Source organism: Bartonella sp. DB5-6, assembly GCF_000278115.1.
In the GTDB taxonomy this organism is placed as follows: Bacteria; Pseudomonadota; Alphaproteobacteria; order Rhizobiales; family Rhizobiaceae; genus Bartonella; species Bartonella refiksaydamii.
Window position 1 is genome coordinate 133,257 of sequence record NZ_JH725117.1, and the last position, 57,671, is coordinate 190,927.

49 protein-coding genes are annotated in these 57,671 nt (G+C 40.1%); 22 read left to right on the forward strand and 27 right to left on the reverse strand.

Features of this window, described 5'->3' with window-relative positions; genetic code table 11:
• The 7 genes from MCO_RS04445 to MCO_RS04485 all read left to right on the forward strand — a co-directional run.
• Nucleotides 1-616: thiamine phosphate synthase (locus MCO_RS04445; protein ID WP_007552871.1), on the forward strand; the 616-nt coding region annotated here is incomplete at its 5' end.
• Between the two features lie 309 nt (nt 617-925).
• On the forward strand, nt 926-1,675 hold the full coding sequence (locus tag MCO_RS04455) for a TIR domain-containing protein (RefSeq protein ID WP_007552874.1): 750 nt from the start codon (nt 926-928) through the stop codon (nt 1,673-1,675).
• 530 nt (nt 1,676-2,205) lie between these two features.
• Nucleotides 2,206-2,607: a helix-turn-helix domain-containing protein gene (locus tag MCO_RS04460; protein ID WP_007552876.1), complete on the forward strand. Its 402-nt coding sequence runs from the start codon at nt 2,206-2,208 to the stop codon at nt 2,605-2,607.
• 429 nt (nt 2,608-3,036) lie between these two features.
• The gene (locus tag MCO_RS04465; protein WP_007552877.1) at nt 3,037-3,435 is read left to right on the forward strand and encodes a hypothetical protein; all 399 of its coding nucleotides are present in this window, start codon (nt 3,037-3,039) and stop codon (nt 3,433-3,435) included.
• Nucleotides 3,436-4,177: 742 nt separating this feature from the next.
• Nucleotides 4,178-5,221 (forward strand): tetratricopeptide repeat protein, encoded by a 1,044-nt coding sequence (locus MCO_RS04475; protein ID WP_040298822.1) that lies wholly within the window; start codon nt 4,178-4,180, stop codon nt 5,219-5,221.
• Nucleotides 5,222-5,581: 360 nt separating this feature from the next.
• Nucleotides 5,582-6,154, forward strand: coding sequence for an elongation factor P (gene efp, locus MCO_RS04480; RefSeq protein ID WP_007552880.1), 573 nt, complete (start codon nt 5,582-5,584; stop codon nt 6,152-6,154).
• Between the two features lie 15 nt (nt 6,155-6,169).
• A complete protein-coding gene (locus MCO_RS04485; RefSeq protein WP_007552881.1) occupies nt 6,170-6,961 on the forward strand; it encodes an inositol monophosphatase family protein in 792 nt (263 codons plus the stop codon).
• A gap of 550 nt (nt 6,962-7,511) precedes the next feature.
• Here MCO_RS04485 and MCO_RS04490 read toward each other — a convergent pair.
• The gene (locus MCO_RS04490) at nt 7,512-9,302 is read right to left on the reverse strand and encodes an ABC transporter transmembrane domain-containing protein (protein WP_007552882.1); all 1,791 of its coding nucleotides are present in this window, start codon (nt 9,300-9,302) and stop codon (nt 7,512-7,514) included.
• Nucleotides 9,303-9,488: 186 nt separating this feature from the next.
• Between MCO_RS04490 and rpmE the strand changes: the two genes are divergently transcribed.
• Nucleotides 9,489-9,710 carry a 50S ribosomal protein L31 gene (rpmE, locus tag MCO_RS04495; RefSeq protein ID WP_004856429.1) on the forward strand — a complete coding sequence of 74 codons (222 nt, stop codon included), beginning with the start codon at nt 9,489-9,491 and terminating at the stop codon, nt 9,708-9,710.
• A 539-nt stretch (nt 9,711-10,249) separates the two neighbouring features.
• On the opposite strand, the gene MCO_RS04500 is transcribed toward rpmE, so the two are convergent.
• From MCO_RS04500 to tkt, 5 genes are all read right to left on the reverse strand, one after another.
• Nucleotides 10,250-10,453, reverse strand: a complete 204-nt coding sequence (locus MCO_RS04500; RefSeq protein ID WP_245256845.1) for a hypothetical protein — start codon at nt 10,451-10,453, stop codon at nt 10,250-10,252.
• A gap of 859 nt (nt 10,454-11,312) precedes the next feature.
• Nucleotides 11,313-12,356 (reverse strand): class I fructose-bisphosphate aldolase, encoded by a 1,044-nt coding sequence (locus MCO_RS04505; RefSeq protein ID WP_007552885.1) that lies wholly within the window; start codon nt 12,354-12,356, stop codon nt 11,313-11,315.
• A gap of 106 nt (nt 12,357-12,462) precedes the next feature.
• Nucleotides 12,463-13,659, reverse strand: coding sequence for a phosphoglycerate kinase (gene pgk / locus MCO_RS04510; RefSeq protein ID WP_007552887.1), 1,197 nt, complete (start codon nt 13,657-13,659; stop codon nt 12,463-12,465).
• Nucleotides 13,660-13,996: 337 nt separating this feature from the next.
• On the reverse strand, nt 13,997-15,004 hold the full coding sequence (gap, locus tag MCO_RS04515; RefSeq protein ID WP_007552888.1) for a type I glyceraldehyde-3-phosphate dehydrogenase: 1,008 nt from the start codon (nt 15,002-15,004) through the stop codon (nt 13,997-13,999).
• 165 nt (nt 15,005-15,169) lie between these two features.
• A complete protein-coding gene (gene tkt / locus MCO_RS04520) occupies nt 15,170-17,176 on the reverse strand; it encodes a transketolase (RefSeq protein WP_007552889.1) in 2,007 nt (668 codons plus the stop codon).
• Between the two features lie 331 nt (nt 17,177-17,507).
• On the opposite strand from tkt, the gene MCO_RS04525 reads away from it, so the two are divergent.
• Complete coding sequence (locus MCO_RS04525; RefSeq protein WP_007552890.1) at nt 17,508-17,783, forward strand: DUF4164 domain-containing protein; 276 nt, start codon at nt 17,508-17,510, stop codon at nt 17,781-17,783.
• 12 nt (nt 17,784-17,795) lie between these two features.
• Nucleotides 17,796-18,173 carry a cell division protein ZapA gene (locus MCO_RS04530; RefSeq protein ID WP_007552891.1) on the forward strand — a complete coding sequence of 126 codons (378 nt, stop codon included), beginning with the start codon at nt 17,796-17,798 and terminating at the stop codon, nt 18,171-18,173.
• Nucleotides 18,174-18,345: 172 nt separating this feature from the next.
• On the opposite strand, the gene pyk is transcribed toward MCO_RS04530, so the two are convergent.
• The gene (gene pyk, locus MCO_RS04535; protein ID WP_007552892.1) at nt 18,346-19,782 is read right to left on the reverse strand and encodes a pyruvate kinase; all 1,437 of its coding nucleotides are present in this window, start codon (nt 19,780-19,782) and stop codon (nt 18,346-18,348) included.
• Nucleotides 19,779-20,324: a DUF1036 domain-containing protein gene (locus MCO_RS04540; protein WP_007552893.1), complete on the reverse strand. Its 546-nt coding sequence runs from the start codon at nt 20,322-20,324 to the stop codon at nt 19,779-19,781. The genes pyk and MCO_RS04540 overlap by 4 nt, the downstream gene beginning before the upstream one ends.
• Nucleotides 20,325-20,559: 235 nt before the next feature.
• On the opposite strand from MCO_RS04540, the gene MCO_RS04545 reads away from it, so the two are divergent.
• Both MCO_RS04545 and MCO_RS04550 read left to right on the forward strand, forming a co-directional pair.
• The gene (locus tag MCO_RS04545) at nt 20,560-20,817 is read left to right on the forward strand and encodes a DUF2312 domain-containing protein (RefSeq protein WP_007552894.1); all 258 of its coding nucleotides are present in this window, start codon (nt 20,560-20,562) and stop codon (nt 20,815-20,817) included.
• 1,190 nt (nt 20,818-22,007) lie between these two features.
• Nucleotides 22,008-22,571, forward strand: a complete 564-nt coding sequence (locus tag MCO_RS04550; RefSeq protein ID WP_007552896.1) for a GNAT family N-acetyltransferase — start codon at nt 22,008-22,010, stop codon at nt 22,569-22,571.
• Between the two features lie 35 nt (nt 22,572-22,606).
• On the opposite strand, the gene MCO_RS04555 is transcribed toward MCO_RS04550, so the two are convergent.
• From MCO_RS04555 to MCO_RS04565, 3 genes are all read right to left on the reverse strand, one after another.
• Nucleotides 22,607-24,439, reverse strand: coding sequence for an ABC-F family ATP-binding cassette domain-containing protein (locus MCO_RS04555; protein WP_007552897.1), 1,833 nt, complete (start codon nt 24,437-24,439; stop codon nt 22,607-22,609).
• Nucleotides 24,439-24,846, reverse strand: coding sequence for a glycine zipper domain-containing protein (locus tag MCO_RS04560; protein WP_007552898.1), 408 nt, complete (start codon nt 24,844-24,846; stop codon nt 24,439-24,441). Before MCO_RS04560 ends, MCO_RS04555 begins: the two co-directional genes overlap by 1 nt.
• 101 nt (nt 24,847-24,947) lie before the next feature.
• Entirely contained in the window at nt 24,948-25,583 is a 636-nt protein-coding gene (locus MCO_RS04565) for a thiamine diphosphokinase (RefSeq protein WP_007552899.1), read from the reverse strand.
• Nucleotides 25,584-25,742: 159 nt separating this feature from the next.
• Here MCO_RS04565 and MCO_RS04570 point away from each other — a divergent pair, with 159 nt between their 5' ends.
• Nucleotides 25,743-27,296, forward strand: coding sequence for a M48 family metalloprotease (locus MCO_RS04570; protein ID WP_007552900.1), 1,554 nt, complete (start codon nt 25,743-25,745; stop codon nt 27,294-27,296).
• Between the two features lie 173 nt (nt 27,297-27,469).
• On the opposite strand, the gene MCO_RS04575 is transcribed toward MCO_RS04570, so the two are convergent.
• Nucleotides 27,470-28,381, reverse strand: coding sequence for an RNA polymerase factor sigma-32 (locus MCO_RS04575; RefSeq protein WP_007552901.1), 912 nt, complete (start codon nt 28,379-28,381; stop codon nt 27,470-27,472).
• A gap of 560 nt (nt 28,382-28,941) precedes the next feature.
• Here MCO_RS04575 and MCO_RS04580 point away from each other — a divergent pair.
• The 3 genes from MCO_RS04580 (at nt 28,942) to MCO_RS04590 (ending at nt 31,783) form a co-directional block, all read left to right on the forward strand.
• Nucleotides 28,942-30,531, forward strand: a complete 1,590-nt coding sequence (locus MCO_RS04580; RefSeq protein ID WP_007552902.1) for a hypothetical protein — start codon at nt 28,942-28,944, stop codon at nt 30,529-30,531.
• A gap of 21 nt (nt 30,532-30,552) precedes the next feature.
• Nucleotides 30,553-30,891: a ferredoxin FdxA gene (gene fdxA, locus MCO_RS04585; protein WP_040298828.1), complete on the forward strand. Its 339-nt coding sequence runs from the start codon at nt 30,553-30,555 to the stop codon at nt 30,889-30,891.
• A 307-nt stretch (nt 30,892-31,198) separates the two neighbouring features.
• Nucleotides 31,199-31,783: a CarD family transcriptional regulator gene (locus MCO_RS04590; protein WP_007552905.1), complete on the forward strand. Its 585-nt coding sequence runs from the start codon at nt 31,199-31,201 to the stop codon at nt 31,781-31,783.
• A 626-nt stretch (nt 31,784-32,409) separates the two neighbouring features.
• Here the strand turns inward: MCO_RS04590 and rpmF are convergent.
• Nucleotides 32,410-32,589, reverse strand: coding sequence for a 50S ribosomal protein L32 (rpmF, locus tag MCO_RS04595; RefSeq protein WP_004857790.1), 180 nt, complete (start codon nt 32,587-32,589; stop codon nt 32,410-32,412).
• Between the two features lie 345 nt (nt 32,590-32,934).
• On the opposite strand from rpmF, the gene MCO_RS04600 reads away from it, so the two are divergent.
• The gene (locus MCO_RS04600) at nt 32,935-33,837 is read left to right on the forward strand and encodes a polyprenyl synthetase family protein (RefSeq protein ID WP_007552907.1); all 903 of its coding nucleotides are present in this window, start codon (nt 32,935-32,937) and stop codon (nt 33,835-33,837) included.
• A gap of 336 nt (nt 33,838-34,173) precedes the next feature.
• Here MCO_RS04600 and MCO_RS04605 read toward each other — a convergent pair whose 3' ends face one another.
• Genes MCO_RS04605 through MCO_RS04615 form a run of 3 tightly spaced genes read right to left on the reverse strand, consistent with a single transcriptional unit; the run spans nt 34,174 to nt 37,104 of the window.
• Nucleotides 34,174-35,334, reverse strand: coding sequence for an MFS transporter (locus MCO_RS04605; protein WP_007552399.1), 1,161 nt, complete (start codon nt 35,332-35,334; stop codon nt 34,174-34,176).
• A gap of 59 nt (nt 35,335-35,393) precedes the next feature.
• A complete protein-coding gene (locus tag MCO_RS04610; protein WP_007552908.1) occupies nt 35,394-36,503 on the reverse strand; it encodes a ThiF family adenylyltransferase in 1,110 nt (369 codons plus the stop codon).
• Nucleotides 36,487-37,104 carry an AAA family ATPase gene (locus MCO_RS04615; RefSeq protein WP_245256846.1) on the reverse strand — a complete coding sequence of 206 codons (618 nt, stop codon included), beginning with the start codon at nt 37,102-37,104 and terminating at the stop codon, nt 36,487-36,489. Before MCO_RS04615 ends, MCO_RS04610 begins: the two co-directional genes overlap by 17 nt.
• A 666-nt stretch (nt 37,105-37,770) precedes the next feature.
• Between MCO_RS04615 and MCO_RS11555 the strand changes: the two genes are divergently transcribed.
• Complete coding sequence (locus MCO_RS11555; RefSeq protein WP_371137038.1) at nt 37,771-37,911, forward strand: hypothetical protein; 141 nt, start codon at nt 37,771-37,773, stop codon at nt 37,909-37,911.
• A 172-nt stretch (nt 37,912-38,083) separates the two neighbouring features.
• Here MCO_RS11555 and ispG read toward each other — a convergent pair whose 3' ends face one another.
• Nucleotides 38,084-39,325, reverse strand: a complete 1,242-nt coding sequence (gene ispG, locus MCO_RS04620) for a flavodoxin-dependent (E)-4-hydroxy-3-methylbut-2-enyl-diphosphate synthase (RefSeq protein ID WP_007552910.1) — start codon at nt 39,323-39,325, stop codon at nt 38,084-38,086.
• 244 nt (nt 39,326-39,569) lie between these two features.
• On the opposite strand from ispG, the gene MCO_RS04625 reads away from it, so the two are divergent.
• Nucleotides 39,570-39,854, forward strand: a complete 285-nt coding sequence (locus MCO_RS04625) for a hypothetical protein (protein ID WP_007552912.1) — start codon at nt 39,570-39,572, stop codon at nt 39,852-39,854.
• A 224-nt stretch (nt 39,855-40,078) separates the two neighbouring features.
• Here MCO_RS04625 and MCO_RS04630 read toward each other — a convergent pair whose 3' ends face one another.
• The 8 genes from MCO_RS04630 to MCO_RS04665 form a co-directional block, all read right to left on the reverse strand.
• Nucleotides 40,079-41,083, reverse strand: coding sequence for an HlyD family secretion protein (locus tag MCO_RS04630; protein WP_007552914.1), 1,005 nt, complete (start codon nt 41,081-41,083; stop codon nt 40,079-40,081).
• Nucleotides 41,080-42,741 carry an MFS transporter gene (locus MCO_RS04635; protein WP_007552916.1) on the reverse strand — a complete coding sequence of 554 codons (1,662 nt, stop codon included), beginning with the start codon at nt 42,739-42,741 and terminating at the stop codon, nt 41,080-41,082. Before MCO_RS04635 ends, MCO_RS04630 begins: the two co-directional genes overlap by 4 nt.
• 23 nt (nt 42,742-42,764) lie before the next feature.
• Nucleotides 42,765-43,184 carry an ATP synthase F1 subunit epsilon gene (gene atpC / locus MCO_RS04640; protein ID WP_040298886.1) on the reverse strand — a complete coding sequence of 140 codons (420 nt, stop codon included), beginning with the start codon at nt 43,182-43,184 and terminating at the stop codon, nt 42,765-42,767.
• Nucleotides 43,185-43,256: 72 nt separating this feature from the next.
• Entirely contained in the window at nt 43,257-44,867 is a 1,611-nt protein-coding gene (atpD, locus tag MCO_RS04645; RefSeq protein ID WP_007552918.1) for a F0F1 ATP synthase subunit beta, read from the reverse strand.
• A 19-nt stretch (nt 44,868-44,886) separates the two neighbouring features.
• The gene (locus tag MCO_RS04650; RefSeq protein ID WP_007552919.1) at nt 44,887-45,798 is read right to left on the reverse strand and encodes a F0F1 ATP synthase subunit gamma; all 912 of its coding nucleotides are present in this window, start codon (nt 45,796-45,798) and stop codon (nt 44,887-44,889) included.
• A 22-nt stretch (nt 45,799-45,820) separates the two neighbouring features.
• Nucleotides 45,821-47,356 (reverse strand): F0F1 ATP synthase subunit alpha, encoded by a 1,536-nt coding sequence (atpA, locus tag MCO_RS04655; protein WP_007552920.1) that lies wholly within the window; start codon nt 47,354-47,356, stop codon nt 45,821-45,823.
• Entirely contained in the window at nt 47,356-47,940 is a 585-nt protein-coding gene (atpH, locus tag MCO_RS04660) for an ATP synthase F1 subunit delta (protein WP_007552921.1), read from the reverse strand. The genes atpA and atpH overlap by 1 nt, the downstream gene beginning before the upstream one ends.
• Before the next feature lie 549 nt (nt 47,941-48,489).
• Nucleotides 48,490-50,703, reverse strand: coding sequence for a primosomal protein N' (locus MCO_RS04665; protein ID WP_371137034.1), 2,214 nt, complete (start codon nt 50,701-50,703; stop codon nt 48,490-48,492).
• A 370-nt stretch (nt 50,704-51,073) separates the two neighbouring features.
• Between MCO_RS04665 and fsa the strand changes: the two genes are divergently transcribed.
• A complete protein-coding gene (fsa, locus tag MCO_RS04670) occupies nt 51,074-51,727 on the forward strand; it encodes a fructose-6-phosphate aldolase (protein ID WP_007552923.1) in 654 nt (217 codons plus the stop codon).
• Here fsa and lptE read toward each other — a convergent pair.
• Together lptE and leuS are read right to left on the reverse strand one after the other, a co-directional pair.
• The gene (gene lptE / locus MCO_RS04675; RefSeq protein ID WP_007552924.1) at nt 51,724-52,314 is read right to left on the reverse strand and encodes an LPS assembly lipoprotein LptE; all 591 of its coding nucleotides are present in this window, start codon (nt 52,312-52,314) and stop codon (nt 51,724-51,726) included. The two genes, fsa and lptE, sit on opposite strands and share 4 nt — an antisense overlap.
• A complete protein-coding gene (leuS, locus tag MCO_RS04680; RefSeq protein WP_007552925.1) occupies nt 52,301-54,943 on the reverse strand; it encodes a leucine--tRNA ligase in 2,643 nt (880 codons plus the stop codon). The genes lptE and leuS overlap by 14 nt, the downstream gene beginning before the upstream one ends.
• A gap of 162 nt (nt 54,944-55,105) precedes the next feature.
• On the opposite strand from leuS, the gene MCO_RS04685 reads away from it, so the two are divergent.
• Both MCO_RS04685 and MCO_RS04690 read left to right on the forward strand, forming a co-directional pair.
• On the forward strand, nt 55,106-55,795 hold the full coding sequence (locus tag MCO_RS04685; RefSeq protein WP_007552926.1) for a YggS family pyridoxal phosphate-dependent enzyme: 690 nt from the start codon (nt 55,106-55,108) through the stop codon (nt 55,793-55,795).
• Nucleotides 55,796-56,590: 795 nt separating this feature from the next.
• Nucleotides 56,591-56,860 carry a hypothetical protein gene (locus MCO_RS04690; RefSeq protein ID WP_007552929.1) on the forward strand — a complete coding sequence of 90 codons (270 nt, stop codon included), beginning with the start codon at nt 56,591-56,593 and terminating at the stop codon, nt 56,858-56,860.
• Nucleotides 56,861-57,671 lie beyond the last annotated feature (811 nt).

The following is a 57,671-nucleotide window of genomic DNA, read 5'->3' on the forward strand; positions in this document are numbered from 1 at the left end:
CCAAACCTCACAACCCCAAACCTCACAACCCCAAACCTCACAACCCCAAACCTCACAACCCCAAACCTCACAAAAAAAGTCTTTTGCATGCGTTATTCTTTATGACTCTCAGGGTGATGCAGCTTTTTTACAAAAACAAGCACAACTTTATGCACAAGATATTCAACAAAATGATACCGCCCTTCTCATTGCTGGAGACAGCCGAATTGCGGGACGAATAAAGGCTGATGGCGTGCATATAGAGGGTGACCTTAACGCTCTCGAAAGCCTCGACAATCAGAAAAGGGAACAAAAAATCATAGGTTTTGGAAATTTACGCAATCGCCATAGCGCTATGGTTGCTGGAGAAGCCGGCGTCGATTACCTATTCTTTGGAAAACTTGGTGCTGATAAAAAGCCACAGCCTCACCCCCGCAATGTCCAACTAGCAGGGTGGTGGGCAGAGATTATGGAAATCCCTGCTATTCTTCAAGCAGGAAGCGATTTTACAACTTTTGATGAAGTCTTAAAAACCGCCTGTGAATTCATTGCTGTCGAAGAAGTCATTTTCGGGAACGACAATCCTTTGATGATACTCGAAAGAATAAAAGAAAAATGTGAAACCACCCCCTTGTAATGCGGGGGAAACATTCATACAAGCACCGACAAAAACCCACACATACCCATATCATCCATGTATCACCCACAATTACAGATAAAGGGGATAAAAGTGCATTCCTCTTGTCTCAAAATTCCATCAAATTGTCTCAAAATTTAACAGAATTAGATGAAAAAGCTAGCATCCCCTTTTTACATAGTATAAGAAAAAAAATCATAAAACTTTATCTTATAAAAAGAAACCATCATGATTGGGAAAAATCATCATTGTTAATGTTGATAATGAATACCGACAACTGATGATAGAGATATGGAGGGGACATAAAAAATGGAATACAAAGGTACCTTTGAAGACCTTAAAAACATGGTTTGCAAAGCTGGATATGAAATCATAGAAGCCAAACCTCTATCACATAATTCCCCTGAAGTATATCAGATCATAATCTTAGATGCAGGATCAATTAATTGGTATGGAGGAAGCTCAGGAAAAATCGTCTTTCAAAGCAGTGGCCCCTTACAAGAGAACCTAAAAAAAGCCTTAGCCAAGCACCTAGGAAAAAAATCAAAAACTTCTTCCCCAAAGACTTCTTCCAATACCTCAGATAAAAAAGTTTTTGTCGTACACGGTCATGATGCTGCTGCCCTAGAGCAACTTGAACTTACTCTTCGCAGGCTTGGGCTTGAACCTTACATCTTGCAAAATACGAGCGGTAATGGTCTAACCATCATTGAAGCTTTGGAAAAAGAGATCTGTAATCCAACCCGTTCTACAAAATTTGGTATTGTACTGCTCACTCCTGATGACATGGGCTATTCCAAAAGTGATGGTCCCCAAAAAGCACAACCTCGTGCGCGACAAAATGTTGTTCTCGAAATGGGCATGTTAATATCCGCGCTTTCTCGAAAAAATGTTGCTATTCTGATAAAGCAAGACGTTGCCCCCCCTTCAGATATTGCTGGAATTATATACCTTCCTTTCAAGAACCACGTAAAAGAAACAGTTCCAAAACTTGTCATTCGATTAATGGAATCTGGATTCACTTTAGATCCAGCAGCAATTTCTTACGCATTCAATTAAATTTAAACAACGCCCAATAGAAAACTGCTCCCTAAAGTTTGAACACGCAGATTAATCCATTATAAATAAGCCCATACTATGAATATCCTCGGAATTCTGGGAGATTTTGCTATGTCCAAGTGCTTTAAGCACTAAAAGCAAAATGCTGATTTAGGTTCAGTTTTAGACTCCCAGAATACCAATGCGAGGGCGCTCGCACCCAGAGAGGGACTAAACAAAACCCATACGCAAAAGTGCCACCGCTTTTCTCACCATTTTTGACTTGATGAAAAACGCAGCTCCTCTCATGAAAAAAACACTATTTTCATTTTTATTGTAAATTTCCCGAAATTGCTTTATGACTTAAAAGGTGATTTTGGTCGCATACGCAACGACCAATAGGGACTTGAAAACCCGAAACTCAAACATAAAAATGAACCCACTCTGTGGGTATCCCGGGATTCCGGGAGATTTTGCTATGTCCAGGTGCTCTCAGCACTAAAAGCAAAATGCTGATTTGAGTTCAGTGTTTTCAAGCTCCCGGAATACTCATGCGAGGGCGCTCGCAACCGGCGGGGGGCTCTAAAGTGCAAACCAAAACTCTCAACGACATTTTTGTAGGCAAGAGAATTCGTTTTAGGCGAAAAATGTTGAAAATGTCTCAAAAACAATTAGCGCATGCTTTAAATGTAAGCTACCAACAAATTCAAAAATATGAAACAGGCTTAAATCGTGTAAGCGCAGGACGCCTGAAAGATATTGCCGATATCCTAAGCGTTCCACTTACCTTTTTCTACGCAGATATCTTAACAAAACAAGAATCTCCATACCAACATGACGAGATAATATCGAGCAGAGAGGAATATCTGCTGTTAAAAAGATTTAGAGTTTTAACATCGGTAAAACAAAGAGCAATTTTACAACTCATCGCTGATCAAAATGAAAATTTTTAACATCATGCTAGAGATCTACACTCTCTGTTCATAAACACTCATAAATATCTTTGAAAAGAACAGCCCTCAAAAACCAGCACTTGAAAATTTATTTGGTAAAACTGTACACCTAACACATCATTTGATAACGGTTAAGCCTATCTTAAAAAACTATATTACCACAGCACATCACAAAATAAATTTACCTATAGTATATGCTTACACATGTTTTATATGCTTTTAATATATATTTTGTATGTTAAGTATAACCTTTAAATGCTCTTAGAGATGATAGTAGTTTTTAAAAAACGAATGAAAAAATACCGCTTGATTGTGCACCGATACGTTGTTAGTATGGTCATGAGCAAAAGTGCTCTTATTTCGCTGTAAGAGCTTCCCAAGAGAGCCTAATAAACAAGAGAGCCTAACCATAAATAGGGGGGAATTAAGATGTTAAAATATTTATTGCTACCACCGCTTGTGTTGACAGCTGGTTGTGTATCTATGAATGGTAATTCATCAAGTTATGTTGATCAAAATGTTACGACGAATGCTGCAAAATTAATTGCTAACGATTTTGTCCGTAATCTCAAAAAACCTTTACCGCCAGCTACAACCACACTTATTATAAAGAAAAATAATACAGCAGACAACTTTACTCCTTTATTTATCGATCTGTTGCGACGGAATGGATATAATGTGATCTATACAGATCAACCCCAAAAACAGCAGAACATGGGTGTAACTTTGACTTATAGAATAGCGCCAATGGATAAAGGTATAATGTCTGTTGTTTATTATGATGAGGCGGGAGCAACACGTTATTATATACGTACTTATAATAGATGAACCCCCTATTTAATGTGGAGATTTTCTATATTTGAGACGTAAAGACCTAAAAGCTCTTGCTAAAGAAAAGAGATTTTCACCTCAATACAAACTCTTGTTTTTTAGCCAGAGCGAATAAACTTTTTTATATATTGTAACGATACAAGGTATAATAATTTATCGCTTTAAAAATAATGAAAAATCCTCCACACCCTAGTTATTACGTGGAAGTGTAATCACAAAATTTGGTTTATCTGTGACTAAAGCAGTTGAATAGCTTGCTATATCTCGTGTAGCATTTCTAGGGTATCGGTAAAAATCCAATACCTTTAGAGAGTTTCATTTTGTGTGATTTTCTCAACAATCAAAAACATCCATTGACAATATCATCATCAACGTTTTAGCATAGTTTGGTAAAGCTAAAAGAAGCCCCCATAATTGCCAAACATGTCGACAAAGGTTGATATTTCATCAATTCAAATTTTGTTTTTAATGAAAAACACATTGTATTTTTTATTCACATTAGTCGTAAAGAATAATATAGAAAGAATGTTATTTTTACTCCGTTGAAAAAGAAAACATTTTCCACCAAGTTAAATCTTGGCTCTTACTTCCATGAGCACAATGATGTGTAGAAATAGTGGAAATCTCCACTATAATCCCTTGGGTATAAATCCTTTGAGTACACTTGATATGATGAAAGAAAAATGTAAAAACTTCTTCTCGTAGAGGGGGAGAAGGAGCATTCATGATAAAGCAAGGCATGATAAAAAAAAGCATAGCGCTCTTCACCTTAATAATGATTTGCTTCACCAGTACTGTTGCAAAATCTGCTGCCAATGTTCAGGAGCTCTCAAATTTTGAACGTTCTTTCAATACAATTCAAGACACCACAAACACTCAAGAACCTTTCCAACCTTTAAAAGCTGGAGAATATGATCAAGCTTATGACTATTACACCCAAGGCTATTATTTAAAAGCCTTTCGTGAAGCACTCAGACGAGCAGAACAAAATGATCCCATCGCACAGACTCTGGTTGCTCGGATTTATATGGAAGGATGCGCTGTTCCTCGTGATGGTGCGCGCGCTGCTTTGTGGTTTGGACGAGCAGCAAAACAAGGCGAACCACAAGCGCAACTGCGCTACGGTCTTCTATTATTTGATGGAAATTTCATTGCGCAAAATCAGGAACTTGGTGAAGAGTTTATCCGAAAAGCCGTAGATGCTAAGGTAAAAGAAGCCTATTTTTATTATGGACAATTGCTTCTTTATAAAGCCTCGCGTGAAAAACAAGTTCTCGCGGGTGTTTCTTCACAAAGCCGTGAAAATGAGGCGATAGAACAAGCATTAAAATGGTTCTTAAAAGGCGCTGCCCGTGGAGATTCTGAAGCCGCGTTTGCTGCGTCAAAAATTCTTGCCTCAGGAACTTCAACGCGTCCAAGAGATGAGCGCAACGCCCGCAGACTCATGGAAGCAGCTGCCCAAAACAACCACTCTACAGCACAAATCCTTTTAGCACAATGGCTTGTGAAAGGTCGTGGTGGAGAAACCGATTTTCAACGTGCTTTTCATTTGCTTATGAGCAATGCCATCAATATGGTTCCACCAGCACAAGTTTCTCTCGCAAGGCTCTATCGCGATGGAATAGGCACAAAAGGCGATATAGTCATGGCAGCGGCATGGTATATGCTTGCAAAACACGCCAAAATTCAAGCACCAGACCTTGAAATGATGCTTGAAGGTATGGACAATACGCAATTGGAAAAAGCTCGCAAAGAAGCAATAAAGCTGCTTCCTATTTTTTAATACACACTTCAAAGAAATGATATCGTTTACTGCCAAGAAATAAAATCCGACAAAGACCGCCCAAAATCTCGTAAAATCCCCTCCCAATCCCATAAAAATCTTTGTGCAAATTTTAAAAAGCTTGCGTTTGAACGCTTTTTATGGTCTTGCAAAGAATTAAAAAGTAAGAAAAGGCTCTTTTTTGGGAGAACTTATCTAGGCTTTTCTCTCTGCCAACATGATGGAAAGCCCACTGTAAGGACAACGAAAGAACCCACCACAAAGACCACGAGAGAGCCTACCGCAAGAACAACGAAGGGTGAATAACCGTAAGGGCAAAAAAAAGCTCTCTTTTTGTAAAAATGAAATTGGATATAAACGATGAAAATTAATGGCAATGAAATTCGTCCTGGAAATGTAATCGAGCATCAAGGAGGCTTATGGGTAGCTGTGAAATGCAATGCTGTAAAACCAGGAAAAGGTGGTGCATTTAACCAAGTTGAAATGAAAAATTTAATCGATGGTACAAAACTCAATGAACGATTTCGTTCTGCCGAAACTGTTGAACGCGTACGCCTTGAACAAAAAGACTTTACATTTCTCTATCAACAAGGTGACGCTCTAGTCTTTATGGATTCAGAATCTTATGAACAACTTGAATTACAAAAAGATTTTGTCGGTGAACGCGCTGCTTTCTTGCAAGACGGGATGACAGTAACTGTTGAACTTTATCAAGAAAAGCCTATTGGCATATCACTTCCCGATCAGGTCACTGTAACAATTGTTGAAGCAGATCCTGCTATCAAAGGGCAAACAGTTACATCTTCTTATAAACCTGCCATTCTTGAAAATGGTATTCGCATTCTTGTACCACCTTTTATTAATGCTGGTGAACGTGTCATTGTCGACACCAACGAGTTGATTTATGTGCGTCGTGCAAATGATAAAGGATAAATAAAGGAATAAAAAATGGCCCATTCTGCAATCATGAATGTCATGGTGCAAGCTGCAATGAAAGCTGGACGCTCATTAGTGCGTGATTACGGTGAAGTGCAAAATTTGCAAGTGTCTTTGAAAGGGCCAGCAGATTATGTAAGCCAAGCAGATCGTAAGGCTGAAAAAATTATTTTCAATGACTTAAGCAAAGCACGACCAAAATTTGGTTTTCTGATGGAAGAATCTGAGGAAATCATTGGGGAAGATTCACAGCATCGTTTCATTATCGATCCTTTGGATGGCACAACAAATTTTCTCCATGGCATTCCTTTTTTTGCGGTTTCCATTGCTTTAGAAAGTCAAGGAAAAATCGTTGCTGGAGTAATTTATAATCCCGTGAATGATGAGTTGTTTACCGCTGAACGCGGTGGCGGTGCTTTTTTTAATGACCGGCGCTGTCGCGTTTCTGCACGACGCCGATTAGAAGATTGTGTCATTGCAACGGGCATGCCGCATTTTGGTCGTCCAAATCATGGTGCATATCTTATTGAATTGCGCAATGTCATGGCTGAAGTTGCTGGACTTCGCCGCTTTGGAGCTGCCGCTCTTGATTTAGCTTATGTCGCCGCAGGAAGAACAGATGGATTTTGGGAAGACAATCTGCAAATTTGGGATATAGCCGCCGGAATACTGATGGTTCGCGAAGCCGGTGGTTTTGTCACGGATAAGGAAGGTGGTAACGATATATTTCGCAAAAAAAATGTCATTGCTGGCAATGAACTTATTCGCCTCAAACTAGAAAAAACTCTCAAAAAAGGCATTTAAACCACCGAGAATGTCTGAAAAAAGACAATGTTAAAGTATCATTTTCAACTTTTTGAAACCAACAATAATAAACCCATGATGATGTCAATATTTGATATTTTTCAAAAAATCATTGCTAGTAATGAGCCCATACGCACCTCATGAAAGCCTTTAAAAACTTTTAAATTTCAAAGATTCAAAAAGTCCTGCCAAATACTTTATATTTTTACTATAATATTTTCTCCTAATCCAAATCTAAACAGGCTTGAAGACGAAATTCAAGAATAACCCATCACGATCAAGGCTTACAAAGAGCAATAAAAACACAATACCCCTTCACAGTTACATCCTTATACTACATAACATTCTCTTATTACAGAAGCGCCCTCTCCTCATATCTTGCGATAGCGCTGCATATTGTTTTCAATGCTTTTCAAAGTTTTCACAAAAACGCGCAGCTAGATCACGCATGAGAAGTTGAATTTTCACCAGAATTAAAAAAATAGAAATGCATATATTTACTTTCCATTGACAACACCACAATGAAAATGCTGATCTTTATGCTAATTCCTTATTCAGGTGAAAATTGCAATTTGGCTAAGTATGCATAAACCCCGTTTTGTGCAACAAGTTCGGCATGTGTTCCTTCTTCAACAAGAGCCCCTTTGTCCAGTACGAGAATGCGATCTGCTTTTAAAATCGTTGCTAAACGGTGAGCGATCACCAATGTTGTTCGGTTTTGCATCAACCCTTCTAAGGCTTCTTGCACCAATTTTTCACTATTTGCATCTAAGGCTGATGTTGCTTCATCAAGCAGCAACAGGGGGGCATTTCTTAAAATTGCGCGTGCAATACCAATGCGTTGTTTTTGTCCACCAGAAAGCATAGTACCGCGTTCTCCCACTTGCGTATCAAAACCGTTTGGTAAAGATTCAATAAATTCAAGAGCATTGGCTGTTTTTGCCGCAGCAACAATTTGCTCTTCATTACACTTTTCTGTCCCGAAAATAATATTATCGCGTAACGTCCCATCAAAGATAGCGACATCTTGTGGAACATAAGAGATTGCACTGCGTAAATCTTGCAAAGAAAGACGATTAATCTCCACGCCATCAAAGCGAATTTGACCACTTGTAGGATCATAAAAACGAAGGATCAAAGAAAAAATGGTGCTTTTTCCTGCACCAGAAGCACCAACAAAAGCAACCGTCTCACCTTCTTTGACAGAAAAAGAAAGAGAACGCAAAATCTTCTCTTGTGGTCTGGAAGGATAAGTAAAATTAACCTGATCAAAAACAAGTGCACCTCGGACAGGTTGTGCCAACGGTAAGGGATTTTGAGGAGCTAAAATTGTAGGTTTTTCTTGCAACAATTCAGCAAGTCGTTCAGCCGCGCCTGCTGCTTGTATTAATTCTGCTCCCAATTCCGATAATTGCGCAAAAGTAGAAGCCCCAAACACTGCGTAGAGGACAAATTGACCTAGTGTCCCACCAGTCATAGTACCATTCAGAACATCTCGAGACCCAATCCATAAAACAGCAACCACACTGCTAAAAACCATAAAAATTGCAAAACCCGTAAAAAAGGAACGCAAAATGACAGAAGCACGTGCTGTTTGAAAAGCACGCTCTATCAATTGTGAAAAGCGTGTAGAAACAAGTTTTTCAGCGGTAAAGGCTTGCACAGTACGAATAGCGCTTACCTGTTCGGTTGCCAAAGCATTTGCATCTGCAAGACGATCTTGTGCCGCACGTGTACGTACACGAACCTTGCGCCCAAAGATAACTAACGGAATAGCAACAAAGGGGATAGCAAGCAAAACAAGCGAAGACAATTTGGCATTTGTGATCACCATCATCACAACTGCTCCAATCACCACAATCAGATGACGCAAAGCTGTAGAGGCAGTTGAACCAACAGCCAATTTTATTTGCGTAGTATCTGTTAACAACCGCGAAACAAGTTCACCAGAATGGGAATGGTCAAAAAAAGCAGGAGAAAGTTTCATTATATGCACAAAAACATCACGCCGTAAATCGGCAACAATCCGCTCTCCCAAGGTGATAACACAATAATAACGGCAAGCAGAAGCAAGTGCGAGAAGCAAAGCTAAGACAAACAAAACACAGAAAGTAAAATTGATATGGTCATGGCTTGAAGCAGAAAAACCATGATCAAACATTTGACGAATAGCAATAGGCAAAGCCAAAGTAACAAGAGCAGCAACAGACAAAGCAAGAAAGGCAAAGACAAACAACCAGCGATAGCGTACAAGATAAGGGCCAAAAGTTGCAAGCGAAGATAATGAAGGTTTTTTTAGAGAAGACTTTACAGATTTTTCTGAATGATTGAAGAAATTCATAGGCTTTCGCTCACTTAAATAAAGGTTGTTTATAACTCTTTATACAACAACACACCTTGAACACTTGTTTTTTAATGCGTGCTCAGTTATAGAAAGAATAATTTAATCAACTTACCAAAAAGACGAAGCAAGCGCACTCAAAAAAAACACGTGTCATTTCGTTGTATAAAACAGAAGGTTTGCCGCATGAAAGCGAATATTCATCCCAACTATCATAGGATTACCGTTGTTATGACGGATGGCACCCAATATACGACTCGCTCAACTTGGGGAAAAGAGGGGGACACCCTTAATCTAGACATTGATCCAAGAACCCATCCAGCGTGGACAGGAGGGTCTCAAACACTTGTAGATCGTGGTGGTCGTGTTTCTAAATTCAAAAATCGTTTTGGTAACCTCGGCATGTAAAAGCCTATTTCTGGTTGTGAAGAGCAAAAAACGACCCGTAAAGTTCCAGTAAAGTTGAGTGTGCTCAGTGGAATTATTTGTGCCCAATAAAGTCGTTTGTATATTGCAAACAATAAAACTGTCTTCAGCTGTAAGAAGGGCGCGATTTGAGAGCTCTCATAATTAAGGTTTTGTAGAAAACACGTTAGTCAAAACTGCCAATAAGGTACCCCGCTTTAAAGCGGGTTTTCTTTGCGTATGATGAAGAATGAAAAAAAAGAGAAAACGCCCTTAATCTGACATTGATCCCAAAACCCATCCAGCGTAGATAAGGTGAATCTCAAACATGAGGAGATCATGGTAGATGCGTATCTCTATTCAGAAATCGTTTTGGATATCTTAGCATGTAAATGTTTCCTTGACCTTAAGAAGCAAGATTTGTTAGCCCTCTCAATAAACGCTGGTCTAATGTCATGATTTTGATGAGTAGGCATAAGAGTATGAGAAGCGGATAGCCTCTTCATTTTGATTACGTTATGTGCAAACGCTATAAACTCTCTTTATTCAGGGAGAATAAGAACATACCCAGGAGGGGCTAAACGGAATAAGAGAGCGTCGTAACCCCACGCAGCAGACAGGCAGCAAATAGAAAAAACGCCTTCACCAATTGCCATGAGTAATGCGAACGATATAGCGCTATCGCCTGTTGTTCCTTCGCGCCGTTCTAAGAGGTATCCGAAAAAAAAGAAAAAGCACGCTAACATACTCGCCCGCGTAAAGAAATTTAGCACGGCATGAACCAATCCACGCATGTTGAACAGAATAAGAAAAATTATGAAAATAAACAGTCCAGATATCCAAGCGAATACTCCACGCACTAGTTTGCACAAATCTCGCATCATCATTGCAAAAGTACTCTCTTCTGCGTATCGATTTTTTCTTGTGGTGTTTATCTTCTTAGAAGATATGCTGTCCACAAATCCCCCCCATTTTTAAGCCAAGATGCTATAAAATCGGTCACTTGTGATTATATCATCACAAAATACAAGAAAAATTTATTCATTTTCACTAAAAAACAAGTATTTTACTAAGTACAAATCTCTTTTCTTTAGCAAGAACTCTTCAATCCGTTCGTCTAAAATACAAAAAAACCGTCTACCTTGAAGATTAGGCTATCCTTACGCACAAAAGGTTGACAAACCGCATGTTTTATCTGCCCTGAAATTATAACTTTCCAATCTCCCCGCTCATCCACCTTCTCGACTGCAATCAAATGGATTTTACGGATGACAAAAGAGTGTCAAAAAACAAAAAATATTGCGCTATCAAACTCTTCAAAACAGTATCAGCTTTATGATTTTCACTCAAAAAGTAAGTACCGGCCTCATGAACAACAACACACCGTAATGCTGTTCATTCACAAATTTACGAGCATTATCTCCCCTTCCCCGCTCTCACCTCTCGACGTCCTCCACAAATACTTAAAGAAATACACGAGGAAAAATTCTCTGAGAAAGCTTTCAATCCTAAAAAGCGCGCCCCACCATTTTATCATGATGAGGGCTTCTTAAATCACGCAGAAACATGCAAAATCTCCCCACATTCAAACAGAGAACTTATTCTTCAAGCACAAGATTTCTCACGGTCTTTTGTCCATTGCCCCAAAGCCGCAAGGTGGTTCATCTGTGCGCGATGAAAAAAAGCCTTTTGTGCAACAGCAATATTTTCATGTCTGCCACCCCATGCCTTCAAAGCTGCCGCTTGCAACGCCCGCCCATAAGAAAAGGTCAATTTCCAAGGCAATGCGCCCAGAGCATTCCCCAAAACATTCATTGCCGATAAATGGGCAGTTGCTTCTTCATCAGATTGTCCCCCAGAAAGAAAAGCAATCCCTGGAACAGCAGTAGGAACAGTCCGTTTAAGCACCTGAACTGTCTTTTCAGCCACTTCTTCCACAGAAGCATTGCGTGCACCTTTTCCATCAATCACCATATTGGGTTTTAAAATCATACCCTCTAAAAGAACACGCGCCTCAGACAATTCTTTAAACACCGCAGTCAAAACAGCTTGTGTCACCTCAAAACAGCGCGCAATTGAATGCCCACACGATGGTCCATCCATAAGCACTTCTGGTTCAACAATCGGCACAATCCCTAATTCCTGACACAAAGCAGCATAGCGTGCGAGAGCTTGCGCATTTTGGTTGATTGCCCCTCTTGTTGGGAGAGTGTGTGCATCAATCGCAATCACCGCCCGCCATTTAGCAAAACGTGCTCCCAAAACATAATAATCTTTTAAACGCTCCCGAAGCCCGTCTAATCCTTCTGTAATTGTTTCTTGAGGAAAAGCCGCCAATGGTTTAGCGCCAGTATCGACTTTAATCCCTGGTAAAGCACCCGCATCACGAATAAGATCTATCAACATTTTCCCAGATGATGCTTTTTGACGAATGGTTTCATCAAATAAGATGACACCAGAAATAGCACTTTCCATGGCTTCCTTTGCGCTAAAAAGCATTTCACGATAAGCGCGGCGATTATCTTCGCTGCATTCAACACCAATAGTTTCAAAACGCTTTCCAATCGTAGTAGTACTTTCATCTGCCGCTAAAATACCTTTACCCGCACAAACCAGAGCAAGTGCTATATCCTCAAGACGTTCATTCATAAAAAATTCCTCTTTGTTTTGTCTCAATTTCTAAAAGTACGCAACACCACCATCACGCCCCACACAACTCCATGATCATATAGCTTTTCTTTAAGCCTAAAACCCTTTAAGCCTGCATGAGCGCGAGAATACCAGGCAGCACCTTACCTTCCATCCATTCCAAAAAAGCACCGCCTGCTGTCGAAAGATAAGTAAAATCATTGGCAACACCAGCATGATTAAGCGCAAAAACTGTATCTCCCCCTCCAGCAATTGAAACCAATTTCCCCTTTTGGCTGCGTCCTGCAGCATGGCGTGCAACCGCAATTGTTCCTTGATCAAAAGGAGGTTTCTCAAAAACACCAAGAGGCCCATTCCACACAAGAGTGGCTGCTTTATCAAGCACACCTTTAACATGCGCAATGGAGCGGGCACCAATATCCAGAATCATGCCGTCCTCAGGAATATCTTTAATGTCATAAAGCCGATGCGGTGCATCCTTTTCAAAGCGAAATCCAACAATCACATCCACAGGGAGTAGAAGCTCACATTGGCATTCTTGCGCTTTTTGAATCACTTTTTTTACCGTTTCCATAAGTGCATGTTCACATAGTGACTTTCCAACATGAATGCCTTGCGCCGCTAAAAAACTATTGGCCATACCACCACCAATCACCAAATGATCAACCTTTTCCAACAAATGATTAAGCACAAAAAGCTTACTAGAAACCTTAGCCCCACCCACAATAGCAACCACTGGACGCGCCGGGTTACCAAGCCCTTTTTCTAGCGCCTGCAATTCAGCCTGCAAAGAACGTCCCGCATAGGAAGGCAACAAATGTGTTATCCCCTCCACCGAAGCATGGGCACGATGAGAAACTGAAAAAGCATCATTGACATAGATATCCCCATTATGCGCTAAAGCCTCAGCGAAAGAACAATCGTTCTTTTCTTCACCTAAATGGAAACGAACATTTTCAAGCAGTAAAACACCACCGTTTTGCAACGCATCAACCGCCATCCGCGCGGCTTCTCCGATACAATCTGATGCAAAAGCCACCGGCTGATTGATTATTTTTTCCAACGCTTGCACAACGGGGTATAGTGAAAATTCTGGCTCCAACTGTCTTTTGGGGCGACCACAATGGGAAAGAAGAATAAGCTTAGCTCCACGCTTTTGAAGCTCAATAAGGGTCTCTTTATGTCGTTTGAGACGCGTTTCATCGCATACTTCGCCTTGCGCCATTGGAACATTAAAATCCACCCGCACAAGAACACGTTTCCCAGCGACATCAACATCATCAAGTGTACGAAAACCCATCATTGCTCCCTCTTCACTTTCTGTTGTTTCAAACAAAAACGCATCTGCTTAACTCTCCGCACACAACCGCCCCTTTGCTTTTACGCAAAGAAACCCGTGTTTGTATTTTCTCAAACTTTGTCTCGTTCAAAAGCGCACTGTTTCAAATTCTGCCCCCTGCATGCAGTTTTAAACACCACGCATTACTATACCGAAACAAAACACAGCACGTCACTTAGAAAATATCTTCTCCTTAGCGCACAAAAACAATCTTTACTCATTTTTTTCAAAAAGAATATACTTTAATTTTCATTATAAAAATGAACTTTTTTATAAAATAGAGAATCTTCGTGTCCCATTTTTATATTGTTTTAGCAAAAGCCACAGCAGTATCACTCATACGGTTAGAAAACCCCCATTCATTATCGTACCAAACCAAAACACGACAGAGCTTACCATCAATCACCTTGGTTTGATCATTGTGGAAAATAGCTGAATGTGGATTATGGTTAAAATCACAACTCACAAGCTTTTCTTCCGTATAGTCCAAAATGCCCGCAAGCGCACCGCGTGCAGCAGAACAAATGGCAGTGTTTATTTCTTCAATTGTTGTGGAACGTTTAGCGGTAAATGTCAAATCAACAACAGAAACATTAGGAGTTGGAACGCGAATTGACACACCGTCGAGCAACCCTTTTAATTCTGGCAAGACCAACCCCACAGCCTTTGCTGCACCTGTTGACGTAGGAATCATAGAAAGAGCCGCCGCACGTGCACGATAAAGGTCACGATGCATTGTATCTAACACAGGTTGATCGCCCGTATAAGAATGAATTGTTGTCATAAACCCCTTTTCAATTCCAACTATGTTGTGCAAAACTTGGGCAACAGGCGCCAAACAATTGGTTGTACAAGAAGCATTAGAAACAACCCGATGCTCTTTGCTCAAAGACTGATGATTTACCCCGTAAACCACTGTAAGATCTGCACCTTCAGAAGGCGCAGAAACAAGAACCCGCTTTGCCCCAGCATCCAAATGCGCACTTGCTTTATCTCGCGCAGTAAAAATGCCCGTACATTCCAAAGCAATATCGATATCCAAAGCCTTCCAAGGCAATTTTTCTGGATCACGCTCTGCGTATACCTTTATCAAACCGCACCCGACATCAATGGCATCACCCACAACCTTGATGGGACGAGGAAAACGCCCGTGGACTGAATCATAGCGCAACAAATGGGCATTGGTCTCCACCGCCCCTAAATCGTTAACAGCCACAACTTCAATATCTTGTCGTCCACTTTCCACAATGGCACGCAAAATATTGCGTCCAATACGCCCAAACCCATTAATTGCAACGCGAACAGTCATTTCACATTTTCCTTATCAATTTTTATAGCGCAACAAATGGGCATTAGTTTTCACCAATCCCCAAAATCATTAACAGCCACAACTTCAATATCTTGTTGTCCATTTGTCACAATAGTGCACAAAATACTGTACCAACACAAAAACCATTCATCGCAACGTGAACAATCATTTCATATTTTCCTTACTGAGTTTTCCAAGCTCTTTTTCAACGGTAGTCACCACATTTTCACAAGTGATACCGAAATGCGCGTAAAGCGCATCAATCATCCCACTTGCACCAAACCCTTCCATACCAATAAACACACCATCACAGCCAATAAAGCGATCCCATCCTTGCCGAACAGCAGCTTCAATGGCAACTTTAATTGGAGCATCTCCAATGAGAGCACGCTGATAGGAGAGAGATTGCTGCGCAAAGAGCTCAAAACAAGGCACAGAAACCACCCGCGTTGGAATACCTTTTTCCTCTAAAACAGCATGCACCTTCACCGCAATTTGCAATTCTGAACCGGAAGCAAACAGTGTCACCTGCGCATCATCACTTGCTGTTAGTAATTCATAAGCGCCAAGCATACAAAGATTTTCTTCTTCATATTCTTGTCGCAAAAGTGGTAAATTTTGTCGGCTCAAAGCTAAAGTGGAAGGTGTCTTTCGTGCTTTCAAAGCCAATTGCCAACACTCAACCGTCTCCATAGCATCCGCAGGGCGAAAAACCAGATGATTAGGCATTGCACGCAAGGAAGCTAAATGCTCCACAGGTTGATGGGTAGGACCATCTTCACCAAGACCAATAGAATCATGGGTCATGACATAAATCACCCGCAAACCCATGAGAGAAGAAAGGCGCATGGCAGGACGCATATAGTCAGAAAAGCATAAAAAGGTTCCCCCATAGGGAATAAAGCCTCCGTGAAGGGCAAGACCATTCATCACCGCTCCCATCGCATGTTCGCGAATTCCATAATGGATATAGCGCCCTGAAAAATCTTCAGCAGAAATACTTTTCATCTGGCTGCTTTTTGTATTATTAGATCCGGTTAAATCAGCAGAACCACCAATGGTTTCACTAACGATTTCATTTATAACTTCAAGAGCCATTTCCGAAGCTTTACGCGTAGCAACAACAGGGCACTCTTCGCTAAGGCGCTGTTTATAAGCATCAATAGCGCCATCAAATCCGCCCAAGAGATCACCCCGCATCAACCTTTCAAACTCCACCCGTTCTGACACAGGAAGAGCAGCTAATTTTTCTTCCCATTTTTGTCTTTTTTTAGCAGCATTGAGACCAGCCAAACGCCAATCATCGAGAATATCTGCTGGAATAACGAAAGGCTCAACATCCCACCCCAAAGCGATGCGGGTTTCAGCAATTTCTCGTGCTCCTAAAGGAGCTCCATGGACTTTATTGGTTCCCGCTTTATTTGGTGCTCCAAAGCCTATAGTTGTTTTGCAAGCGATCAAAGTTGGTTTATCGGAATTTCGAGCAACCTCAATGGCACGTGCGAGTGCTGCTTGATCATGCCCATCAACTTTATATGCATCCCAACCAGACGCTTTAAAACGCGCTATTTGATCTGTACTATCAGCAAGAGAAATTTCTCCATCAATGGAAATATTATTATCATCCCACAACACGATAAGTTTATTGAGTTTTAAATGTCCCGCAAGGGAAAGTGCTTCTTGGGAAATCCCTTCCATAAGACAGCCATCCCCTACCAATGCGTAAGTGTAATGGTTGATGAGATCACCAAAACGCGCATTCTGCAAGCGCTCAGCAAGCGCCATCCCCACAGCATTAGCCAATCCCTGCCCAAGAGGTCCAGTGGTTGTTTCGACTCCTACAGCGTGCCCATACTCTGGATGCCCAGCAAGCTTTGACCCTAATTGGCGAAATTTTTTGAGATCCTCAAGGGAGATATCTTCATAACCAGACAGATACAGTAAGGCATAAAGCAACATAGACCCATGCCCAGCAGATAACACAAAACGATCACGGTCGGGCCAATGAGGATTTTTAGGATCATGGGCAAGAAACTTTGTATAAAGAACGGTAGCAATATCAGCTGCTCCCATTGGCAAACCAGGATGACCAGAATTTGCTGTTTCAATCGCATCAATAGCAAGAAAACGGATAGCATTGGCCATCTGATTCTGTTGTTCTGTATTTGTCATGAATGATAGACCATTTCGTTAAATAGTTATTTTATTGCTTCTTCCGTATTCTCTTAATTTTTTGAGAAATACTGTTTTTTAATCCTCAGCATGAGACTTTATCGCTTAAGATAACATTAATAACATTCCCCTCACGCATCCTTCATATACAGTACATTTATGCCAATACTTTCAAAAAATCCAGCTTTTAATTAACATGTATCCCCTGCTTTGCTTGCTAAAATGTCCTACATACTTAAAAATAAAATTCACGCAAGAAAAGAATAATGAATGATTCGTTTTTGCATAAAGAACTGATAAAGGATACAACGACCTAAAGGATAAAAATATCATGAACCAAGAAACTACGGTTCTGCCACAAGCTTTAGAGCAACTGGAAAAAGCACTAAGAACCTTAGAGTTCACCATTATAAACCGCAACGCCGTTATTGATAAAAACAACGAATGGGAAGAGGAAATTCAACGAATGAACGCTGATCGTAGCCATCTTGCCCAAGCACTTGACAAAGCCGAAGCCCAAGTCGAGCGGCTAGAAGCAGTGAACAAAGAAGTTTCCAAACGTTTAATCAAAGCAATGGAAACGATTCGTGTCATAATTGATAGATAAAGGTTTAAAGACATGGAAACCGTTTCAGTCACAATTGATGGTAAAAATTATCGCATGGCTTGCAATAAAGGACAAGAAGACCATCTTATTGAACTTGCAGCCCGATTAGACCAATATATCACACATTTGAAGAAAAATTTTGGCGAAATTGGTGACCACCGTCTGTCGGTTATGGCCGGCATTATGATTATTGACGAAATGGAAGAAATAAAACGAGAAAATAAAAAACTACAAGAAGATTACGAGACTCTTTTACGACTTCATAATGAAAGGGATCGTACCATGGGAAAGATTGTACGAAATACAACGGAGCGGATTGAAAAGCTCACCAATCAATTGCTCAAAGATGAACAAAACAATATTGATTTTCAACAACAAGAAAACTCATAAATGCGCAACTGTGCTCTTATCAACCAGAAAAACAATGCTCAAAGACTAGTATGATCATCCCAATTGTAGCAGCACAATGGTGAAAAATCGTGCAAATTACAAAAGCAGTAGCAGTAGATGAACAAACTGCTCTTTCAAGAAAAAGCAAAGCAGGACAAGTAGGTGTTGCTATTTAAACACCTCTCATTCCGTCTTGAGAAACAGAAGCGATACGCAATAAATTTGTAGCACCAGGTGTACCAAGGGGAACGCCTGCTGTCACAAGGAAGCGATCTCCTACTTGGCAAAAACCTTCTTGAAAGACAATCGCCGCCGCTCGGTCAACCATATCCTCCAAATCTCGCGCATCTTCAGTGACAACACAATGCAGCCCCCAAACCAAAGCCAATCGCCGCGCTGTTTCCACAATAGGAGATAAAGCAATAATGGGTCTATTCGGACGCTCCCGTGATGCACGCACACCCGTTGTCCCTGAAGCAGTATAGGCAACGATAGCTGCTAATGCTAGTGTTTCGGCAATCTGGCGCGCCGCAAGAGAAATCGCATCTGTTCCCGTTGTTTCTGGAGCAGGATGCTGTGCCCCAACCTGAGCTGCATAAGTGCGATCTTGCTCGATTTGCTGAGCAATCCGGTCCATCATAAGCACAGCCTCTTCAGGATAAAGACCAGACGCAGATTCAGCAGACAACATCACGGCATCGCTTCCCGCATAAACAGCTGTAGCAACATCAGATACTTCTGCACGTGTTGGAACAGAAGATGTAATCATTGACTCGAGCATTTGTGTCGCCACCACAACAGGCTTTCCAGCTAAACGACAAGCCTTTATCAGCTCCATTTGAATGGCAGGAATTTTTTCCAACGGCATTTCCACCCCGAGATCTCCCCGTGCAATCATAATACCATCGGAAATCTCAATAATTTTCTCTATATGTTCCAAAGCTTGCGGTTTTTCGATTTTAGCCATCAAAGCAACTTTGCTTTTCGTTAACCGGCGCACCTCCATAATATCTTCTGGACGTTGAATAAAAGAAAGAGCAACCCAATCAACAGGCTGTTCTAAAAGAGCCTGAAGATCAGCCTTATCCTTTGATGTCATCGAACCAAAAGGCAAAATTGTATCGGGAAGACTCACGCCTTTTCGATCAGCAATATGCGTTCCAGCAACCACACGACACTGAACAGAGTGACCATCACAAACTTGCGCACACAATTCCAACTTTCCATCATCAATCAACAGCCGATCCCCCGGTTTAACAACCGTAAGGACATCTGCGTGCGGAAAAAAAACACGCTGTGCATCGCCAAGTACATCACGACCATCTAAGGTAAAATTCTGCCCAACACGCAAATTCTCTTGACCTTTAGCAAAACAGCCAATGCGCAATTTTGGTCCCTGTAGATCCACTAAAATGCCGATTGGTCGTTGAGTATTTTTTTCGACCTGCCGTATGCGCTTTACCAAATCACACATTGTTTTACGGTCAGTGTGACTCATATTCAGACGAAAAACATCTGTTCCAGCCATAAAAAGCTTTTCAATCATCCCAATGGAAAAAGAAGAAGGACCGAGAGTGGCAATAATTTTTACCTTACGTGCGCGCTTCATGGTGAAAAATCTCCTGAAAGACGAGAAGAATGTACAACCGAATCACCAAACAAAGACTCATCAGTCAACTGCACCATCCAACTAATTTGATTGCCTGTATCAATTTCTTTAAACTCAGCCTTTTGATAGCCTCGGGGGAAACAATCATGAACCCCTTGAATGGTAAACTGACTATCCTGCACACACATAGTTACAGAACCGGGCCAGTTCCCTTTTTTCTGTGCACCCTCCGCATAAAAATAATAATACCGCGAAGCAAGGGGACCATCAATTAAAGTTTTACACTCTGTTACGGGTACCATCCACCATCCTTCGCTTACCCAACCTGAAAGCGTACGATAGCCAAGGGCGACACCAACAGGCTGCTGGGTCATATTACAAACTCTAAAATCAGCTTTTGCAAAATTAACAAGCGGAAAAAAAAGCAGAACGCTCAAGAGAAAAACCCTCAGTCCTTGCTGCAACACCCATTGCCGATTTCTGGGCTGCTTTTTGTCAACCATAAAACTCCCTTTATGACATAAGTCCTTAAAACAAAACATACATCCCTTCTTTTCTTTTTTTTAAGAACTTTTCAAATGTAGACAGAGATATCTTTAATTCTTTTCTGGTCCTTATTGCCTTTTTGTCAATGCAAATTTTCAAAATTTTACAAAATATTTAAAGACAATTTGTAAAAAAAGTGTACAGCTTGATTAATTTTCTGTTTTTCAAGCTTTTCCAACACAAATTTATTGCCCAAAATAGCTTAACATAGATTATCTGGAGAAACATGCAATGAATACAGTAACTGACCAAACACACGCTATATCCGTAAACCAATTACGTGCTTTTATTGAACGTATAGAACGGCTAGAAGAAGAAAAAAAAACCATTTCCGATGATATTAAAGAAGTTTATGCCGAACTGAAAGGATCTGGTTTTGATAGTAAAGCTGTTCGAAGCATTATACGGTTGCGTAAAAAAGAAGATCATGAACGCATGGAAGAAGAAGCCGTCATCCAACTTTATAAAAACGCGCTTGGGATGAGTTAGCACGGGCGTGTATCTTTTTTTCATATAAAAATTCAAGTTCCAACATATATCTTTTTTTGCGCACAAGAACTTCTCTTCCAGTGCTGTCGACAGACGCTCAAATGCGCGTTATCGCAGTAATCCAGCGCTGGCTTAGAGAATCTTGTTGAATTTTTTCATTTCATCCTGCAAAGCAGCGATTTGTTCAAGCAACTTTTCAACGCAACAGTCCTGCTTGTAAAATAATTTGCAAAACGCCGTTCTTTCCCCAAAGATCATAAACGGACAAAGAAGAGGCAGCCATCTAACTTAAAAAAAATGGCTTTTTATGAGTTAACACCATTGATGACACCAAACATTTTCTCAAAAGATTAAAGAGACAATGAAAAATATAAAAAATGCATAAACCCCCATAAATTTCTGCTAGAAGTTTTAACAGTGCACAATGTGCAACAAAATATCGGCAAGACATTGCGCAACTTAAAAATGAACCCCTTAAACGGCATAGAAGATCATATAGTCTCTCTCTCTTAAACCCAGAAGAGTTCTTAATATTTCAATCGGTCATGCAAAACGCGAAATGAGGAGAAAAACGAGGTTGAAGCAAAGACATTGAACTATACTATATTGCATTTTGCACAAATCAAATGACAAAAGCCGATACAAAACCAGAATAGGATGCAAACAGTTGAAGATATAAAAAAGCAAAATGATGTTTAAAAGTAAATTGCACAATCACTTAAGATTAAGAAAATACTGAACCGTCACAGAGTAACAAATTCACCATAGTGGATCAAATCACCAATATATTGATATATTGAGCATTCCAAATTTATACACAAGCAGCAATAAGAACATCGTTAATACGCGTAAAATGAACTTATGTATTAAAATATAAAACCAATAATAAACAAGACGCTTTCCATCTTATAGTAAGCTTATAAGATTTTCATAAAGTGGGGAATTTAAAAATATAAAAACCACCGTAAAGTGTAATCAAGAACAACAATACATTATCAAAATAAAATTATGTGCAACGACTTTTAACTTTTTGCTCTATTCTACCATCCCTTATGCAAAAGTTGTCGTTTTTGATAAAATTTATAGTTGATTTCCTATTTTTCGAGGCTGATTCCATCAAAAAGGAAAAAGGCATTTGAAAAATTACATGACAAAGATGCGGGATCATAAATTTCTATAAGGAGAGGACTATGGGAATCAAAACAAAACGAACAATTTCCACATTGATCAGTTTAGAAGATGCAAGTGAAGTGTCCTCCTATTACCTGCGCAATGCGAACTATTTACATCCTTTTGAACCGGAAAGACCCGATAACTACCATACCCTAACAGCTTGGAAAACACGAGCAAATGCGTTCGCTTATGAGAGTGCTCAAGAACAAGCATACCGATATGTCGTACGATTAAAAAATGAGAGCACAATCATTGCCGTCGTTAACTTTACAAATGTGGTTCGTGGTGTTTTTCAAGCCTGTCATCTTGGTTTTTCTCTTGATGAAAAACAACAAGGCAAAGGCCTCATGTTCGAGATTTTATCTACCCTGATCGTTCATGTCTTTCGTGTCTATCGCTTGCATAGAATTATGGCAAACACCATGCCCGAGAATATCAAAAGTAGAATTTTATTAGAGCGCCTTGGTTTTGAAAAAGAAGGCCGTGCCAGAGATTATCTGATGATTGCCGGTGAATGGAGAGATCACATTCTAACCTCTCGAATTAATGATTCTTACGTCTCCATTAATAAATCAGAATAAGGTGTTTTTGCAAAATATTCAAAGTAAGATAATATTCAGGCCTCACGAGACCCCGAAGACTTTTCTTTTTCTACTTCTTCGCGCAAAAGTTCAAGTTCTAACCATTCTTCTTCCTTTTGCATACAAAGCGCTTGTTTTTCTTGAAGCATTGTAGAAAGACTCTCAAAACGAGCTTTATCACAACTATAGAGTGCTGGATCAGAAAGTTCTTGTTCAATTTTTTTTATCTCGTTCTGTAAAGCAGCGATTTGTTCAGGCAATTTTTCCAGCGCATAAACTTGCTTGTAAGACAATTTGTGGGACACCATTTTTTCCCTCGATAGCCCCTGTTTTGTATGATTTTGCACATGAGGTTTTGAGAACTCTTTACGCGCTAAAACAGCTTGCTTGCTCTGTGCCATCATATCACTATAACCACCAGCGTATAAAATCCAGCGGCCATCACCTTGGGGCGCCAACACATGCGTTACAGTGCGATCTAAAAAATCTCTATCATGACTGATCAACAGTACTGTCCCCGCAAAATCAGCAATAAACTCCTGTAACAAATCCAATGTTTCCATATCCAAATCATTGGTCGGTTCATCGAGAATCAAAAAATTTGCTGGACGTGACAGCAGCCGTGCAAGCATGAGACGCGCTCTTTCTCCACCTGAAAATTCTTTGAGTGGTGTGCGCGCTTGTTCAGGTAAAAACAAAAAGTCTTTCATATAAGAAACAACATGCCGCTCTTGCCCATTGATCAAAAGAGTATCACCCCTCCCTCCCGTGAGATAATGCGCTAAAGTTTCTTCTCCATTTAAAGTACGCTGTTGATCAAGCAACGCCATAGAAAGGTTATACCCATGCTTCAACGTCCCGCTATCGGCCTCTTCTTTGCCAATTAAAATAGAAAGTAATGTTGTTTTTCCAATACCATTGGGACCCACTAAACCAATCCGATCTCCACGTTGAATACGCAAAGAGAAATCTTTCACAATAACGTGATCATCATAAGATTTTGAAATTCGTTTTGCTTCAAGCACCAATTGACCGGAATTATGGCTTTTAGCAGCTGTCAAAAGTGCATTTCCCGGTTGCCCTTTATAGGTTTGATGCTGCTGTCTTAATTCTTTTAACGCCCCTAAACGGCGCACATTACGTTTACGCCGTGCCGTTACCCCATAGCGCAACCATTGTTCTTCACGAGCAATCTGTCGTCCCAATTTATGTTGTTCTAAAGCTTCTTCTTCAAGCGCCTTATCACGCCAATTCTCAAACTCTGAAAAACGCTTCTCCAACCTCTTTGTGGTTCCCCGATCAAGCCATACTGTTGAATGCGTAACATTTTCTAAAAATCGCCGATCATGCGAAATTACCACAATGGCCGAACGCAAAGAACACAAAACACCCTCAAGCCATTCGATAGTTGGTAAATCAAGATGATTGGTTGGTTCATCCAACAAAAGAATATCTGGTTTTGCTGCAATAGCCTGCAACAATGAAACACGGCGCTTTTCCCCACCAGAAAGCGTTTCCAACTTCTCAGTTCCTGAAAAACCAAGTTTTGCCAGAAGTGTGTTTATCCATTGCACATCGGGTGCATCATCCAGACCAGCTTCTACAAAGGCGTAAATATTTTCAAAGCCTGAACAATCAGGATTTTGCGAGACATAACGAACAGTGACCCGAGGGTGGCGAAAAATTTCCCCATCACCGGGCTCACTTATCCCCGCCGCAATTTTTAGTAGCGTAGACTTTCCACAACCATTACGTCCCACCAATGCAATACGCGCCCCTTGCTCTACCGACAAGCAAGCGTGGTCGAGCAAAGGGGTCGATCCAAAAGTTAGGAAAATGCGGTCAAGCCGCAGCAGCGGCGCCGCCATTAACGAACGCGTCTAGAACAAGGCGCCTGATACTTAACACCTCTTCCATCACGGTAAGTGCACAATTTTGGCATATGTGGCGCTTGGACTCGGTGAGCACAAGGTGCTTGATAAATCTCACCTCTGTGAGTACGATATGTGCACATTGGTGACTGCTGAACAATAACCTGTCTTTGCTGTCTTTGTTGATTTACAGCAGCACCTGTCACTGTTCCCGCCAAAGCACCAAATGCTGCACCCGTTAGCGCTGCTCCAGGCGTGCTTCCAGCAATCGCTGTCCCAGCTAAAGCACCTATTGCTGCTCCACCTACACCATAACGGGCAACACGTTGATCATTGACAGAACAAGCCACTGTACTTAAACCGATAGCTGAAACAACTGCTACTTTTAAAATTGACTTTAACATATAAAAAACTCTCCTTTTCGAGATCAATACATAAATATATTATTCATGCCGGCACTTAATCACTGCCCCCCTCTGCCTTATTCAAATATACCGGAAGAGCTTTATGGAATAGGTACAGACGCCAACAATATAGCTTTCCCAGAACCTAATTTGCAAGAAAAGGTTCCACAAATACGGTTAGAAAGTGTCAAAGAAGACCCAAATGACACATTTTTGTCACAGAGAGGCCATTTTACACCTGAGAGGGTTAATCCGTGTAAATCAGAAAAACCGATAATACTAAACAAACACCCCTCAGGTAAATCATACGAAAAAGGCTTTGGCAAAACCGGCCAGCCTTCTTCAAAACCACTCGTCAACAACACTGCAATACCCTTTTCGGCCATCACCAATGCTTGCGTCATATGAGAAAGACTGTGATCACTTCTTTCACCACCAAAAGCACCACACAAAATAAGCCTTTTGGCACCATTTTGCAGAGCTCTTTCACATGCTAGAGCACTATCGGTCATATCTTTATCAGAAGGAAAAACCTCACGCGGAACATCACAATATTTGTCTATGAGAGACTGATCAGATGAATCGAAATCTCCCAACCACAACTCAGGAATCACATTCAGCGCTGCTGCATGACGCATTCCACCATCGGCAGCAATCACTCTACTGTTGTGAATTTGGCTACGCAAACGATCAGTGATACAAACATTTCCATTTAACAATATTGTAAACGCTGTCATGCCATACTCTGCCTTTCGTAAGATTTCTTCTTATAGCGTTATTTATAAAAATAGACTTTTTTTATAGATAATAACCATGATAGAACCGAAAAGAATCCTCTTCAAAAAGCTTCTTTCCCAAAAGCTCCTTTATTGTAAAAAACACATACAAAGATACAAATGAAATTTGCCAAAATACAATTAGAAGACACTGTGCCCCCAGAAAACACCGTACACAATGATCAAAAGTGTCCACTTTTTCAACGAGACTTTCTGTTTCGCCCCCAAATGTATAAAGCAACTCTCATAAGCTTAATGCTTCTCCTTTCTGCTTGTCATACGCGTCTCTCACATAACAACATACCTTTTTCTTCAAGTTCTTCTGAAACAATTAAATGTACCAGCAAAAACAATATCTATGTCACATTAAGAGCTATACAACACCCCCGCATTTTACAAACATATGGCGGCGCATACTATGATGCAAAACTTGAACGCCTCTTAGCAAATATTGTGCGTAAACTCACGGTTGTGTCACAAGGTTCTCATCAAAGCTATTCTGTAACAATTTTAGACTCCGAGAGTATCAATGCCTTTGCTCTCCCAGGCGGCTACATCTACATAACCCGCGGCATGTTAGCCTTAGCCAATGATTCTTCAGAAGTTGCAGCAATTTTAGCCCATGAGATAGCCCATATTATTGCCAATCACGGCATTTTACGCCTTAAAAAAGAAGCCGAATTGAAGATGACAAATCATATGTCACCACACCTTCTCTCTTCCAACGAAAAAAAACCTCATAACTCCATTAACAACAAGCAACAACTTGCGCAATTTTCACGCAATCAAGAACTGGAAGCCGATTCAATCGCACTCGAAATGGTCAAACGAGCAGGATATGACCCTTTCGCATTACCACGTTTTTTACAATCACTAGAAGCTTATAATGCCTTTCGTAATAGCTCCAGAACTTCAAATACTTCCTTAGACTTTTTAGCAACACACCCAACAACTCCGCAACGGATTCTCCGTGCGATAGAAAAAGCACGAAGAATAAGTACAGCAAACATAAAAAACACTAATCGTGATTCTTTTCTCAAAAGCATTGATGGCATGATTTTCGGTGGCAACTCTCATACAGGTTTTGTACGAGAAAACCAATTTATCCACCCGCAACTGCGTGTAACTTTTTCCGTTCCACACAATTTCATAATAGAGACTTCAGAGAACACTGTTTGGGCCAGCGGAATGGGTAAAACTGCCATTCGTTTTGATGCACTACCACATACTGATGAAATCTCTGCAAGCGATTACTTAAAAAGTGGCTGGATTATGGGGCTTGATGAGTCCTCTGTCCGCCCAATAACAATCCAAGGTCTTCTTGGAGCACATGCCCATGCGGCCAATAAGCAATGGCAGTTTGATGTAGTTGTCATTTTATTCAACAAACACCTCTTTCGTTTCCTTACCGCATCCCCACATAATTCTCAAAATTTTGAAGCGATTGCCGAAAGAACAGTACAAAGCTTTCATCCCCTTACATCATCACAGTTAAAAAAGCTAAAACCCTTGAGAATCCGCGTTGTGAGCGTTAAACAGGGAGAAAGCGTTGCAAGCCTTGCCAATAAAATGCAAAACACAACGCATAAAGAAAAATTTTTTCGCATTCTCAACGCACTCTCCCCAACCCAGACTTTACCCGTAGGTACAAACGTTAAAATTATCACAGAGTAATCCCCCATTCTTGTCTGTACTTTTGATTCCCTCCTATCCTCTTTCTTATACAATTCTTAATATATTTTTCCCACGCGGATCTCGTTAACCTTTGAAACCATCCCCCATGGCTCTCACACACTTCTTATTGTCCAACCTCACTTCAGATTGTCTTCTTGAAAAACCTTCAATGCTTATATCTCATATGCATCTGCTGAATGAACCGTAAGGAGAGCAGAACGTAGCTTTTGCAAAGCACGTGCTTCAATTTGACGCACTCGCTCTTTCGAGATTCCCAACTTTTCACCTAAAACTTCTAAAGTGGCTCCCTCTTCATTCAAGCGACGAAAACGAATAATTTCAAGCTCACGTTCATTAAGAATTTGCAACGCATCATAAAGCCATTGTGTACGCCGTTGTCCGTCAATCACCTGCTCAATTAAGGCATCAGGAAGAGGGCTATCATCCACGAGAGCATCCATTTTAGCAATGGGGTTATCACTATTCTCAGAAACAGAAACGCTCAAAGAATTATCAGAACTAGAAAAACGAAAATCCATTGTTTCAACATCACGGACTGAAACTCCGAGTTTTTCAGCAATCGTGCGAAAAATATCTTGTTTAGTTAAAGCACTATCATCCTGTATTAATTTCGCCCGCAAACGTCGTAGATTAAAGAAAAGCGCTTTTTGCGAAGAACTGGTTCCCCCTCGAACAATAGACCAATTTCGTAAAATATAATCTTGAATAGAAGCACGTATCCACCACGTTGCATAAGTAGAAAAACGGACCTCCCGATCAGGCTCGAAACGCGCAGCAGCTTCCAGCAAGCCCACATAACCTTCTTGTACCAGATCCCCCAACGGCATTTTAAAACGTTTAAAACGGTTAGCAATCGCAATCACCAAACGCATATGCGCCGCTGCAATTTGATGCATAGCGTCATCATCGCGTTTATCTTTCCATCGCAGAGCTAAATCATGCTCTTTTTGTCGTTCAAGATAAGGTGCTTGCATAGCAGAACGCATCATATTGCGTCCCAAGCTTTTATCTACGCCGTTATAATTTTTACTGTTTTTATAGACAGCATTTGAAAGATTACCCATAATAACCCCTTGCGATTAAAATTATCAAAGTTGATTTGGCAACGACACCATCATTCTTTTTCAAAGAAGAACGTAAAAGTTGTAATTTTTATGTCACTACTTTAGCGTGTAAATTTATAATCGCAATTGTTTTTTTACAGTCATTGTAAAACTTATTATCAGAATATACAGATTCATGAGTAAAACAGCGATATAATATACGCCTCTTACCCGTAAGAAATGCGCGAAAAAGCTTTGTCTTCACCTCTCCAAGAAAAGAACGAAAAAAATAAGCTAGCCAGCTAAAATAAATGCTGTTTTGTTTAATTATCGACTTACTTGCTTTTTGAGCAAAGAATTTATTTTATACTTTCAGCTTCACAATACAATTAATGCGTGCAATAAACATATATAACACGCAAAAAATGAATAAAAAGAGAAATACCTAAAATTTAAAAACAAAAAGAAGCTGCAAAAACAACAAGAAAGATTGAAGCAAATATAACAAACATGTTAAAGGAGCAGCACAATGATAAAATTGTCAAGAATAAGCTTTTACCAGTGTAGCACTGAGAAAGAAAATGATCATGGATAGCAAGATTGTTCAACGCAATGAGATTCTTCAAGATGATATTTTTATTGAAAAACACGGGAATGGCAGATTTGAAGGTTTTCGTTTTTATGCCGATAAGAACAATACTGCTCAAACAATTAACACGCCAAACTTAACAGATGTGAGAGATGAAGATTTGATTCTCGCCTTTACCAAACGTGCAACGCGTTTCTGTGCTTGTGCTAATGGAGACCTTACACTCAGTTCTGATGGAATTGTACGTTGGATTGGTCAACCGGTGGGACAACTTGTTGCAACAGAGAATCTTTTAAAACCCAAACTCGTTGTTCTAGCAGATGCTCAATTAACAGGAGAAGCCCGCACTAATGTAGTGAAAAGACTAGAGCGTTTTGTGACTTTTCATTTTGAAACGGCTTTAAAACCACTGTTTGATTTGCAAAATGCCGATAGCTTGACGGATTCAACAAGCAGCCTTGCCGCACAACTTGTCAACTCTTTAGGAATCTTACCTCGTCGAGAAGTAGCTGAAATCGTTAAAGGTCTCAACCAAGAATCACGGGCAGTGCTCCGGCGGCTAGGTGTGCGTTTTGGTGCTTTTCATATCTATGTTATAGGAATGCTTAAACCCGCTCCTGTCCAAGCAATTACTCTGCTATGGAACCTTCAAAATGAAGGTCATGACCAAGCTGGCTTGAATGAAATTTTTGCGGCTTTGTCTGCAGGACGAACTTCCCTCGTTGTTGATCCCACATATAACCGTCAATTTTATCAGTTAGCCGGTTATCGAATCTTAGGGCAGCGTGCTGTGCGCGTTGATATTTTAGAGCGTCTTGCAAACCTCATCCGCCCTACACTTCATTGGAAACAAGGGAGTGAACCAAAACCCGATGGCGCCTATGATGGCAAAAGTTTTTTTGTTACATCCACAATGATGTCTATTCTTGGAGCCAATGGAACCGATATGGAAGAGATTCTTAAAGGACTTGGTTATCAAGCGCATGCCATCAACAGTGCTGTATTTGAACAAAACCTCCTTGCACACGAAGCCTCTTCCCATGCATGTACCACAACAGAAGATGTTCCTGTGGCAGAATGCGTTGGTGACCAATGGCAAACAATGAAAGCTTTGGAAACAATACAAGGAGAAAAAAGTGTCTTATCCACTTGTGTTGGAACACAACCCAATATCATAGTCAACACCATAGATTGTTTACCAGCAGCCGAACCTGTGGGCGACTTTGCCAAACAAAAACGTATCGCAACAGAAGATAAAGTCATTCTACTATGGCGTTATCATCATCATTCTCACAACCACGCACACAAAAACCGTGATAAATCTGGACACAAATGGCAAAACAAACAAAAAAAATCTTTTAAGAAAAGGGCAAACGTGAATGAAAATACCCTGCAAGAAGCAGCATTACACACCAAACACTCTTATAAGTCCAGCAAATCTCACACCAAACGTGCAAATAATAAACCACCTAGGAGAGAAATGCGCCCGAATCTTGATTCACCATTTGCAAAATTAGCTGCGCTACGCGATCAACTCACAAATGATAAAAGCACACATACATTTTCTTCCAAAGATCACTAAAATAACAAATGGAGTTTGATCTTGGCTTATGTAGTAACCGACAACTGCATTCATTGCAAATATACTGATTGCGTTGAAGTTTGCCCTGTTGATTGTTTTTACGAAGGAGAAAATATGCTTGTCATTCATCCCGATGAATGTATCGATTGTGGTGTCTGCGAACCAGAATGTCCAGCAGAAGCCATTAAGCCTGATACAGAACCAGGATTAGAAAAATGGCTAGAGCTCAATCTTCAATATGCAACCAAATGGCCTAATTTAACCACCCGAAAAGACCCGCTTCCTCAAGCAAAAGAAATGGATGGTGTTCCGGATAAATTAGAAAAGTATTTTTCAGAAAATCCAGGCAGCGGCGAATAATAACCTACAGTACACACTGCGCTCCTTCAAAAATTGAGAATATTCTCTTGTAAAAATAAAAATTCTTAAGCGAAATGATTGATTCTTTTGAATTTTGATGTTAATGCTATTTTAACATGATCATCTTTCTAAGTATTTTCTCTTTGCTTTTTGCTTATAAAGCAAGGTGTTTTTGTTGAATTTAAAAGTACTCAACTTTTATGCTCATTAAATTTGTATATTATACTTGGTTAAAGAACATTCAGCGTTCAGGTTCATAGCCTGCTTTCCAGTACATTTTTTGGTCATAAAGGGAGTAAACTAAAATATGGCATCCCAACACGGAACGTCCTCCAATGCTAAAGAATTTGCAACCTCTGAATATATCGTCTACCCTACCCATGGAGTAGGGCAAATTATAGCGATTGAAGATCAAGAAGTTGCAGGACATAAATTAAAACTCTTTGTTATTCATTTTGCAAAAGATAAAATGGATGTCAAAGTACCGGTTGCAAAAGCCATTTCTGTTGGAATGCGCAAATTATCTGCTGTCGATTCTGTTGAGCGCGCATTAAAAATCTTGCGCGGGAAAGCACGTGTTAAACGAACCATGTGGTCACGCCGTGCTCAAGAATATGATACTAAAATCAATTCAGGTGATCTTATGTGTATTGCGGAAGTAGTGCGTGATCTTTTTCGCTCAAATTTACAGCCCGAACAATCTTATTCCGAACGCCAGCTCTATACCGCTGCACTAGAGAGAATGGCTCGTGAAATTGCTGTTATTAATAATCTTTCCGAAACAGAAGCCATCAATCTCATAGAAATGCATCTCTCAAACAAGCCAGAGCGCGAATTTAAATCCGAGAGAGATGAGGCTAATACGAACAGCAACACTGTATACGCTGCGTAATAATAAGCTAAGATATTTTTAATAATAAAATAAAACCAGCGATATGCTGGTTTTTTTTATCCATGAGTCTTCATAAACAAAAAAACATTTGATGGGAAATCCGCTAAGTTGCTTCATCTCAAAATATTTTGGTGGAATTGTCCACGACATGAATAACATTACAAACTTACATCTTAAAAATGATATTTTAATCTTCCTGTAGCACTCTTTATCGAATGAATCTAATATGTACTCAGAAAGATAATTCCGTTACCAAGCTTATTAACACTGTTCAAGGACTTTTGCTGAGTCTTTACAAATGACATATGCCCCATAAATTGGCACGCACAACCTTTCAAGTCTCTTTATCAAGATGACAAGATGACAAGCAAATCAACTTTATCCACACCGATAACAGCAAGAAAACTCTGACATAACCTCACACAGAGCGCACTTCACACAAAGTGTGCACACAAAAAGCTCAAACTCCTTGTCAAGATGACACAACAGCCGCAAATCTACCGTACAATAGGAAAGCCTTACCATCGGTACCCCCCTTTTTTTAAGAAGAACCGAAAAGAGCGTATCACCAGCACACGCGCCCGCCTATGATCAAATAAACCTTAGCCTAGTAAGGAGATAAAATCTCAATCTTTAGGGGGCAAAACTGAACGTCCGCGATACATCCCAGTCTTCAAATCGATGTGATGGGGGCGACGTAATTCACCAGAATTTTTATCTTCGATATAAGTTGGCGCCTTCAAGGCATCAGCCGAACGGCGCATACCCCGCTTCGAAGGAGAGGTTTTTCGTTTAGGTACAGCCATAAAGAGACACTCCAAATCCACTAAAAAAGAAGAGGCAATGTCAAAAACGACAAAGCCTTTGTCAAAAAATTAGAAAATCTGATAGCCTTATACACTGATTAAAAAGAAGAGACAATGTTAAAAATGGTAATACTATTACCAAAAATGACAGTTTCTTGCACTGATTGAAGCCTTCTCATGAGATTTTCATTCAGTTTTTGTTTGGCTTTAACAGAGACTTCCGCTTACAGTAGGTATAAACGAGTAATTAATTTTTAATAAAAACCTCTGCAAAAGGACCAAAATAAGAAAAAGCCTCTCTTTTGAAATTCCAGAACCCCATTTTTAAAAATAAAGGAAGCATAAATGCATGAATTTACCACCCTTCTTGCAGAACATAGGCGCACCGTTGAAAGGCGACTTGATACACTGTTAAGTGATCAAGTTCAAAATGGTGAAATTGCCCGTCCTGAAATCCTCATCCAAGCCATGCGCTACGGTGTACTGAATGGTGGAAAACGTTTACGTCCTTTTCTTGTTATGCAAAGTGCGGCACTGTTTGATATCCCTACTGAACACTCTCTTGATATTGCATGTGCCTTAGAATGTGTTCACTGTTACTCACTCATTCATGATGATCTTCCCGCTATGGATAACGACACACTCCGACGTGGACAACCCACAGTTCATAGAGCATTTGATGAAGCAACAGCAATTCTAGCAGGCAGTGCTCTCCTAACATTTGCCTTTGAAATCATTGCCCATAAAGCCAATACACTCTCCTTTGATACCAGAATAGAACTAATTACAGCTCTTGCACAATCTGCAGGAGTTGGTGGTATGGTAGGCGGACAAATGCTTGACCTTGAAGCGGAAAAAAAACCACAAGAGGGCACCAACATTATCACTCTACAACGCATGAAAACAGCCGCTCTGATAAGCTTTGCTTGCCAAGCAGGTGCAATAATCGGCAATGCATCCAAAGAATTAACGAAACAACTTGCTACTTTTGGAACATATCTCGGTTTAGCCTTCCAATTGACGGATGATCTTCTAGATGTCACCGCCAAAAGCGAAGTCCTAGGAAAAACAGCTGGGAAAGATGAAACAGCACATAAAGCGACTTTTGTTCGTCTTTATGGCATTGAAGAAACACAAAAAAAGCGAGACGAACTCATCGTTAAAGCAGAAGCACTTTTACACCCTTTTGGAGCTAAAGCAAAACCACTCCAACAAGCTGCCCACTTTAGTGCAACACGAAAAAATTAATCTCAATCTGCTCCATTGTGCACCACCATCTCTACTTAATAAAAATACAAGGTAAACACTATTATTCTATTTATCAACTCTCAATGTTGCCAGCAACCCTTGGTGCTTAAAAGCATTCATGAGAGACATTTATTCCTTTCTTAAACGATTTTTATACACCACCCTCCTTTGTGACGAGCAAAGATATGATTTTGATTGATTCAATATACACCAATTTAAAATGAAAAAATCCCACAATAAGCTGGAGCTCCTATTCAATAGGAATAGCAAATTATCACTATAAATAAAAATGTTATCCCACTCTTAAATCGCATGAAACATTCGCAATAATGATAGTTAATATTCGCGCTGAGACCTTTTTAGAGTTCCTTCTAAAAAAAACACTGCAAACAAGTAGATGAATATATATATACCAAAAATATATACTAATGACAGAAAACCAAACATACTTACCATATACGCACTCATGTAAAAAAATACCAATAGGCTAAGCCTTCCAACAGTGGACAAGAAAGATTCGTATGTAGCCCTAAGATTATCGCTAATACTATCGTGCAGGACAACTTCCACACGAAGATATGTATACTTAATGAGATAAAAAATCATACAGACTAAAATAACAGCAATTTCTTTTTTGGGCTCAAAGAAGGCAACTGTAAAAATCGTAGCAGCTGAAAGAAACAGTAGTAGAATAAAATTCACTCCCTCACTTAGTTTTGTAAAGAGAAAACTAGCCAGTAGCTGAGAGAGCAATATAAGAGAAAACGTTATACCAAGATAAAAATAAGTTACATTGATATCATAATCTTTAAATATCCACTGCCAATACTGAGAAAATATATTGAAAAAAATAAGTGAAAAATAAAAACATAGAGATATGTAAGGAACTTTAACAAAAATAGAGAACATTTCTCTTGCGTCAGAAATGAAAGAATTCGCTTTTATTGTTTTTGTCTTTCCCTTTAGATCATCCAAAAAAAACAAACCAAAGACTGTTGTGATCATCATTAAAAACGCAGATATATACCATATATATTGGCTAGAATAATCGGCAAAATATGCGCCTATCAAACTAAATATAAACATGCCAATGTAATTATATTGAGAGCTGGAACCGAGCACTTTTTTAGTGGATGCAAGTTTTGTTTTTGCATATTGAACAAGTAGGGCATTATAGGCACCAGCAATCAATGTAAGCGATAATGCATTAAAAGTTTCTGCCAAAAGAAAACCGTAAAAGCTTGTAGAAACTCCCATGAGAAAGAGCCATGCGGTAGCAAAAGCCGCTGCCAAAATTATAGATATTTTATAACTTTTTCTATCGGCAAAATATCCAAGAGGAATATCTGTAACCATCATAATAAAAGCTTGAAATGACTTAATTATACCGATATCGATAAGGGTTAAGCCTTTTTCAAGCATATAAAATACAATAAAGGCGCCTGTTAAAATCCTTATACCGTTAAATAAAAATCCAAATGCTAATATACTTTTCATTTATTCACCAATAGCGTCCACAAAGTAATGTACTAATTATTTTATATAAATATAAAAGCTCACATTTTATTACAGATATGGCAAGAGCCGCTATATGGATCTCCAGTCTTATCAATTTGATATCCGGAAAAATTAATGAATAATGTTTTTTCTATAATTTGACATTTGTCAAAATCCGTTAAATATTTCACTGCTTCAAGAGCAGCCAAAGAACCAGCAACCGCATTATATGGATCTATCAAAGTATTCATATAGTTTTGCTTAATATTTTTAACAAATTCAAACTCATTAACATCCTTTATATGATTCTGATTCACACATGCATAACATCTGGTTTTACCTAGAATAATAAGTGGCCCAACAATAGCATTTACCGTAGCCGAACCGACATATAATAACGCCCCCCTCATATTGAAAGCGGCTTCGTTCATCAAATGAAAAAAATCGGGCCTTGGATTATCTGCTGCGGATATAACAAGATCAGCTCCTTCAAACAGACGGCATGCCTTCTCTATACTATCTATTTTTTCATCGTAGAACGCATATTGAGTTGAAGGGCTAATATAGGGAGCTTTATCTCTAACAACATCAACCTTTTTTTTCCCTAAGTCATTATAATTATAGAGTATTTGCCTAGACAAATTTGATTCTTCAACAATATCAAAATCATAGCTTTTAATGTGTCCTACACCCATTGCAGATAATGTATAAAAAACATAGCTCCCGCATCCACCCAAACCAGCTATAGTTATCTTAGCATCTTTCAATTTGGAGTTAGCTAAAAGAGCATTGTCAAAATTACCTGATACATGCTTAAATAAGTTAATTTGCCTATCAAATCTGTTATATTCGCTCTCACTAAGCCCTGCTTTTCTTATAGAATCCTCCTTAGAAAAGGGAGGTTCTATTATTCTATTATCAAGCATATATTTTGTTAAATATAAAAAATCTTCGCTTTCTGCAGTATCTAGGTTACATTTTAATATTATATCACCTATGGTATTATCTGCGTCAAAACACGCCAAAGCCTTTATAACATTCGGCGATGTACCACTCATATCAAGGGCTACAACGTTATGTATATCTGCCCCTATCAAAACCTCATCACCTTCTTGCCTCGCTGATATAGTATACGAGTAAACATACTTGTTTTCATATAGCGAATTCATTTTCAAATCTCCCCCTAGCTAGCTGAAGATCTACATGACTCAACAAATCATGCAAATCTCTTGTGTTATCAAAATTAAAATTATCAAAACAAAATTTACGCTCATGATACTCTTCAAGATATTTTATATGTAGCCTTATAGCATTCATTTTTTCATCTATTGATAACTCATCCAAGCTTATATGATGAAATCTACGAAAAAACGCAGTATCTCCTTGAATATGTGCTAATTCAGCAGAAGTGGTTGCTACAATAAGCTTTAAATTCTGTTCCAGTATAAAAGGTTTGAATAAATCCATAGCGCCAATACCCCCATCACTTTTGGTATGAGCAATTGAATGCCCTTCATCGATAAACAGGGCGACATTTTCATATGGAGAAACAGTTTCTATTAAAGCCCCAATTTTTCGTTCAAACTCCCCCCGCAATCCCGTATCAGATATCACGCTTCCTAAATTAACTTCTAATATGACATACCCATTCACCATAGACTTAGACTGATTAAGCCTACAAGCAAGCTCACGCACAAAAGAAGTCTTTCCACATCCAGCAGAACCAGAAATGACAATGCTTTTCTTATAAGCACAAAATAAAGAAACCATCGCCATTCTTATTGCATCTTCGCGACCGATATATGGAGATCTCCTCCCTAAACCAAGGACATTTAAATTAACTCCACATTTTCTTATATCGCTAGCCAACAGCACCGCATCTTCGCTCTGTAAATGCATATTACCTCAAACTGTAAATAGAAGGGGTCATACAACCCCTTCCAATATTTTAGTTACGACAATAAAGAGTCACAAATCAAAGATTTCACTTTAGCAAATGTAGAGGAATAAGACTTAATCTTCGTTACTAGTACCACTTTAGTATTTAATTCTACCTTCATTTTAACCTCCCCGTTTAAAATAACATTTGGAAGAAATATCTCTCCCAAATTTAACCTAGTATTTGTATCAGAATATTCCAACGAACGTTTTTGGTCGCTTACTCAATTATAAATTTCTCAAGCCAATGCTTTTTTATAGTGTCTCTATTATAGCGTCTCAAATCTGCGATATTTGTCCGAAGCAGTTTTTTCTAAGATAAATGCCTCCAACCATCTGCTCAGTTTATGATTTTTTGTATTTTTTATGGATCGGCATAGAGCAGTTATGGCAATATAAGGCGCTTTTTTGAGATATTGAGGTATTTGAAAAAATAAATGTAGAATACAATGGTCCGCAAACAATAAAGCTTTGATTAAAAAATTAAACAATGCAGTTTTGAAAGGAACTCAAATTATCCCATTAATTGGGAAAAATTCTAACAGCACTATCCAGCTTTACAATGAAACCCATAAAAATGCTGGAGATAATGTTACCTTTAGTTTGCTAATGAACCTGTTTGAAGACCGTGTTATCTAGGAGAGATGCTCTAAGACAATAAAGAAGCGCTTCAACTTATGAACGGTCATCTTGTTCTCAACATACAACGAGTGAGGATTGGATATTAACTCACAAACAAAAGCACAATCTTCAATGAAGAAAAAACACAAAAACCATCATTGATCGAAAAAATGAACTCCAAGAATTTATTTCAACCTTGCCCAAAGCGTGTATGAATATAATCACTCAAAAGAGATTCGAATTCCTCGGCAATATGTTCACCCCGCAAGATTTTCACTTTTTTTCCCTCAATAAAAACAGGCGCTGCCGGACTTTCGCCCATTCCAGGCAATGAAATCCCAATATCAGCATGTTTTGATTCTCCTGGTCCATTAACGATGCATCCCATGACAGCAACCTTTAAACTTTCAACACCAGGGTATTTTTCACGCCAGACAGACATATTTTTGTATAAATTCGCTTCAATTTTTTGTGCCAATTGCTGAAACACTGTCGAGGTTGTGCGCCCACATCCAGGGCAAGCCGCAACGACGGGCAAAAATTGCCGAAACCCCATCACTTGTAAAAGCTCTTGAGCCACTCTTACTTCTCGTGTTCGATCTCCACCTGGTTCAGGTGTTAATGAAATACGGATCGTATCCCCAATCCCTTGTTGTAACAAAATTCCCAAAGCCACAGAAGAAGCAACAACGCCCTTTGTTCCCATCCCTGCTTCTGTCAATCCCAAATGGAGCGCATAATCACAACGCTCTGCCAAGGTACTATAGACAGCAATGAGATCTTGAACATCACTAACTTTAGCAGAAAGAATAATTTTATCGCGTCCCAACCCAAGCTCTTCCGCAAAAACAGCCGAATGTAGAGCCGATTGAACAACAGCCTCCCGCATCACTTCAACGACAGACAAAGGTTTTTCCTGCTTAGCATTTTCATCCATAAGTTGTGTCAACAACACATTATCAAGAGACCCCCAATTCACACCAATACGAATAGGTTTACAGTACTGACAGGCAATCTCAACAATTTCCGCAAATTGGCGATCTTTTTTCACGCCAAAACCAACATTTCCAGGATTGATCCGATATTTTGCAAGCGCCTGCGCACAAGCAGGATGTTCTGATAAAAGCTTATGACCAATATAATGAAAATCCCCCACCAATGGTACAAAAAAACCTAACCGTTCCAATCGCTCCCGTATTTTTGGCACAGCAGCAGCAGCTTCATCACGATCAACGGTGATGCGAACCAATTGCGAACCAGCTTGCCAAAGAGCAGCAATTTGTGCAACGGTTGCATCAACATCGGCAGTATCCGTATTCGTCATTGACTGAACAACAATCGGACACGCCCCACCAACCATCACATCGCCAACCGCAACGCCAACAGACCGACGACGTTCAAAAGGTTTAGATAAAGAATACGCAGTGCTCATCTAGCCCTCAAATTTTCAACACTTGGCATCTATCGGCTATCATTTATGATCATGTTTATCATGATACAATTTAAAAAATGAATGCAAGACAGCGCTTCATTAAAATTAAACCAAATCTCTCGATTTTACCTCACCTATAAACAGCACAGTCAATGCAACCTTTCAATTTTTAGGCCGTTATAGCAAAACCCTAAACATAATTCCCACTGTCGTGAAACAGCATAACACATGAAGGAGTGAACAGATGAGTCTATTTTCAACCCGCGCCAAGAATGCTAAAATTAAAAAACGCATCGCACTATTAAAAAATCAACTCGTCCCAGTGAGTCCTTGGCGTTTTCATGATGACAGCTTTGAAAACATCTCTGTCCTGTTTGACACATGGAAACAAAAAGGCCGCCACGCGCTTTACCATCTCAACGAGCATGCTACACAATTAAAGAAAAAAGCAAAAGAAAATCCTAAAACGACCCTCGCATTAGCCGCAGGATTAGTTCTAGCTAGCTTCTTGCTGATACGTAAAAACTAAAACACGACCAACAGCAAAACCTTTCAATGCCCACCTCAAAGTGGGCATTCTTCTACATCTCGGAAAAAACAACATACAGAAAACCAGAGTTATTATTATACCAAAATAATAATCTTAAGAAGTTAAAAAGCTCAACTATGAAAGTCCAAATGAAATCTTCTAAGGTAAATGCCCACTTGCTATAAGCAAAAGACATAGAAATCAAACTCAAAAAAATCAAAATCTTAACCTCCAGGAGCACGTTGTGAAGTATCTACATAGGTGACTACAGACATTCCGGGGATGAGTTTTTCAATCCCCTCTTGTCCAGGATCTAAAGCAATACGCACCGAAATACGTTGCGCAATTTTAATGAAATTACCAATTGTAGTATCTGTTTTTAACAGTGAAAACTCTGAACCTGTCGCAGGTGCGAAACGAACCACACGCCCTGTTAATTTCTTATTATTCAATGCATCAACAGAAAAAATAACCGGCTGCCCAACACGCATCTGAGAAAGCTGTGTTTCCTTATAATTAGCTATAATCCAAATGTCATCAGAAATAACGGATACCAATTGCGTACCAGGCACAACATATTGCCCTACGTGCGCACTCACTAGTCCAACATACCCAGTTCTAGGAGACAAAATCTTGGTGTGATCTAGGTTAAGTTTAGCCAATTCAACGCTAACCTTTGCTCCTGCAACATCTGACTGTAAACTTTGCCGTTCAAGATCTAATTGTTTTTGCAATTGGCGTTTTGTTTCCAGTGTCACCAACAATTGCGAAAGAGGGCGAGAAACGGAACTGGCAACATCACTAAAGTTTAGCTTCTTGTTTTCAGGAGGAACATTGGAGAATGCTCGCGAACGCGTCAATTCAGCTTCTGTTGTATTAATCTCTCCCTGCAAAATCTGAGCCTGCAACATAACACTTGCAAGTTTTGCATTTTTTGAATCCAGAACAGCCTTTGCTCTTGCAAGCTGTTGGCGAAAAAGAGAATCATCGAGCTCAAATAAAAGCATTCCCTTTTCAACTCTCTGATAATCTTGCACATAAACCCGTGCAATCACCCCAGAAATCTGTGAACTAACCAAGGTAACATTGCCTTTAATGGAAGCATTATCAGTTATCTGAATCGTACTAACAAAAGGAGGAAGTTTCCAAGCCCATAAAATGAGCAAAACACCCATAACACCTGAGAAAAATGCAACAAGCGTCGCTCTTGATCGTAATGCTTTTATCATTTTTTACTCCCCTCTTCACTGGCATTATCCCGCTTACCGAAGGCAGTCAAAGAGTATGACTTGACAAATACTTTGACAAGGAAAATAGCAAAAACAACCATTGCTATATAAAAATAAAGCCGAAAAACATCATCATAAGCAAAAACATTTGCTGTTAATCTAAATTTCTCAATCAATTTAGACACGTTTTGCCCATCTCCTAAGACGGGTGGAACACCAACACCAAAAGAAGGCGAAAATAAGGCAGACATCTCAACTGAAATACGTGGATCCGTAACAACAATATTTTGTGTTAAAAACTCAAAATTCTTATGGGCGAAAAAAATCTGCAAGCTGCCAAAAAAAGCCGATCCCATCAACCCACCCGTCACTTGCGTCAGTAGAAAAACAGCAATAAAACTTAAAACGTAACGCGGTCCTCGCTCACCGGCTATCACAAACCCCCTGAAAAGAGCAGGAGGTAAAAAAAGTGCGTAACTAAAACTAACCAACCCTTGACTCAACATCATATCTTGCGGACGTGTTAAGTGGTTCACATGACTATCCAAATAAGTCCCAAGCGCCAAACAACCCAAAGATAAAAGATAAAAATAATCCTCACGACCAGCACGTAAAAAACACACACAAGCCGCTCCCCCTAAAAGGGTCCCCAATATAACCGCAAGATACATAGGCGCCATCTCACGATTTAACAAACCAAAAAGATTAAAAAAACCTGCAGCTAAGGTTGACCGCTCTAATAAAAAAACGTGAAAAACCAATAAAAGAATAACAGATTGTACCATTTCTTTACTGAAAAGCCAGCGCAAATCAATCAATGGTTTCTCTCTATTAAGCTCAAGAATGGTCGCCGTAACCAAAGAGAGAACAGCAAGCGCGAGCCCCCAACCAATCCACGGTGCCTCATACCACCAATACAACGTACCAACAGACATAATGACAGCATTAAGTCCAAGACCAAATGCAATCAAACTATAACTCACCCAATCTAACTTCTGAATAACCTTGCTGCGTACAACAGGGGTAAGGGGAAGAGAAAAGATACATCCCAAACTGATAAGAACCAACCCCATTTCCAACGCTGAAAGACTCAAAAATCCACCATTTTCCAACAAATCTGGAGAAATCAACCGTGATAAAGGAGCAGCTAAAGCCGCATTCATATAGTTCAAACTAAGAGCAACGGTAAACTTCTTTCCTGGTGCAAAAGCCTCCATCATATAAAGGAGCGCTAAGGAAGCCAATGGTGCCGCAGCAATACCAGCAAAAAAACGAATAATCAATGCAGAACGCAAATCCGTAACAAAGAGCTGTAAAATGCAAACCAGAACGAAGCCAAGAATTGATAATTCAGCAAAAGCACGCAGCCCAAACTGATAACGAATTTTGATTAACATAATCGCAACGCTCACATTTGGTGCCATATAAGCAGCAACCAACCATGTGGTTTCTGTTAAAGTTGCATGAAAATCACCCGTAAGATAAACAATGTTAGACTGAACAATATTCGCCCCTAAGCCATAAGCCCACTGTAAAATAAAAGAAGCAAAAATATAAACAAAACACTTTGGCAAAGGTCCCGCAAAAACACGACCTGGATGAGGGAAAGGCTTTCCTCCTCTTTTAGCAGACATAACCGTACTCTTCTTTCCGCTCATGTCGCCTTTTCCTGTATAATCCGTTACGCCTCTGTCAATACAGTATCAACAGTTGTCAATTGATGAAAAAATTCTTCTACTTTATGCTTTGTTTCCTCATCACTTGCCCCTCCCTTCAATGTCGCTCGAACTTGCAAAATCTTCTGTTCCAACGCATTAAAAGAAAGATGTTCAACAGTCACAACCTTCTCTACCAGAAGAGAGCATCCCGAAAAGGTAACATTAACAACACCCCCATAAACAGCAAACAGCTTTTCCCCCGAAGATGTGAGCACGCGAACACTTCCCAATACAATGCTAGCCACCAACGGTGCATGATGTGCCATCACTGTGAGTGCACCTGACTCTGAAGGAAGAACAACAGATAGCACCTGTTCTGAAAACACAAATTTCTCAGGTGATACAATCTCAAACAAAAAACACTCTACTTTATTGTTCTCCACAAAAACCTCCACGAGGTTCACTACTAAGACCTCTTGTGCTATCTACAACAAGCATTCGTTACAGATTTCCTCTTATGAAGAAGCTTCTGTAATGAGACGCTTTCCTTTTTCAATGGCTTCCTCAATAGAACCAACCATATAAAAAGCTGCTTCCGGCAAATCATCATAATCGCCAGCGCAAAGACCTTTAAACCCTTTGATTGTATCCTCTAAAGATACGAGTTTTCCGGGCGAACCGGTAAAGGCTTCAGCCACATGGAAAGGTTGCGAAAGAAAACGTTCAATTTTACGTGCCCGCCCCACTAATAATTTATCATCTTCAGAAAGTTCATCCATTCCAAGAATCGCAATAATATCCTGTAGGGCTCTATAGCGTTGCAAAATAGTTTGAACTTGACAAGCAACAGTATAATGCTCCTCACCAACAATCAATGGATCCAACATGCGTGAGAAAGAATCGAGCGGGTCAACTGCGGGATAAATCCCCTTTTCAGCAATCGAACGCGAAAGAACTGTTGTTGCATCTAAATGGGCAAAAGATGTTGCAGGTGCTGGATCTGTCAAGTCATCCGCTGGAACATAAATAGCCTGAACAGAAGTAATAGATCCCGTTTTTGTACTGGTAATACGTTCTTGCAAAGCACCCATATCCGTTGCCAAAGTTGGCTGATAGCCCACAGCAGAAGGGATACGCCCTAAAAGAGCGGACACCTCGGCTCCTGCTTGCGTAAAACGGAAAATATTATCCACGAAGAAAAGAACATCCTGTCCCTCATCACGGAAACTTTCTGCTATAGTCAATCCTGAAAGAGCAACACGTGCACGCGCTCCTGGTGGTTCATTCATCTGTCCATAGACAAGCGCACATTTCGAGCCTTCTGTTGAACCATTATTGTCTTTTGGATTCACATTCACGCGGCTTTCGATCATTTCATAATAAAGATCATTTCCCTCACGCGTACGTTCTCCAACACCAGCAAATACGGAATATCCCCCATGCGCTTTTGCAATATTATTGATAAGCTCCATAATGAGAACGGTTTTACCAACACCAGCCCCCCCGAACAAACCAATTTTACCACCTTTAGAATAAGGTGCTAACAAATCAACGACTTTAATACCCGTGACAAGAATTTCTGATATCGTTGATTGCTCAACATATGCAGGAGCATCTTGGTGAATAGAACGTGTTTTGGTCGCAAGAATTGGTCCCACATTGTCAACCGGCTCTCCAATCACATTCATAATACGACCAAGTGTTGCTTCTCCAACAGGAACACTAATCTGCGTTCCTGTATCAAAAACCTTTTGACCACGCGTCAACCCATCCGTTGTATCCATGGCAATGGTACGCACAGTATTTTCACCCAAATGCTGCGCAACTTCTAAAACTAGCCGATTACCTAAATTATCTGTTTCTAACGCGTTAAGGATATTTGGCAACGCACCTTCAAACTGCACATCAACGACAGCCCCGATAACCTGCCTAATCTCACCAACGGCCCCTTTTGCCTGCGCACTTTCTTTTGCACGAGCCTCTTTAGAAGAAGACCGCACAGTACCAGAAGAATTCTTTATACCAGCTTGAGATTTTGAGGCGGTTTTCTTCACGCCTGAACGAGCAGCTGTTTTCTTTTTCTCAACTTTTTCTGCTCCTTTGCTTGACGTCACTGCTTTTACCATTAATCCTTACCTTTTCAATTTAAAGAGCTTCAGCGCCCGCAATAATTTCGATCAATTCTGTCGTGATTTGTGCTTGACGCTGACGATTATAAGCCACTGTCAATTTATTAATCATTTCACCGGCATTGCGCGATGCATTATCCATAGCACTCATCTTCGCCCCCATTTCACCGGCAACATTTTCAAGCAAAGCCCGAAAGATTTGCACAGAAAGATTGCGCGGCACAAGCTCTTCCAAAAGAGCAACAGCATCAGGCTCATACTCATAAACAATTGATTGCGAACTTTTGTTTTCGTCATTTTTTTCAACGATAGCCTCTCCTTCAACAACCTCTTTAGGAGACAGCGTTGGAATCAAGCCAAAAGCTGTTGGACGCTGATTGATCACGGAAACAAATTCAGAATAAAACAGCGTACACACATCAAATGCTTCCTCATTGAACAAATCAATGATCCGCTGACTGATCATCACAGCTTCTGCAAAACCAACCCGTTTTACAGAATGTAAATCAATATGATCAATCATCAAAGCTTTGTAATCACGCGATAAAATATCAGCGCCTTTTTTTCCCACGGTTAAAATTTTAACGATTTTACCAGCAGAAAGCAGTGTCTTAATCTGTTCGCGCGCACGACGAGCGATTTGTACATTAAAAGCACCACAAAGACCGCGCTCCGCAGTGCATACCACCAAAAGATGCACATCATCTCGACCAGTACCCCGCATGAGAGGTGGTGCATCAATAGCATCAACGTCGGCTGCAACACCAGCTAAAATAGCAGCCATCCTCTGAGCATAAGGACGAGCAGCCTCCGCCGCCTCTTGCGCACGGTGCAACCTTGCCGCCGCAACCATTTGCATGGCTTTGGTAATCTTTTGTGTTGCCTTAACCGAAGCGATACGGTCTCTAAGATCCTTCAACGACGCCATTCGAGCATTCCATCAATTCTCATTACGAAAAATTCTTTGCGTAAGACTTAAGAACAGTTATCAATTTATCCTTAAGTTCATCGGTTATCTGTTTTTGGTCAGCAATGGCCTTCAAAAGATCTTGGTAATCACTGCGCAGAAGCGTTAAAAGCCCCTGTTCAAACCGCGCAACATCGGAAACAGCTAAAGAATCAAGATAACCATTCACACCAGCAAAAATAACAACAACCTGTTCTTCTGTTTTCAGTGGAGAAAATTGCGGCTGCTTCAAAAGTTCTGTCAAACGCGCACCACGATTTAAAAGACGTTGCGTTGAAGAATCCAAATCTGAACCAAATTGTGCAAAAGCAGCCATTTCGCGATATTGTGCCAATTCACCTTTGATCGAACCAGCAACCTGCTTCATCGCCTTGATTTGCGCAGCAGAACCAACACGCGACACAGAAAGACCTACATTCACAGCAGGACGAATTCCTTGATAAAATAAATTGGTTTCTAGAAAAATTTGCCCGTCAGTGATTGAAATCACATTTGTAGGAATATAAGCAGAAACGTCATTTGCTTGAGTTTCAATGACGGGTAAAGCCGTCAAAGATCCAGAACCATTTTCAGCATTCAGCTTTGCCGCACGCTCCAAAAGACGCGAATGAAGATAGAAAACATCACCAGGATAAGCTTCACGACCAGGTGGACGACGAAGTAAAAGAGACATTTGACGATAAGCAACAGCCTGTTTTGAAAGATCATCATAACCGATCAAAGCATGTTGACCATTATCACGGAAATACTCACCCATCGCACATCCAGCAAGAGGCGCAATAAATTGTAATGGAGCAGGATCAGAAGCCGTAGCGGCTACAATAATAGAATATTCGAGTGCTCCACGCTCTTCCAAAATTTTAACAAATTGCGCCACCGTTGAACGTTTTTGACCAATGGCAACATAAATACAATATACTTTGTCTTGATCTCGTCCAGCATCTTTTTCATGAAACGGTTTCTGGTTTAAAAATGTGTCAAGCAAAACTGCTGTTTTTCCTGTCTGTCGATCACCGATCACCAATTCACGCTGTCCACGTCCAATAGGAATAAGCGCATCAATGGCTTTTAATCCCGTCGCCATGGGCTCATGAACAGATTGACGTGGTATAATCCCTGGAGCCTTCACATCAACACGACGACGCTCTGTTGCCTTAATTGGTCCTTTACCATCTATAGGATTTCCCAATGCGTCAACAACACGCCCAAGCAAAGCTGGTCCTACAGGAACATCCACAATAGACCCAAGCCGTTTAACGGCATCACCTTCACGAATATCACGATCCGACCCAAAAATCACAACCCCAACATTATCGATTTCCAGATTCAAAGCCATACCACGCACGCCATTTGAAAAGGAAACCATTTCCCCTGCTTGGACATTATCCAAACCATAAACACGGGCGATACCATCACCCACAGAAAGAACCCAACCAATTTCTGAAACTTCAGCCTTTTGGTCAAAGTTTCTGATTTGCTCTTTGAGAATTTTTGAAATTTCAGATGGTCTAATATCCATCAGCTGACCTCTTTTTTCAATGCAAGCTTAAGCGAAGATAATTTTGTTTCAAGAGACGTATCAATCTGAAACGACCCCACACGAATGATTAATCCACCGAGAATTGTTGGATCAACAAGGATATGTAGCAAAACTTTCCCCCCCACCACACCTTCCAACGCCACGCGCAGCTCTTGTTCTTGGCGAGAACTCAGTGGGCATGAAGAAACAATCTGCGCCGAAATTTCCCTACGAGAGAGAGCAACACGACGCTGAAAAGCGTGTAAAATCCCAGACAAAGCACAAAGTCGACGGTTTAGCGCAATAACACGCAAAAAATTACTAACAATCTGACCAGCGCCCTCATCAACAAATTTGATACGCTCGCAAACAGCACGCATTACCTCAACCTGCTCTTTTACTGAAAAGAATGGGCTTTGCACAAAGCGCTTCAAATCTTCATTTTGATCCAAAACAAGCGAAAAATACGCCACTGCTTTTTCAACCTTTTCCACAATCTCTGCTTCTTGAACGAAATCAAAAAGCGCTTGCGCATAGCGCTGATCCACCAATGGCAACGGTATAAGAGAAAATGAATCCGACACGAAATACCGCCTCTTTCCCTTGAGCGAGTCTCTGATAGTTACCAGATGAAGATAGTTATCAGATGATAATGAAACAGACATCCCCGACTTTAAGAATACCCTTCTTAAAACCTAGAACAAAAAACTTCTTGGTTTCTAGCATAGACATAACAGACTCGCAACACTCCAAATCGCTGCTTCCTGAAAATTTTAAATAAAATATTCAAAATATTTTTGAAAAGGATTTTTTTAGAATACACAAATCAGCACCACGATTTTTTTGTGTTTCTTTTTGGCATCTCTTCATAGATTTTTACCCTCATAGATTTTTAAATGTCTTTCCTTGATCATTCATAATCACTCTGAAATCATAAACAAAAAGCTCTCTTTCAGTATTAAATACTCTTCCACCAAAAGAACTGACAAAAAATCTATCATTTCAAATTTATAAGTAAGCAATAATAATGGGCTATTCCCTTAAAAAAGAGGGAACGTATCTTTTTGCTTAAAATTATTCCTTCTAGAACACCTTTTAAGCAAATAAACCTCCCCGTTACTTCCCTTGTGCTTTCAAAAAAAACTTTGCGGATCAATATCAATCTGAACCCGAACTGAAGAAGGTATTTTGGGTGCACTTGAAAGCATTGCACGAATAAAACCTTGTATATCAAAAGAACGTTGCCCTTGCAGCAAAAGGCGAAAACGATAACGCCCTCGAATAAGTGCCAATGGGGCTTCTGCTGGTCCCATTACCGAGATCTTTTTTTCCCTCGGTGCAACTTGACGCAACGCACGTGCATAATGTTCCGCTGCTTGACGCTTTTCTGAAGACACAATCAAAGAAGCAAGTCGCCCATAAGGAGGCAGATGATAATGCTGACGCATAGCAATCTCATGGGTATAAAAATCTTCACCTTGTCGCGAAAGCAGAGCTTGTATTACTGGATGATCAGGTTGATAAGTTTGTAATAATCCTAAACTCTCTAATCCCATACGCCCTGCCCTCCCTGTAACCTGAGATAAGAGCTGAAAAGTACGCTCACTCGCACGTAAATCGCCATTGGCAAGACCAAGATCCGCATCAATGACCCCAACCAGAGAAAGTCCTGGAAAATGGTGTCCTTTAGCAACCAACTGCGTTCCAATAATAACGTCAACCTCCCCATTCGTCACCGCTTCCAATTCACGCCTCAACTGACCAATCCCGCCTTTGAGATCCGTTGAGAGAATCAACAACCGCGCCTGTGGAAAAAGCCCCCGTGTTTCTTCGGCAATTCTTTCTACCCCTGGACCACAAGCAACAAGATGATCTAATGTCCCGCATTCAGGGCATGCCTCTGGAAGCGGCTGATGATATCCACAATGATGGCATTTAAGCTGTCCTTGTAAACGATGCTCCACCAACCAACTTGAACAGTCACGACAATGAAAACGATGTCCACAAACTCGGCACAATGTGAGAGGTGCATAACCACGCCGGTTAAGAAAAAGCAGTGCCTGTTCACCTTTCTCAAGCGTTTTTTTTAAAGCCCCTTCAAGAGTAGAGGAAATAAAACGCCCCTTTTGCACACCTCCCTTTTGCTCATTTCCTTGACGCATATCAACCACCCGCAATTGTGGAAGGGCAGCTGCTTTAAAACGCGATGGCAAATGGACCCGTTGATAACGCCCCCACAAGACATTTGTCTGACTTTCAATCGAAGGAGTCGCTGAGGATAAAATAACAGGAAAATGCCCGAAAGACCCTCGTGCAACCGCCATATCACGTGCATGATAAAAAATGCGCTCTTCTTGTTTGTAAGCACCATCATGTTCTTCATCCACAACAATCAACCCAAGCTCTGGAAAGGGAAGAAAAAGTGCCGAACGCGCTCCAGCCACAACCCGCACCCGCCCTTCTGCAACCTGCCGCCATACACGTTCCCGACGACGTGGTGATAAATCTGAATGCCATTCCGCTGCTGCCGCTCCAAAGCGTGCATGAAAACGATCTAAAAATTGTTGTGTTAAAGCAATTTCCGGCAACAAAATCAAAACTTGCTTACCACCTGTAAGCGCTTGGGCAACCGCTTCAAAATAAACTTCTGTCTTTCCCGACCCAGTAACACCATCAAGCAGAAAAACTTGAAAGTGAGAAGATAAAACACCTTCCCGCAAAAGACGCGCTGCTTTGCTCTGTTCTCCCTCCAATTGAGGGCAGCAAAAATCAGGATTAGGCAGCGCCACAAGAGCAGGAGCAGGTACCATAACCTCTTCAAAAACCCCTAACGTCTTTAGCCCCTCAACAACGGAAACAGAAGTTCCTGCCGCATGGGCAAGACCAGAACGTGTCCAAATCTCACCAGCACGTGCCAACTCTAAAACCCGTGATCGTGCTGGTGTTAAGCGCCCTATCTCTCCCCCACAATACCGCAAACCCAGCATCTGTTCCTCCGGTTCTAAAGCGGACGGAACACACAAAACCAAGCGTGCAACAAGACCAAAAGGAGTCATCGTATACCGACTAACAAAACGCAAGAATGTGATCATCTCCACTTTTAACGGCGGACAATCAAAAACATGGAGGAGAGAGCGTAATTTTTTACGCGCCACAGATGGAGCACTTTGCCCATCCTTTGCGGACTGTTCTCCAACATCCACCACAAAACCACAAACTTCTCGCCCCATGACCGGAACACGAACAAAAGAACCAGCCTCTACCTCCATCGAAGATGGAACCTCATAACTATAAGCATGTGCAACAGGCAGAGGTACTAAAATAGAAACAATTTTTCTCTCTGTCATACCCTCATTTGACTTCATCCTTTGTCCCAACTTTTATACAGCCTCTTTTATACTACTATCGTCCTTACACCTTATTTTGACATATTACCCGTCGCGAAGAATAATCACTTCGTATGATCTCCCATGCCCCCTCATCAACAATATCTTATCAATGACGAAGATTCCAATGCGCATCTAATATTGATACCAGCAGTGCGAACGCTATAAACAAACTATAAATAAAATACGCATTTTTACCTCTCATATCTTAATTTACCATAGGAAACATGTATTCTCCCTCTTGCTTTTGCGATAAACAATAACGCATAACAAAAATAGGGTGAAACATCAGAAGCTTTGAATAACGAGCCAGAAACCAAGGAGATTTGGCATGAAATTTTTTGTGGATAGCGCCAATATTGAAGAGATCCGAGAATTACAAAATTTAAACCTCGTTGATGGTGTTACCACTAATCCTTCTCTTATCCTCAAATCGGGACGCAATATTCTTGAGGTTACAAAAGAAATTTGCACCCTTGTTAAGGGACCCGTTTCTGCCGAAGTTGCAGCAACTGAATTTGAAAATATGATGAAAGAAGCGGCTGTTTTAGCAAAAATTGCCGACAATATTTGCATCAAGCTTCCCTTAACGCTTGATGGCTTAAAAGCCTGTAAAGCTCTCACAATGCAAGGATTAAAAACAAATCTCACACTTTGTTTTTCTGCTAACCAAGCTTTATTAGCCGCCAAAGCAGGTGCAACATTTATTTCACCTTTTATCGGCAGACTCGATGATTGCGGTAATCAGGGTGTGGAACTGCTTCATGAAATTCGCACAATTTACGATAACTACAACTTTGAAACGCAAATTTTGGCAGCTTCAATTCGCACCGTTAATCATGTCAAAGAAGCAGCACTAAGCGGTGCAGATGTTGCAACCATTCCACCAGCAGTTTTAAAAGCACTGGTCAAACATCCTTTAACCGATAAAGGCTTGCAAATCTTCTCAAGTGATTGGAAAAAAACGGGACAAAATATCGCCTAGTGATTTAAAAGATCTTTTGAAAGCATCAGTAAAATCTCTTCAGCTAATTCTTCTGCCACACGCTTTTGCGCATCTTCTTCTGCTTGCAGAGTTGCATATTCTTGGCGAAGCCGTTCAAAAGATGTACTCATGCTTACCGTGCTTTCGGCAATAAGAATATTTTTCATATCTTGCAAGACATAGGAAACTTTACCCATCACGGTTCCAACAGAAGGCCGCCCCTCTCTTTTTCTATCGCGATCCACCTCTATCTGTACAGAACTTCGTGTAAACGTGGATGTTTTCAATGCCAATTGATAAGCCGGAGTAGAAGGTTTCCGCCCATTTCCATAAAGAAGAAACAACAAATGATTGCGTACCATTTGACCAAAACGATCTGACGGTTCTGCTACGACAATGGAAGCTAGTTTTTCGGAAAGGCTCAAAGATTTTGATTTTTGAGATGAATTATCAAAAACTGAATCCACAGAATCTATTGTTGTCGAAATCTCAGATACCTGCTGATAAAGTGGCTCAATTACGCACCCACACAAAAGCATGAGAAAACAAAATAAACCCACAAAAATAGATTTTCTAAACAACGACATTCACAATCCTTTTTGGAACAATAATCATTTTTTTAACGGTTTTTTCAACCAGATACGCCTGTACAAAATCAAGAGCCAAAACGGCTTCTTCAATCATTGCTTCACTCGCTGTTGCTGCAACAGTCACCTCACCACGTTTTTTACCATTAATCTGTACCGGCAAAATATAGGAATCTTCAACAGTTAATGCGGAGTCATAAACAGGCCAAGGAAGCTCACAAATCAATAACTTTCCTCCCAAAGCAGCATGACATTCCTCCGCTAGATGAGGCATTATAGGCGCAATCAGGACAAGAAAAAAATCTATTGCTTGACGCAAAGCTGCCTTCATTTCACCCTCAATATTTTCTACATTATTTAGTAAAGGCGCCATAATATTCAAGAATTCGTAAAGGCGCGCAATTGCCCGATTAAAGGCGAACTTTTCCAAATCATCTTCCACGGCGTGGAGTGTGCGATGCGCCACTTTTGAGAGTTCCAAAGCCGCACCTTGACGCCCAGCACAGGGCGCCACTTCTCTTAAAATCGGAGCACTCAAAGCCACACAACGCCAAACGCGTTGCACAAAACGATGCGCTCCTTCAACACCAGATTCTGTCCAAATAACATCCCGCTCAGGAGGAGAATCTGACAAAACAAACCAGCGCACAGTATCGGCTCCATAGGATGCAATAATATCATCAGGATCAACGACATTCTTTTTTGATTTTGACATTTTTTCAATCAAACCAATCGTCACCTCACTTTGATCGGTCAATTTATAAGCCTGACGTTTTCCATCCTTTTCAACAATAGAAATTTCTTCCGGTGAAACCCACCCGTGGTCATCGCGATAGGTTTCATGAACGACCATCCCTTGGGTAAAAAGCCCTTTAAAAGGCTCATCTACAGTCACATGCCCACTCAATTTCATAGCACGCATAAAAAAGCGTGCGTAAAGAAGATGGAGAATCGCATGTTCAATTCCACCAATATATTGTTGCACAGGCAACCATTCAGCTATCGCTTGTTTGTCGACAGGTTCTTGTGCAAAAGGTGCAGTAAAACGCGCATAATACCAAGAAGAATCAACAAATGTATCCATGGTATCAGTTTCGCGTCTAGCAGACTGACCACAGACAGGACAGGCAACTTTTTGCCATGTTTCATGACGCGCAAGAGGATTGCCAGGCTGCTCAAAAGTGACATCATCGGGCAACACAACCGGTAAATCAGCACGCGGAACCGGAACCACTCCACAAGCCGCACAATGGATCATCGGAATAGGACACCCCCAATAACGTTGACGCGAAATACCCCAATCACGCAAGCGAAATTGCACGGTCTTTTCCCCCTGAGGCTGCCCTCCAAGCATTTGCCCCTCAAGCCGTTTAGCTGCTGCTTCAAAAGCTTGTTGCGGTGTCAACCCATCCAAAAAGTCTGAATTGATCATCACCCCATCACCAGTATAAGCCGTATCAGCAATCACAAAATCTTTCTTATCAACCCCCTTTGGCAAAACCACTGGTCGCACCGAGAGACCATATTTACGTGCAAAATCCAAATCTCTCTGATCATGGGCAGGACACCCAAAAACAGCCCCCGTTCCATAATCCATAAGCACAAAATTGGCGATATAAACGGGGATATGCACCGTTGGATCAAAGGGATGAACCGCCAGAAGCACTGTGCGAAACCCTTGTTTTTCAGCTGTTTCAAGTACAGCAGTTGTCGTACCCCCACACCGACAATTTTCGATAAAAGCATCAAGCTCTTTATCCTTTTGCGCTAAAGATTTTGCAATGGGATGATCAACAGACAGCGCCAAAAAAGCAGCACCAAAAAGCGTGTCAGGTCGTGTTGAATAACAGACAACTTCGTTAAATTCCGCACACCCATCAACAACATCATCTACCGTCTTCAAAGCCCAACGAATCAGCAAACCTTGTGACTTACCAATCCAATTTTTTTGCATAGTGCGAACTTTTTCCGGCCATTGATCAAGCTCTTCCAGCCCTGCCAGTAAATCTTCACTAAAATCACTAATTTTGAAAAACCACTGCGTCAATTCACGCTGTTCAACCAACGCGCCAGAACGCCACCCCCGACCATCAACAACCTGCTCATTTGCCAAAACAGTGTGGTCAACGGGGTCCCAATTCACCTTAGCCACTTTGCGTGCAACCAACCCCTTTTGATAGAAATCAAGAAACAGCATTTGTTGACGATGGTAATAATCCACATCACAAGTCGCAAATTCACGCGACCAATCTAATGAGAGCCCTAATTTCTTTAATTGCCCGCGCATCACAGCAATATTTTGATAAGTCCACGTTTTGGGATGCACTTTATTTTGCATAGCAGCATTTTCCGCCGGCATCCCAAAAGCATCCCACCCCATGGGATGAAGCACATTAAACCCCTTTGCACGTTTATAGCGTGCAACGACATCTCCCATGGCATAATTGCGTACATGCCCCATGTGAATACGCCCGGAGGGATAAGGAAACATCTCTAAAACATAATATTTTTCACGGCAATCTTCTGCCGCGGTCTGAAAAATTTTCTTTTCATCCCAAATCGCTTGCCATTTTTGTTCGTGGGCACGAGGATTATAGCGTTCACCTAAATTATAACGTTCAATCGTCATTTCTATTATACTCTTTATAAAATTGAACTAAAAAACTTGTTTTATGCTTGACCATGGATTACCCCCAACGTCAACATTTTCAGTGAATATTTCACTAAGTATTTTTCAAAGTTTTTACAAACCATTATTTTATTGCTAAATAAAAACAGAAAGCACGAAAAAATGAGCACCCACACTATCCCTCATCCCCCTTCCATTGAAGCATGGAAAAACCTTCAAAAAGACATTGCTGAGACATGTAAAGACTATAACCGTCCCTTAGAAGAGGTACAACTTCTCGCTGTTTCAAAAACCGTCTCGGCAGATGACATATTCCCCCTTTTGCAAGCAGGTCAAACGCGCTTTGCAGAAAACCGCGTGCAAGAAGCCATGAGAAAATGGCCACGCTTGCGTCAACAGTTTGAAAATATTGAACTTCACCTTATCGGCCCCTTACAATCGAATAAAACAGCAGAAGCTGTCAAAATTTTTGATGTCATTCAAACAGTTGACCGCGAAAAAATAGCTAAAAGCTTGGCCGAAGAAATGCAAAAACAAAAAAGAATTCTCCCCTGCTATGTTCAGGTCAATATTGGCTTAGAACCGCAAAAAAGTGGAGTTGCACCGCAAGAAGTGCTTCCTTTCATCACCCAGTGTAAAAATCGCTATGGACTTAATATTATTGGCCTTATGGCAATCCCACCCGTAGAGGACAACCCCGGCCCCTATTTCGCGCTCTTAGCAAAACTCGCAAAAAAAGCTGGTCTTCCAAAGCTTTCGATGGGCATGTCCAATGACTTTAAAACAGCTCTTCAATTCGGCTCTAACGTTCTTCGCATTGGTTCTGCTTTATTTGGAAACCGCGCTCTCTAATCGCCTCTCCACTGAAATATAGCGCAAAAAGAACCCATTTATAACAATGAGAACGATAAAAGTGCATGAGGTACATTACACACTCATAGAAAAGAGTCCTGCGAGATAAATGATCACAAAAAACATTCAAAACAGCCGTCGCAATAGCTCTCCTTAAAAAACCACAGATTATATTAACCTCTCCAATCCGTGTAAACAATTCACCCACTTACCAAGTGTGCAAAGCAGACAAGGAAAAGCTTAAAACATGGGTGTCAATACAACCTCCCAATTCTAGAGCAAGCCTACCAACTCAATAAGCCCCCTAAAGTGCCGATAAAGTACTAAGAGCTGTACTAAAAAGCATGATAACAATCACAAGAATAACATACAGACTTTCCACACACTGAAAAAGCAAAACGCCGTCGATAATTGCCTAAAAATAAATGAATTTACCCAGTACATGCGCACGAGACAATAGCAATGCAACTGAATTCAATGACAATGTAAAATATATTTCTTCGCGCTCTTTATAAACAAAGAAAAAAATACCAATTTTTCAGCATTTCCTATTTTGTTATTTTGTTAAAAGAATATTGTAAACAATCTTATATCTTTACCGTATTGTAAACAAAATATACTATTTATTAAAATAATATTTTATATTCTATAATATATACATAATGTATTTATTATTTATACGGTGTTTTTATTGCTATAAAGCAAAATTATGTTTTACATCCTAAAAAGGGAAGTGATAAGCATTTACATGTATTATTATAATACGTTTATTCCAAAATTTAAAGGAGGATTTATATGCGTAATTTTGGTTCAGGCTTAGTTTATACTATAAATGATTCAACACCTGTTTATGGAAATGCATGTAGTACTAATGATTTTATGTCTCACATGAATTCACAGGGTCTTCAAATAGGGAGTCCGGCAGGAATAAGCGGAGCATTGTTAGGTGATATAGCTGGAGGACCAGCAGGTGCAGTTTCAGCTGGAATCGCAAGTTTCACAACGGGATATATAGGAGGTGGTGTCTGGGAGTTCGGACAAAAAGCTTATGAATGTTGGTTCTAATTTATAGATAATAACTACAAAGATATCTCTGAAATCAATAATCTTGTAAACATATTTGAAATAATATATCAAAATTAAATATCTATATCTATAGATAAAATATTTTTCAGAGATATCTATTAGTATCATATAATATAATTAGGATTTTGTTATAATGGATATTCATTATGAAATCATAAGACTTTTTCTCATGCTAATTATAATCACTCCTATAATTGCCACTTTTTCTAAAATATTTAGTGGTTGGAGTTGGAAATTATCTATAACGTTAGCATTATCGTCAATTATTATATTCTTTATTTCTGATTTTTCCCGTAGATATTTTGGTTTATATTAATATTTATTGAATAAATTTCAAGAAAAATTAATAAACTTAATTTTATAGATATCTATTATGTATCATATATTACAATTAGGACTTTGTTATAATGAACATTCGTTATGAAATCATAAGATTTTTTTTTATGATTGTTGTATTTGTCTCTCTATATGCTACTATTGCTAAATTATTCTATAATCGTAGTTGGAAATTATCTATCATAACAGCATTATCAGCAGGAATTGTTTTTTTTATTTTTGATAGTGTGTGTAGATATTTTGGTTTATATTAACATTTATTGAACAAATTTCAAAAATGTTGAATAAAATATTTTTCAAAGATATCTATTATTATCATATAATATAATTTGGATTTCGTAATGTCAGATTTTAATCATAAAATTATTGAATCGTTCATGGTAACAGTTTTCTTTGGTTTAATATATCTTTTTTATTATAAATTTATTTCTTACAGTTGGAAAGATTCTCTAAA

Bases quoted from the DNA above. Each gene is read 5' to 3' on its own strand.
- tkt (WP_007552889.1), bottom strand. From the start codon at position 17,176: ATGACAAATACAGAACAACAGAATCAGATGGCCAATGCTATCCGTTTT.
- MCO_RS04465 (WP_007552877.1), top strand. From the start codon at position 3,037: ATGTTAAAATATTTATTGCTACCACCGCTTGTGTTGACAGCTGGTTGT.
- MCO_RS04635 (WP_007552916.1), bottom strand. From the start codon at position 42,741: ATGAGCGGAAAGAAGAGTACGGTTATGTCTGCTAAAAGAGGAGGAAAG.
- fsa (WP_007552923.1), top strand. From the start codon at position 51,074: ATGAAATTTTTTGTGGATAGCGCCAATATTGAAGAGATCCGAGAATTA.
- MCO_RS04630 (WP_007552914.1), bottom strand. From the start codon at position 41,083: ATGATAAAAGCATTACGATCAAGAGCGACGCTTGTTGCATTTTTCTCA.
- MCO_RS04625 (WP_007552912.1), top strand. From the start codon at position 39,570: ATGAGTCTATTTTCAACCCGCGCCAAGAATGCTAAAATTAAAAAACGC.
- MCO_RS04650 (WP_007552919.1), bottom strand. From the start codon at position 45,798: ATGGCGTCGTTGAAGGATCTTAGAGACCGTATCGCTTCGGTTAAGGCA.
- MCO_RS04690 (WP_007552929.1), top strand. From the start codon at position 56,591: ATGCGTAATTTTGGTTCAGGCTTAGTTTATACTATAAATGATTCAACA.
- MCO_RS04610 (WP_007552908.1), bottom strand. From the start codon at position 36,503: ATGAATTCGCTATATGAAAACAAGTATGTTTACTCGTATACTATATCA.
- MCO_RS04525 (WP_007552890.1), top strand. From the start codon at position 17,508: ATGAACCAAGAAACTACGGTTCTGCCACAAGCTTTAGAGCAACTGGAA.
- MCO_RS04560 (WP_007552898.1), bottom strand. From the start codon at position 24,846: ATGTTAAAGTCAATTTTAAAAGTAGCAGTTGTTTCAGCTATCGGTTTA.
- MCO_RS04490 (WP_007552882.1), bottom strand. From the start codon at position 9,302: ATGAATTTCTTCAATCATTCAGAAAAATCTGTAAAGTCTTCTCTAAAA.
- lptE (WP_007552924.1), bottom strand. From the start codon at position 52,314: ATGTCGTTGTTTAGAAAATCTATTTTTGTGGGTTTATTTTGTTTTCTC.
- atpA (WP_007552920.1), bottom strand. From the start codon at position 47,356: ATGGATATTAGACCATCTGAAATTTCAAAAATTCTCAAAGAGCAAATC.
- MCO_RS04530 (WP_007552891.1), top strand. From the start codon at position 17,796: ATGGAAACCGTTTCAGTCACAATTGATGGTAAAAATTATCGCATGGCT.
- MCO_RS04615 (WP_245256846.1), bottom strand. From the start codon at position 37,104: ATGGTTTCTTTATTTTGTGCTTATAAGAAAAGCATTGTCATTTCTGGT.
- MCO_RS04500 (WP_245256845.1), bottom strand. From the start codon at position 10,453: ATGTTAGCGTGCTTTTTCTTTTTTTTCGGATACCTCTTAGAACGGCGC.
- MCO_RS04600 (WP_007552907.1), top strand. From the start codon at position 32,935: ATGCATGAATTTACCACCCTTCTTGCAGAACATAGGCGCACCGTTGAA.
- ispG (WP_007552910.1), bottom strand. From the start codon at position 39,325: ATGAGCACTGCGTATTCTTTATCTAAACCTTTTGAACGTCGTCGGTCT.
- rpmE (WP_004856429.1), top strand. From the start codon at position 9,489: ATGAAAGCGAATATTCATCCCAACTATCATAGGATTACCGTTGTTATG.
- MCO_RS04590 (WP_007552905.1), top strand. From the start codon at position 31,199: ATGGCATCCCAACACGGAACGTCCTCCAATGCTAAAGAATTTGCAACC.
- efp (WP_007552880.1), top strand. From the start codon at position 5,582: ATGAAAATTAATGGCAATGAAATTCGTCCTGGAAATGTAATCGAGCAT.
- MCO_RS04460 (WP_007552876.1), top strand. From the start codon at position 2,206: ATGCGAGGGCGCTCGCAACCGGCGGGGGGCTCTAAAGTGCAAACCAAA.
- gap (WP_007552888.1), bottom strand. From the start codon at position 15,004: ATGACTGTTCGCGTTGCAATTAATGGGTTTGGGCGTATTGGACGCAAT.
- MCO_RS04505 (WP_007552885.1), bottom strand. From the start codon at position 12,356: ATGAATGAACGTCTTGAGGATATAGCACTTGCTCTGGTTTGTGCGGGT.
- MCO_RS04570 (WP_007552900.1), top strand. From the start codon at position 25,743: ATGAAATTTGCCAAAATACAATTAGAAGACACTGTGCCCCCAGAAAAC.
- MCO_RS04550 (WP_007552896.1), top strand. From the start codon at position 22,008: ATGGGAATCAAAACAAAACGAACAATTTCCACATTGATCAGTTTAGAA.
- MCO_RS04665 (WP_371137034.1), bottom strand. From the start codon at position 50,703: ATGACAGAGAGAAAAATTGTTTCTATTTTAGTACCTCTGCCTGTTGCA.
- leuS (WP_007552925.1), bottom strand. From the start codon at position 54,943: ATGACGATTGAACGTTATAATTTAGGTGAACGCTATAATCCTCGTGCC.
- MCO_RS04540 (WP_007552893.1), bottom strand. From the start codon at position 20,324: ATGTTTTGTTTTAAGGACTTATGTCATAAAGGGAGTTTTATGGTTGAC.
- MCO_RS04685 (WP_007552926.1), top strand. From the start codon at position 55,106: ATGAGCACCCACACTATCCCTCATCCCCCTTCCATTGAAGCATGGAAA.
- rpmF (WP_004857790.1), bottom strand. From the start codon at position 32,589: ATGGCTGTACCTAAACGAAAAACCTCTCCTTCGAAGCGGGGTATGCGC.
- atpD (WP_007552918.1), bottom strand. From the start codon at position 44,867: ATGGTAAAAGCAGTGACGTCAAGCAAAGGAGCAGAAAAAGTTGAGAAA.
- MCO_RS04545 (WP_007552894.1), top strand. From the start codon at position 20,560: ATGAATACAGTAACTGACCAAACACACGCTATATCCGTAAACCAATTA.
- pgk (WP_007552887.1), bottom strand. From the start codon at position 13,659: ATGATGGGTTTTCGTACACTTGATGATGTTGATGTCGCTGGGAAACGT.
- pyk (WP_007552892.1), bottom strand. From the start codon at position 19,782: ATGAAGCGCGCACGTAAGGTAAAAATTATTGCCACTCTCGGTCCTTCT.
- MCO_RS04555 (WP_007552897.1), bottom strand. From the start codon at position 24,439: ATGGCGGCGCCGCTGCTGCGGCTTGACCGCATTTTCCTAACTTTTGGA.
- MCO_RS04605 (WP_007552399.1), bottom strand. From the start codon at position 35,334: ATGAAAAGTATATTAGCATTTGGATTTTTATTTAACGGTATAAGGATT.
- MCO_RS04485 (WP_007552881.1), top strand. From the start codon at position 6,170: ATGGCCCATTCTGCAATCATGAATGTCATGGTGCAAGCTGCAATGAAA.
- MCO_RS04475 (WP_040298822.1), top strand. From the start codon at position 4,178: ATGATAAAAAAAAGCATAGCGCTCTTCACCTTAATAATGATTTGCTTC.
- MCO_RS04565 (WP_007552899.1), bottom strand. From the start codon at position 25,583: ATGACAGCGTTTACAATATTGTTAAATGGAAATGTTTGTATCACTGAT.
- MCO_RS04575 (WP_007552901.1), bottom strand. From the start codon at position 28,381: ATGGGTAATCTTTCAAATGCTGTCTATAAAAACAGTAAAAATTATAAC.
- MCO_RS04580 (WP_007552902.1), top strand. From the start codon at position 28,942: ATGATCATGGATAGCAAGATTGTTCAACGCAATGAGATTCTTCAAGAT.
- MCO_RS04455 (WP_007552874.1), top strand. From the start codon at position 926: ATGGAATACAAAGGTACCTTTGAAGACCTTAAAAACATGGTTTGCAAA.